Annotated in this window: 60 protein-coding genes, 6 tRNA genes and 1 pseudogene; 14 read left to right on the forward strand and 53 right to left on the reverse strand. The window is 39.4% G+C overall.

Features of this window, described 5'->3' with window-relative positions; all coding sequences use genetic code 11:
- A partial coding sequence (locus M1F91_RS04775) for an SIALI-17 repeat-containing surface protein (RefSeq protein WP_247912847.1) occupies window positions 1-675 on the forward strand: 675 nt, incomplete at its 5' end.
- 242 nt (window positions 676-917) lie between these two features.
- On the opposite strand, the gene M1F91_RS04780 is transcribed toward M1F91_RS04775, so the two are convergent.
- The 6 genes from M1F91_RS04780 to M1F91_RS04805 all read right to left on the reverse strand — a co-directional run bounded on the left by M1F91_RS04780 (window position 918) and on the right by M1F91_RS04805 (window position 7,769).
- Window positions 918-1,118 (reverse strand): hypothetical protein, encoded by a 201-nt coding sequence (locus M1F91_RS04780; protein WP_006147852.1) that lies wholly within the window; start codon window positions 1,116-1,118, stop codon window positions 918-920.
- Window positions 1,119-1,273: 155 nt separating this feature from the next.
- Window positions 1,274-2,200, reverse strand: a complete 927-nt coding sequence (locus M1F91_RS04785; RefSeq protein WP_247912848.1) for an ATP-binding cassette domain-containing protein — start codon at window positions 2,198-2,200, stop codon at window positions 1,274-1,276.
- A 10-nt stretch (window positions 2,201-2,210) separates the two neighbouring features.
- Entirely contained in the window at window positions 2,211-3,278 is a 1,068-nt protein-coding gene (locus M1F91_RS04790) for an ABC transporter ATP-binding protein (protein ID WP_247912849.1), read from the reverse strand.
- Between the two features lie 8 nt (window positions 3,279-3,286).
- The gene (oppC, locus tag M1F91_RS04795) at window positions 3,287-4,213 is read right to left on the reverse strand and encodes an oligopeptide ABC transporter permease OppC (protein ID WP_247912850.1); all 927 of its coding nucleotides are present in this window, start codon (window positions 4,211-4,213) and stop codon (window positions 3,287-3,289) included.
- Complete coding sequence (locus M1F91_RS04800) at window positions 4,213-5,709, reverse strand: ABC transporter permease (RefSeq protein ID WP_247912851.1); 1,497 nt, start codon at window positions 5,707-5,709, stop codon at window positions 4,213-4,215. Before M1F91_RS04800 ends, oppC begins: the two co-directional genes overlap by 1 nt.
- Window positions 5,710-5,774: 65 nt before the next feature.
- Window positions 5,775-7,769: a peptide ABC transporter substrate-binding protein gene (locus M1F91_RS04805; protein WP_247912852.1), complete on the reverse strand. Its 1,995-nt coding sequence runs from the start codon at window positions 7,767-7,769 to the stop codon at window positions 5,775-5,777.
- A 178-nt stretch (window positions 7,770-7,947) separates the two neighbouring features.
- Between M1F91_RS04805 and M1F91_RS04810 the strand changes: the two genes are divergently transcribed.
- Window positions 7,948-8,018 (forward strand) — tRNA-Cys (locus M1F91_RS04810).
- A 216-nt stretch (window positions 8,019-8,234) separates the two neighbouring features.
- On the opposite strand, the gene M1F91_RS04815 is transcribed toward M1F91_RS04810, so the two are convergent.
- The 11 genes from M1F91_RS04815 to M1F91_RS04865 all read right to left on the reverse strand — a co-directional run bounded on the left by M1F91_RS04815 (window position 8,235) and on the right by M1F91_RS04865 (window position 17,002).
- A complete protein-coding gene (locus M1F91_RS04815; protein WP_247912853.1) occupies window positions 8,235-9,566 on the reverse strand; it encodes a hemolysin family protein in 1,332 nt (443 codons plus the stop codon).
- 118 nt (window positions 9,567-9,684) lie between these two features.
- The gene (locus M1F91_RS04820) at window positions 9,685-10,512 is read right to left on the reverse strand and encodes a DNA/RNA non-specific endonuclease (RefSeq protein WP_004251670.1); all 828 of its coding nucleotides are present in this window, start codon (window positions 10,510-10,512) and stop codon (window positions 9,685-9,687) included.
- 46 nt (window positions 10,513-10,558) lie between these two features.
- Entirely contained in the window at window positions 10,559-10,753 is a 195-nt protein-coding gene (locus M1F91_RS04825; RefSeq protein ID WP_029689830.1) for a DNA-directed RNA polymerase subunit beta, read from the reverse strand.
- Window positions 10,740-12,026 carry a UDP-N-acetylglucosamine 1-carboxyvinyltransferase gene (gene murA / locus M1F91_RS04830; RefSeq protein WP_247912854.1) on the reverse strand — a complete coding sequence of 429 codons (1,287 nt, stop codon included), beginning with the start codon at window positions 12,024-12,026 and terminating at the stop codon, window positions 10,740-10,742. The genes M1F91_RS04825 and murA overlap by 14 nt, the downstream gene beginning before the upstream one ends.
- Window positions 12,027-12,050: 24 nt before the next feature.
- Window positions 12,051-12,281 carry a DUF1146 family protein gene (locus M1F91_RS04835; protein WP_282185014.1) on the reverse strand — a complete coding sequence of 77 codons (231 nt, stop codon included), beginning with the start codon at window positions 12,279-12,281 and terminating at the stop codon, window positions 12,051-12,053.
- Between the two features lie 57 nt (window positions 12,282-12,338).
- A complete protein-coding gene (locus M1F91_RS04840; protein WP_247912855.1) occupies window positions 12,339-13,376 on the reverse strand; it encodes a SepM family pheromone-processing serine protease in 1,038 nt (345 codons plus the stop codon).
- Entirely contained in the window at window positions 13,360-13,848 is a 489-nt protein-coding gene (gene coaD / locus M1F91_RS04845) for a pantetheine-phosphate adenylyltransferase (RefSeq protein ID WP_247912856.1), read from the reverse strand. The genes M1F91_RS04840 and coaD overlap by 17 nt, the downstream gene beginning before the upstream one ends.
- A complete protein-coding gene (rsmD, locus tag M1F91_RS04850) occupies window positions 13,838-14,377 on the reverse strand; it encodes a 16S rRNA (guanine(966)-N(2))-methyltransferase RsmD (protein WP_049494510.1) in 540 nt (179 codons plus the stop codon). Before rsmD ends, coaD begins: the two co-directional genes overlap by 11 nt.
- Window positions 14,378-14,436: 59 nt before the next feature.
- Window positions 14,437-15,429: an aspartate--ammonia ligase gene (gene asnA, locus M1F91_RS04855; RefSeq protein ID WP_247912857.1), complete on the reverse strand. Its 993-nt coding sequence runs from the start codon at window positions 15,427-15,429 to the stop codon at window positions 14,437-14,439.
- A gap of 95 nt (window positions 15,430-15,524) precedes the next feature.
- Window positions 15,525-16,208, reverse strand: a complete 684-nt coding sequence (locus tag M1F91_RS04860) for a Bax inhibitor-1/YccA family protein (protein WP_004251653.1) — start codon at window positions 16,206-16,208, stop codon at window positions 15,525-15,527.
- A gap of 53 nt (window positions 16,209-16,261) precedes the next feature.
- A complete protein-coding gene (locus M1F91_RS04865; RefSeq protein ID WP_247912858.1) occupies window positions 16,262-17,002 on the reverse strand; it encodes an RNA methyltransferase in 741 nt (246 codons plus the stop codon).
- A 33-nt stretch (window positions 17,003-17,035) separates the two neighbouring features.
- Between M1F91_RS04865 and M1F91_RS04870 the strand changes: the two genes are divergently transcribed.
- Both M1F91_RS04870 and yidC read left to right on the forward strand, forming a co-directional pair.
- Window positions 17,036-17,314, forward strand: a complete 279-nt coding sequence (locus tag M1F91_RS04870) for an acylphosphatase (RefSeq protein ID WP_247912859.1) — start codon at window positions 17,036-17,038, stop codon at window positions 17,312-17,314.
- A 76-nt stretch (window positions 17,315-17,390) separates the two neighbouring features.
- Entirely contained in the window at window positions 17,391-18,323 is a 933-nt protein-coding gene (gene yidC, locus M1F91_RS04875) for a membrane protein insertase YidC (RefSeq protein WP_247912860.1), read from the forward strand.
- Between the two features lie 74 nt (window positions 18,324-18,397).
- Here the strand turns inward: yidC and pflA are convergent, their stop codons facing one another.
- The 12 genes from pflA to M1F91_RS04935 form a co-directional block, all read right to left on the reverse strand.
- On the reverse strand, window positions 18,398-19,192 hold the full coding sequence (pflA, locus tag M1F91_RS04880; protein ID WP_004251620.1) for a pyruvate formate-lyase-activating protein: 795 nt from the start codon (window positions 19,190-19,192) through the stop codon (window positions 18,398-18,400).
- Window positions 19,193-19,324: 132 nt separating this feature from the next.
- Complete coding sequence (locus tag M1F91_RS04885) at window positions 19,325-20,578, reverse strand: diaminopimelate decarboxylase (RefSeq protein ID WP_247912861.1); 1,254 nt, start codon at window positions 20,576-20,578, stop codon at window positions 19,325-19,327.
- Between the two features lie 72 nt (window positions 20,579-20,650).
- Complete coding sequence (purR, locus tag M1F91_RS04890) at window positions 20,651-21,475, reverse strand: pur operon repressor (RefSeq protein ID WP_006147832.1); 825 nt, start codon at window positions 21,473-21,475, stop codon at window positions 20,651-20,653.
- 102 nt (window positions 21,476-21,577) lie between these two features.
- Window positions 21,578-22,519, reverse strand: coding sequence for a 3'-5' exoribonuclease YhaM family protein (locus M1F91_RS04895; RefSeq protein ID WP_006152067.1), 942 nt, complete (start codon window positions 22,517-22,519; stop codon window positions 21,578-21,580).
- Window positions 22,509-23,765 carry a DNA recombination protein RmuC gene (locus M1F91_RS04900; protein ID WP_247912862.1) on the reverse strand — a complete coding sequence of 419 codons (1,257 nt, stop codon included), beginning with the start codon at window positions 23,763-23,765 and terminating at the stop codon, window positions 22,509-22,511. Before M1F91_RS04900 ends, M1F91_RS04895 begins: the two co-directional genes overlap by 11 nt.
- A 1-nt stretch (window position 23,766) precedes the next feature.
- Window positions 23,767-24,429, reverse strand: a complete 663-nt coding sequence (locus M1F91_RS04905) for a thiamine diphosphokinase (protein ID WP_247912863.1) — start codon at window positions 24,427-24,429, stop codon at window positions 23,767-23,769.
- Window positions 24,392-25,048 carry a ribulose-phosphate 3-epimerase gene (gene rpe, locus M1F91_RS04910; protein ID WP_049529734.1) on the reverse strand — a complete coding sequence of 219 codons (657 nt, stop codon included), beginning with the start codon at window positions 25,046-25,048 and terminating at the stop codon, window positions 24,392-24,394. The genes M1F91_RS04905 and rpe overlap by 38 nt, the downstream gene beginning before the upstream one ends.
- Before the next feature lie 10 nt (window positions 25,049-25,058).
- Window positions 25,059-25,937, reverse strand: a complete 879-nt coding sequence (rsgA, locus tag M1F91_RS04915; protein ID WP_247912893.1) for a ribosome small subunit-dependent GTPase A — start codon at window positions 25,935-25,937, stop codon at window positions 25,059-25,061.
- Window position 25,938: 1 nt separating this feature from the next.
- Window positions 25,939-26,811, reverse strand: a complete 873-nt coding sequence (gene rsmA, locus M1F91_RS04920; RefSeq protein ID WP_247912864.1) for a 16S rRNA (adenine(1518)-N(6)/adenine(1519)-N(6))-dimethyltransferase RsmA — start codon at window positions 26,809-26,811, stop codon at window positions 25,939-25,941.
- Window positions 26,812-26,841: 30 nt separating this feature from the next.
- On the reverse strand, window positions 26,842-28,260 hold the full coding sequence (locus M1F91_RS04925; RefSeq protein WP_247912865.1) for an SseB family protein: 1,419 nt from the start codon (window positions 28,258-28,260) through the stop codon (window positions 26,842-26,844).
- Between the two features lie 133 nt (window positions 28,261-28,393).
- Window positions 28,394-28,957 carry a ribonuclease M5 gene (rnmV, locus tag M1F91_RS04930; protein WP_247912866.1) on the reverse strand — a complete coding sequence of 188 codons (564 nt, stop codon included), beginning with the start codon at window positions 28,955-28,957 and terminating at the stop codon, window positions 28,394-28,396.
- Window positions 28,954-29,730 (reverse strand): TatD family hydrolase, encoded by a 777-nt coding sequence (locus M1F91_RS04935; RefSeq protein ID WP_247912867.1) that lies wholly within the window; start codon window positions 29,728-29,730, stop codon window positions 28,954-28,956. Before M1F91_RS04935 ends, rnmV begins: the two co-directional genes overlap by 4 nt.
- Window positions 29,731-29,885: 155 nt before the next feature.
- Here M1F91_RS04935 and M1F91_RS04940 point away from each other — a divergent pair, with 155 nt between their 5' ends.
- Window positions 29,886-31,730: an APC family permease gene (locus M1F91_RS04940; RefSeq protein WP_247912868.1), complete on the forward strand. Its 1,845-nt coding sequence runs from the start codon at window positions 29,886-29,888 to the stop codon at window positions 31,728-31,730.
- 181 nt (window positions 31,731-31,911) lie between these two features.
- Here M1F91_RS04940 and rpmH read toward each other — a convergent pair whose 3' ends face one another.
- The 19 genes from rpmH to M1F91_RS05035 form a co-directional block, all read right to left on the reverse strand.
- A complete protein-coding gene (gene rpmH, locus M1F91_RS04945; protein ID WP_000831905.1) occupies window positions 31,912-32,046 on the reverse strand; it encodes a 50S ribosomal protein L34 in 135 nt (44 codons plus the stop codon).
- A gap of 144 nt (window positions 32,047-32,190) precedes the next feature.
- The gene (locus M1F91_RS04950; protein ID WP_049494525.1) at window positions 32,191-33,405 is read right to left on the reverse strand and encodes a pyridoxal phosphate-dependent aminotransferase; all 1,215 of its coding nucleotides are present in this window, start codon (window positions 33,403-33,405) and stop codon (window positions 32,191-32,193) included.
- Window positions 33,406-33,875: 470 nt separating this feature from the next.
- The gene (gltX, locus tag M1F91_RS04955) at window positions 33,876-35,336 is read right to left on the reverse strand and encodes a glutamate--tRNA ligase (protein WP_247912869.1); all 1,461 of its coding nucleotides are present in this window, start codon (window positions 35,334-35,336) and stop codon (window positions 33,876-33,878) included.
- 130 nt (window positions 35,337-35,466) lie between these two features.
- A complete protein-coding gene (locus M1F91_RS04960; RefSeq protein WP_004251578.1) occupies window positions 35,467-36,816 on the reverse strand; it encodes a glucose-6-phosphate isomerase in 1,350 nt (449 codons plus the stop codon).
- Window positions 36,817-36,986: 170 nt separating this feature from the next.
- A complete protein-coding gene (locus M1F91_RS04965) occupies window positions 36,987-37,676 on the reverse strand; it encodes a gamma-glutamyl-gamma-aminobutyrate hydrolase family protein (RefSeq protein WP_247912870.1) in 690 nt (229 codons plus the stop codon).
- Window positions 37,677-37,812: 136 nt separating this feature from the next.
- Window positions 37,813-39,579: an ABC transporter ATP-binding protein gene (locus tag M1F91_RS04970; protein ID WP_247912871.1), complete on the reverse strand. Its 1,767-nt coding sequence runs from the start codon at window positions 39,577-39,579 to the stop codon at window positions 37,813-37,815.
- Window position 39,580: 1 nt separating this feature from the next.
- Complete coding sequence (locus M1F91_RS04975; protein WP_247912872.1) at window positions 39,581-41,287, reverse strand: ABC transporter ATP-binding protein; 1,707 nt, start codon at window positions 41,285-41,287, stop codon at window positions 39,581-39,583.
- Between the two features lie 188 nt (window positions 41,288-41,475).
- Window positions 41,476-42,177, reverse strand: coding sequence for a histidine phosphatase family protein (locus M1F91_RS04980; RefSeq protein ID WP_074324295.1), 702 nt, complete (start codon window positions 42,175-42,177; stop codon window positions 41,476-41,478).
- 58 nt (window positions 42,178-42,235) lie between these two features.
- Window positions 42,236-42,673 carry a competence type IV pilus minor pilin ComGG gene (gene comGG / locus M1F91_RS04985; RefSeq protein WP_247912873.1) on the reverse strand — a complete coding sequence of 146 codons (438 nt, stop codon included), beginning with the start codon at window positions 42,671-42,673 and terminating at the stop codon, window positions 42,236-42,238.
- Window positions 42,651-43,112, reverse strand: a complete 462-nt coding sequence (comGF, locus tag M1F91_RS04990; RefSeq protein WP_247912874.1) for a competence type IV pilus minor pilin ComGF — start codon at window positions 43,110-43,112, stop codon at window positions 42,651-42,653. Before comGF ends, comGG begins: the two co-directional genes overlap by 23 nt.
- Window positions 43,075-43,377 (reverse strand): competence type IV pilus minor pilin ComGE, encoded by a 303-nt coding sequence (gene comGE, locus M1F91_RS04995; RefSeq protein WP_223338756.1) that lies wholly within the window; start codon window positions 43,375-43,377, stop codon window positions 43,075-43,077. Before comGE ends, comGF begins: the two co-directional genes overlap by 38 nt.
- Window positions 43,340-43,774, reverse strand: coding sequence for a competence type IV pilus minor pilin ComGD (comGD, locus tag M1F91_RS05000; RefSeq protein ID WP_247912875.1), 435 nt, complete (start codon window positions 43,772-43,774; stop codon window positions 43,340-43,342). Before comGD ends, comGE begins: the two co-directional genes overlap by 38 nt.
- Window positions 43,737-44,060, reverse strand: coding sequence for a competence type IV pilus major pilin ComGC (gene comGC, locus M1F91_RS05005; protein ID WP_000738607.1), 324 nt, complete (start codon window positions 44,058-44,060; stop codon window positions 43,737-43,739). The genes comGD and comGC overlap by 38 nt, the downstream gene beginning before the upstream one ends.
- Window positions 44,061-45,104: a competence type IV pilus assembly protein ComGB gene (comGB, locus tag M1F91_RS05010; RefSeq protein WP_247912894.1), complete on the reverse strand. Its 1,044-nt coding sequence runs from the start codon at window positions 45,102-45,104 to the stop codon at window positions 44,061-44,063.
- Window positions 45,025-45,966 carry a competence type IV pilus ATPase ComGA gene (gene comGA / locus M1F91_RS05015; protein ID WP_247912876.1) on the reverse strand — a complete coding sequence of 314 codons (942 nt, stop codon included), beginning with the start codon at window positions 45,964-45,966 and terminating at the stop codon, window positions 45,025-45,027. Before comGA ends, comGB begins: the two co-directional genes overlap by 80 nt.
- A 57-nt stretch (window positions 45,967-46,023) precedes the next feature.
- Window positions 46,024-46,401, reverse strand: coding sequence for a DUF1033 family protein (locus M1F91_RS05020; protein ID WP_247912877.1), 378 nt, complete (start codon window positions 46,399-46,401; stop codon window positions 46,024-46,026).
- A gap of 137 nt (window positions 46,402-46,538) precedes the next feature.
- Window positions 46,539-47,597: a zinc-dependent alcohol dehydrogenase family protein gene (locus tag M1F91_RS05025; RefSeq protein WP_000649456.1), complete on the reverse strand. Its 1,059-nt coding sequence runs from the start codon at window positions 47,595-47,597 to the stop codon at window positions 46,539-46,541.
- Window positions 47,598-47,736: 139 nt separating this feature from the next.
- Complete coding sequence (gene nagA, locus M1F91_RS05030) at window positions 47,737-48,888, reverse strand: N-acetylglucosamine-6-phosphate deacetylase (protein WP_247912878.1); 1,152 nt, start codon at window positions 48,886-48,888, stop codon at window positions 47,737-47,739.
- A gap of 446 nt (window positions 48,889-49,334) precedes the next feature.
- Window positions 49,335-49,514 carry a hypothetical protein gene (locus M1F91_RS05035; protein ID WP_000414802.1) on the reverse strand — a complete coding sequence of 60 codons (180 nt, stop codon included), beginning with the start codon at window positions 49,512-49,514 and terminating at the stop codon, window positions 49,335-49,337.
- A gap of 306 nt (window positions 49,515-49,820) precedes the next feature.
- Between M1F91_RS05035 and M1F91_RS05040 the strand changes: the two genes are divergently transcribed.
- From M1F91_RS05040 to M1F91_RS05080, 9 genes and pseudogenes are all read left to right on the forward strand, one after another.
- Window positions 49,821-50,672 carry an endonuclease/exonuclease/phosphatase family protein gene (locus M1F91_RS05040; RefSeq protein WP_247912879.1) on the forward strand — a complete coding sequence of 284 codons (852 nt, stop codon included), beginning with the start codon at window positions 49,821-49,823 and terminating at the stop codon, window positions 50,670-50,672.
- 29 nt (window positions 50,673-50,701) lie between these two features.
- The gene (locus M1F91_RS05045) at window positions 50,702-50,920 is read left to right on the forward strand and encodes a hypothetical protein (protein ID WP_247912880.1); all 219 of its coding nucleotides are present in this window, start codon (window positions 50,702-50,704) and stop codon (window positions 50,918-50,920) included.
- Window position 50,921: 1 nt separating this feature from the next.
- Window positions 50,922-52,241, forward strand: coding sequence for an FtsK/SpoIIIE domain-containing protein (locus tag M1F91_RS05050; protein ID WP_247912881.1), 1,320 nt, complete (start codon window positions 50,922-50,924; stop codon window positions 52,239-52,241).
- Window positions 52,242-52,336: 95 nt separating this feature from the next.
- Window positions 52,337-52,651 carry a hypothetical protein gene (locus M1F91_RS05055; protein WP_247912882.1) on the forward strand — a complete coding sequence of 105 codons (315 nt, stop codon included), beginning with the start codon at window positions 52,337-52,339 and terminating at the stop codon, window positions 52,649-52,651.
- A gap of 37 nt (window positions 52,652-52,688) precedes the next feature.
- The gene (locus M1F91_RS05060; RefSeq protein WP_247912883.1) at window positions 52,689-53,081 is read left to right on the forward strand and encodes a hypothetical protein; all 393 of its coding nucleotides are present in this window, start codon (window positions 52,689-52,691) and stop codon (window positions 53,079-53,081) included.
- 15 nt (window positions 53,082-53,096) lie between these two features.
- Window positions 53,097-53,829 (forward strand): annotated as a pseudogene (locus tag M1F91_RS05065) (metallophosphoesterase).
- 181 nt (window positions 53,830-54,010) lie between these two features.
- Window positions 54,011-54,793, forward strand: coding sequence for a Rep protein (locus tag M1F91_RS05070; RefSeq protein ID WP_247912884.1), 783 nt, complete (start codon window positions 54,011-54,013; stop codon window positions 54,791-54,793).
- A gap of 13 nt (window positions 54,794-54,806) precedes the next feature.
- Window positions 54,807-55,013, forward strand: coding sequence for a DUF3173 domain-containing protein (locus M1F91_RS05075; protein WP_247912885.1), 207 nt, complete (start codon window positions 54,807-54,809; stop codon window positions 55,011-55,013).
- Entirely contained in the window at window positions 55,003-56,136 is a 1,134-nt protein-coding gene (locus M1F91_RS05080; protein ID WP_247912886.1) for a tyrosine-type recombinase/integrase, read from the forward strand. The genes M1F91_RS05075 and M1F91_RS05080 overlap by 11 nt, the downstream gene beginning before the upstream one ends.
- Window positions 56,137-56,220: 84 nt before the next feature.
- Here M1F91_RS05080 and M1F91_RS05085 read toward each other — a convergent pair.
- The 5 genes from M1F91_RS05085 to M1F91_RS05105 all read right to left on the reverse strand — a co-directional run bounded on the left by M1F91_RS05085 (window position 56,221) and on the right by M1F91_RS05105 (window position 56,641).
- Window positions 56,221-56,304 (reverse strand) — tRNA-Leu (locus M1F91_RS05085).
- A gap of 9 nt (window positions 56,305-56,313) precedes the next feature.
- Window positions 56,314-56,385 (reverse strand) — tRNA-Gln (locus M1F91_RS05090).
- Window positions 56,386-56,398: 13 nt separating this feature from the next.
- Window positions 56,399-56,471 (reverse strand) — tRNA-His (locus M1F91_RS05095).
- A 12-nt stretch (window positions 56,472-56,483) separates the two neighbouring features.
- Window positions 56,484-56,554: transfer RNA gene (locus M1F91_RS05100), tRNA-Trp, on the reverse strand.
- A gap of 6 nt (window positions 56,555-56,560) precedes the next feature.
- A tRNA-Tyr gene (locus tag M1F91_RS05105) sits at window positions 56,561-56,641 on the reverse strand.
- Between the last annotated feature and the right edge of the window lie 67 nt (window positions 56,642-56,708).

The raw sequence follows: 56,708 nt of genomic DNA on the forward strand, positions 1-56,708 counted from the left end.
GATATTCCTGAGTACACTGAGCCTATCGGTACTGCGGGAGAACAGGAAGCGCCTATCGTGGATATTCCTGAATACACTGGCCCTATCGGTACTGCGAGCGACCAAGCGGCGCCTATCATCTCTCTTCCTGAGTTTAAACTCAAAGCCTTAAAAGACCAGGCTACCGGAGTTCAAGTCATTAGTGGATCAAATGAGCTAGGTGAAGCAAGTTATCTTGAAATCCAGAAAGTAGACAAGCAAGAACTCTTGGGCAAGAAATATGATGCCTACGACATTCAACTCAAGAATGAAAATGGTCAACTAATCCAAGCAAAAGGTGCTGTACTGGTTCGGTTACCAATTTCTGGCACAGTCCAAGAATTCTATCGCTTCAGTTCAGAAAAAGACTTGAAAGCACAAGATTTCACAATTCGTGATGGCATGCTTGAGTTTCTCACCATTGATTTGACTACTTATGCTATCGTCTACAAGACTGAAACAGAAACCCAACAACCAAGCTCAAGTCAAATCGAAGAAGCTAGTCCATTAGCAAATAAAAACCAGCTCAATGGTGAAAATTCTACAAATGACAAGCAGCTTCCTGCCACAGGAGAAGAGTCTAGCCCTCTCCTCTTCATGGCAAGTCTCAGCTTAGCTTTAACCGCAGCCTTCTTGCTAAAAGGTAAAAAAGAGTGATCCCAATAAATCTATAAAGATTTAGATAAATAGAAAAAGGATGAGTAAATTACTCATCCTTTTGATTTCTTTCAGAGTCTTTTAAAATAAACTAAAAAGCCAGTTATAAATCCAGTTAAAAATCGAATATAACAAATTCAAAAGGAGTTCATAAAAAAATAAACAAATGTGATACCAAATGAATTCTACAATCATAATTAGTGGCTTGACTAGGATATAAAATAAAATATCCCAAATAAATTTCATTTTTTATCTTCCTTTCTAGGAAGTCCCGCAATCCAAGGCAGAGCAGATATCATTTTATAAGCCGCAAGAAATTTAACAACCTCTAAGGCTTTTGGCTCAGATTCCTTCTTCTCAGTCAGTACTTCCATTCCTTTTACCCAGAGGCATGTCCCAATAATTCTAGCCATTCCTGTAAAAAAATTTGGTTGGTTGTCCATGTGATTCTCCCCTAGTTCATGTCATTTCTAACAGATTAGTTCTTATTGTATTCAGTATATCAAATTTATATAGATTATCAAGTTTTTATCTGCAAAATAAAAAAGTTTCATAATCTTTCTAGAAGCCTTCTAGCTAGATTATAAAACTTTAGTGATTATTTCATTTCTTTTTTATAGCGTTCCAATTCTTCTTGGTTAGCCCAAACGTAATGACCTGGACGAATTTCAACCATAGAAGGTTTGTCTGTTTCATAGTCATGTTGGTCTGGATCATAGACTTTCAAAACCTTCTTACGTTCCAAGATTGGATCTGGAATCGGCACAGCTGATAAAAGTGCTTGTGTGTATGGATGAACTGGATTGTTAAACAATTCTTCAGTTTCAGCCACTTCAACAATAACACCCTTATAAATTACCGCGATACGATCAGAGATAAAACGAACTACTGACAAATCGTGGGCGATAAAGAGATAGGTCAAGCCCAATTCCTTCTGGAATTTCTTGAGCAAGTTCAAAACTTGGGCACGAACAGAAACGTCCAAGGCTGAAATTGGCTCATCCGCGATTACAAAGTCAGGTTGCATAACCAAGGCGCGGGCAATCCCGATACGTTGACGTTGTCCACCTGAAAACTCATGAGGATAACGTGTCAAATGCTCAGACAAAAGTCCAACTTCACTAATAATCTTTTTAACTTTTTCTTGTCTTTCTTCCTCATCCTTAAATAGGTGGTAGTTATAAAGACCTTCAGAAATAATATAGTCAACTGTTGCACGTTCATTCAAACTAGCAGCAGGGTCTTGGAAAATCATTTGGATTCGGCGGACTAATTCTGACGCTTGAGTACGTGATTTTTTACCATTAATTTTTTGACCATCAAAGATAATATCACCTTTACTGGTATTATTCAAACCGATGATTGCACGACCAATTGTTGTTTTACCACTACCTGATTCTCCAACAAGTGAGAATGTTTCACCTTTGTTGATAAAGAAGTTAGCATTTTTAACAGCTACAAACTTTTTGCTTCCTTCACCGAAGGAAATCTCTAAGTCTTTAATTTCTACTAATTTTTCAGACATTTCCTTCCTCCTAGTTTTCCAGATGAACAAGACCCATTCTCTCACGAATCTTGTCATGTAAATTTGCAATTACTGCTGGTTTTGCAACTTTTGGTGCTTGCTCATGAAGTAACCATGTTTTAGCCCAATGAGTATCTGAAACAGCAAATTGGGGTGCTTTTTCTTCGAAATCAATTTTCATTGCGTAATCTGAACGAAGAGCAAAAGCATCTCCCTTCAATTCTGTATAAAGTGATGGAGGTGTTCCCGGAATTGAATACAATTCCCCTTTATCGTCAGCCAACTGTGGCAAACTTGATAAGAGGCTCCATGTGTATGGGTGACGTGGATCGTAGAAGATTTCCTCAACTGTACCATACTCAACGATTTCACCAGCATACATAACCGCAACTTTGTCAGCAATACTTGCTACCACACCAAGGTCGTGTGTGATAAAGATTGTTGTAAAGTGGTATTCATTTTGTAGAGACTTCAACAAGTCAATAATCTGAGCCTGAATCGTCACATCAAGGGCAGTTGTTGGCTCATCACAGATAAGCACATCTGGACGACACGCAAGAGCAATAGCGATAACGATACGTTGACGCATCCCTCCAGAATATTGGAATGGATACTCCTCAAAACGCTTTTTAGCATCAGGAATACCAACCTTATTCATGTAATCGATAGCCATTTCTTTTGCTTCTTTTGCTGTTTTCCCTTGGTGTTTAATGATAACCTCGGTAATTTGGCTTCCGATTGTTTTGATTGGGTCCAGACTAGTCATAGGATCTTGGAAGATAGTTGCAATCTTTGCCCCACGAATTTGTTCCCAATCTTTGTGAGACGAAAGTGCTGTCAGATCTTGTCCACGGTAATCGATGCTCCCCTGAGCGATACGCCCGTTTTCTTCTAACATTCCTGTAAAAGTTTTTGTCAAAACTGATTTACCCGAACCAGATTCTCCAACCAAGGCAAGAACTTCTCCTTCAATCAACTCAAGAGAAACTCCGCGAATAGCGGTCAAAACTTTGTCACGAACATCAAATTCCACGACAATATCTTGAGCAGATAAAATTACATTTTTATTGTTCGTCATTTCTACTCCTATCTATGTGTACGTGGATCACTAGCATCGGCTAGGTTTTGTCCAACAATGAATAGTGATAAGGACACCAAGACCAAAGTTGTCAATGGAATCCAGAAGAGGTAGGCATTTGTCGTTACGTTCTGAGAATAGTCTGAAATCAATCGTCCCAAACTAGGAACCGTAATCGGTAGACCAAGCCCAAAGAATGAAAGGAAAGCTTCATATGAGATAAAGGCTGGCAGCATTTGTGTCAAAGTCGTTACGATAACAGATACCAACTGAGGCATAATGTTTTTCACTACAATCTTAAATGTTGGTGTTCCAAGCGTACGAGAAGCAAGGTTATACTCCAAATCACGATAACGCATGATTTGAATACGGATTGAATAAGCAATACCAATCCATGTAGTTACACTCATGGCAAAAATCAAGTTCCAGAAACCTGCTCCGATAGAGTAAGTCAAAACGATAACGATCAATAGCGATGGAATATTGTTGATAACGTTGTAGACTTCCATCATGATACGGTCTACTGATTTTGAAATACCCCAGATTCCACCTACGATCACACCGATAACAAGATTGATAAAGGTCGCAATTACAGAAATCAAGATAGAGTTACGAGCTCCAAACCAGACACCATCAAAGAGAGATTTCCCGTTACTATCTGTACCAAACCAATGTTCAGCATTCGGTTTGATATAGCGAGCACTAAAATCATTTACCTTACTTACATCGTTAAAATCAAAATCTGAGAACATTGGGTAGATGAAGCTCATCAAAACGATTGCAATCAAGATACCGAGCATGATGACTGTTGATTTTTTCTTCAAAAACTGTCTAAAGACAGAACGCCAGTATGAATAGGCAGGAGTATCAATTGCTTCAGAGGCATAATCATCACGTTTTACAAATTGAAATTTATCATTACTAATTGTAGACATTATTTGCCTCCTTTCTCTGTCAACTTAATACGTGGGTCAATCATGGTCATCCAAATATCCCCTACAAATAATGAGAAGATAGAAATACATGTAAAGATAAAGACAAGACCAACAACCATATTGTTGTTTGATGCTTTTACAGAGTCAATCAGCATTTTACCCATACCTGGGAAAGCGAAGACTGTTTCTGTAAGAGTTGCTCCACCGATAACACCGATAATAGAACCAGGAATACCTGAAACGAGCGGTACCATAGCGTTCTTAAAGATGTGTTTATTTGAAATTTCTTTCTCAGATAGACCTTTTGCACGTGCAAAACGAACGAAGTCTTGAGATTGTAAGTCAATCATATAACGACGAATCCAAATTGCCATACCAGGTGCACCCAACAAGCCCAAAATCACTGCAGGAAGGACATAAGAACGCCAATCTCCAGCACCCAAAATTGGGAATGAATCAGGGAATCCGATAGATGAACCAATCAAACGAATGATATAAACCAAGGCAATGGTTGGAAGGGCAAGCAAGAAAGTCAAAATTCCTGTTGAGAAACTATCAATCCAAGTATTCTTGAATCGAGCCATTGCAGAACCAAGTGGAATTGCAATCGCGTATGAAATAGCAAGACCAATCAAACCTGTGATAGCAGAACTTGCAATCATTGATGGATACTGATAGTTACTTTCAGTAGCTGTATAAGGATCATCCTTACCATAGTTTGCTACTTCACGTGCATCTGCTTGACTTGGAGATTTGTAGGTTCTTGAGTAAATGTTGACTGATGAAGTTTTCTTACCTGTTGGGAATTGAACTTCTGAAGTCTTGGTTTGTCCTTGACCTTGTGTGATAACTTGAAGAACAGGAGTATTGGCATAAGTTGGGTAAGAATCTCCTAAGTTCAAGTTGACAAAGTTCTGATGAACAAATGGGAACTGACTGTTGAAGTACAAGAGGTATTTATGTTTAGTCCCTGAACCTACTAAAGACCATCCGATAGCTGGATCGTTTTCAAAACGCAAATAACGCTCTAAGTTAGGATTTTCCGGGTCTTGAATCTTGTTTGTATGGTCAATTTCAAGTAAGTTTGCATAGAATTTGAACACACGCTCGAAAATAGGGATTTCACGAGTAGCATAGAATTGACCACTCTCTGTAAACTCACCCAAAGTCCAACCGTTACCAAGTTGTTGGATATATTTTTCGTAGATAGCTTTATTTGTATCGTTTGCATCAACAGTTACAGAAGGGTCAATGCTACTAGCTTTTTCCTGCAACTCTTTTGTATCGTAATATTCGATATAACCCATACGCTCAAAAACGGTATTTTCATAGTTATCACGTTTATCAGCTGTTGTTGCAATTTTATTGTAGTTAGTATCTTGTTTGAAGATCAACTTCCGTGGAACCATCGTATAGATGATTGTGTAAATCAAGGTCGTTACTAAAAAGATAGAAACTAACGACCGCAAGATACGCATAAAAACATATTTTTTCATATTATTTCCTTTAAAATCCCAAAAGAACCTTCTCCTTTTGGAGAGAAAGTTCTGATGAGCATTATTTATTTCACGTGGCTCGCTAATTCTTTTTGAGCTTTTTCGTTTGATTCAGCTTTTTCTTTGAGCCATTTTTCACGAGCTTTTTGGTATTCTTCTTTTGTAATAGGTTTTTCACCAACTTCAGTGTACTTCAAGTAACCTGAGGTTTCTCCTTTAAGACCCGCAACTGAGTATGAAGAAGTAAATGGAATAACTTTAGATACAAATGATACAGCAGTTTCTTTCGGACCTGCCATTACAGGAATTGTCAAACCGTTGTCTGTTAACCAAGCTTGTGCAAGGGCATATTTTTCATAACGTTTTTGAACGTCTTGATTTTCTTTGTTTGCTTCATCAAGTAATTTTTCATAGTCAGACAAACCAAGTTTTTGGATAACTGATGCATCAGTATCTTTATCGATACCCATAATCAAACGAGTATTACCACCTTTAATCGTGAACTGGTCTAAGAAAGTTGATGGATCTTGGTAATCAGGATTCCATCCAGTCAAGGTATGAATATCCCAGTCTTGTTCTTTAGCTGTTGGAGCACTAAATGAAAGTGGTAAAGCTTCCGCTTGGGTCATTTGTTGAAGATCGATGACAACATTGTCAGCTCCAAGTACGTTTTCAATAGACTGTTTAAGTGATTGAACACGGTTTACAACTGCTGTAGACTCTTGGATTGTTAGAGCATCCAAGTGAATTGGGAATTCTACCCCTTCTGCTTTCAAGCTTTCTTTTGCTTTTGCAAAGGCAGCTTTAGCTTTTTCTTCGTTGTAGAGACCATTTTGCGAATCAGCAAGCGATACGTTTGACCATGTGCTTGAGTTTGTCTTCGCAAGACTTTCTTCTACAAGTTTACCAAACTGTTTGTCTCCAACTTGAAGATCATAAGGTGAGAATGTATTACGGATTGCAACTGCAGCACCATCTGTACCATTTGTCTGAGCTGAGTAAGAATTACGGTCTACCGCAAAGTTAAGGGCTTGACGGAATTCTTTGTTTAGCAAAGCTTTTCTTGTAGATTCTTTTTGGCTATCTGTTGTTTTTGAGGTATGGTTATAAGTTGTACGACCATAGTTCACACTTACAGTAGCGATAGCTGATCCTGGTTCGTTAAAGAAGATATTATCTTTGAACTCAGACGCATATTTTTCGTATGTTGAGCTAGTAGGATAAATACGAGCTTTACTGTATTGTCCTTCTGAGAATCCTTTGGCAACAACATCTTGGTCTTTCCCATCCCAGTATGTAAATTTAATGTTTTGAATTTTAACAGCGTCTTTATCCCAATAAGCATCGTTCTTAGCCATCTCAATCGAAGACTTAGCAGTGATTGATTTCAAAACAAACGGTCCATTATACAAAATAGATGATGGATCTGTAGGTGCACCAAAGCCTTCCCCTTTTGATTTAAGGAAATCTTCGTTGATTGGCATCATCACGCCATTTGTTGTTTTGTCATTCCAGAAAGTCTCTGGCTGATTCAATGTATATTCAAGAGTGTTATCGTCAACTGCTTTTACACCAACCGTTGAAAAGTCGTTTGTTTCACCGTTAATGTAAGCGTTGAGTCCTTTAATTGAAGAACTAATAACTGACAAACCTTTTGATTTGCCTTCTACCGCGTGTTTCAAACCTGTCACAAAGTCTTGGGCTTTAACTGGAGCATATTCTTCTCCTTCAGCAGTAACCCACTTTGCATCCTTACGGATCTTATAAGTGTAAGTCAAACCATCTTGTGAAACTGTCCATGATTCAGCAATCGATGGTACAAGGTTTCCATATTTATCATTAGCAAGCAAACCATCTACCGCATTTGTAGTAACAAAAGAAGTAGAGTCAACGTTGTTAACAACATAATCCAATGTTTCAGGATCAACTGAATAAACGTATTTATAATCTGATGCTAATTTTGTGTTGCTTGAACCTGCATTTGAATTTGAACATGCAGCAAGTACTCCGACAGCAAGCAAGGATACTCCCGCTACCGCAAGAATCCGACTTTTTTTCATTTTTTAAACTCCTCGTTTTAAATAGTGGATATTGAAGATTATACCACAGTTTTCGTAAAAAGTAAACGAATTTTCAGAATATTTTGTCGCATGTTTTTTTAAACATTTGAATCTTATGTTTTCAGAAAAGAAAACTATTGACGAGAAACAATTTTCAAGGTATAATAATAAAAGTTAAGGCGGTATAGCCAAGTGGTAAGGCACGGCTCTGCAAAAGCTTGATCGTCGGTTCAAATCCGTCTACCGCCTTTTTTATTATAGGGATTTATCCGAAAAGAAAGCCCGATTTTACGGGCTTTTTTGTTTTTATCTTAGGATAAAAAAGGATAACTTTAAAAAACTTTTGGGGCGAGTTTGGGGCGAGGGTGTTTTTTAGAGCTTGGATTTTAAATCCAAGCTTTCAGGGTAAACAAAAAAGACCGCTCGAAAAAGCTTTATCAGTATTCTCTGATAAAGCTTTTGTTTTTATTCTGTTTCTTCTTCTGATTCAAGTTCTTGGATTTGAACCTTAAGCTTGGTTACACGACCATTTTTTACCTTGTCATTTGTCAAGGTGATATGCTTGTTGCCACTATCTAACTCATAGCTGAGTTTTTCTGATGTTGGAATAGTTCCCACACCTGTCAAATAATAACCAGCAATGGTATCTACATTGTCACTTTCAAGCTCGACATCAAAATAATCATTGAAATCGTTCAAATTCATTGTCCCTTGGACAATATGAGTGTCCTCGCCGATAGTATGAACATAGACTTCAGCACGGTCAGTTTCATCATCAATCTCACCAACAATCTCTTCAAGGAGATCCTCAAGTGTTACCAAACCAGCCATTCCTCCGTATTCATCAAGAAGAATAGCCATCTGTCTTTGTGAATTTCTCAGTTCTTTTAACAAATCGTCCACAAAAATGGTTTCAGGTACAAATAAAGGTTCCTGTAATATCTTTCTCAATACAATATTATCAAAACCATCGGTAAACCCTGCTTTTAGCAGATTCTTTGTATGAATCAAACCAATGACATTGTCCTTATCGCCGTCATAAACAGGAATTCGAGAAAAATTTTGTTTTAAGATACTTTCGATAATGGTCTGAGTGTCATCTTGGATATCTACCATAAAGGCATCTGTTCGAGGAACCATGACTTCACGCGCCATAAGCTCATCCAGTGAGAAAATCCCCTGCAACATCTCGATTTCATCAGCATCCAAAGTTTCTTCGCTTTTAGTCAGCATGTACTCAATCTCATCACGAGTCATTTTTTCGTCTGCATCGTCAAATGTCATCGGCGTCAAACGGCTCAAAAGATTGGTTGATGCAGATAGCAACCAAACAAAGGGACTCACAATCTTACCGATAGCAATAATAAATGGTACCGTTCGGATTGCCAAGGCATCCTTAAGATTTAGAGCAATGCGTTTAGGATAAAGTTCGCCAAAAACGATTGAAATATATGTCAAAAAAGCAAGTGATAAGAAAGAAGCTACTGCATACGCAGTTTCGCTATTTCCCATCCATGAGGCTATCAATTGTCCTAGAGAGTCTGCTAGTTTAGCCCCTGACAAGATTGTAATTAAAGTAATACCAACTTGAATGGTTGATAAAAAGTGATTGGGGTTTTCAAGTACCTTTAGCAAACGGATATAGCGTTTATCTCCCTCTTCAGCCTTTTGTTCAACACGTGAGCGACTAAGAGAAACCATAGCCATCTCTGTAGCAGAGAAAAAAGCATTTAAAAAGGTCAAAACAACTAATAATACAAATTGCAGTAACAAATCCTGACTGCTCGGGTCTTCCATTTTCCTTCTCCTAAAAAGTATAATTGGGACTATTATACCATATTTTTCAACTTCTACACATTAAATTGTGATTTCTATAGTAAATCCCCTACCGAAACAATAAGGGACCGACTATCTATTAGTTCTTTGTAACAGTTACTTTTCCTGTTCGGTAATCTAACTGAATTCCCTTTTGAACGTTAGGAACCACGACGTTAAACTCCAATTCACCATCAGATGATTTAGCTTCAATTTGAGATGCAGAAGGAACCAAATCTTCTTCTGTAGCGTAGAGCAATGTGACACGGTAACGCACGCGCTTATTTTGATCCAAAGCCTTTCGAACTAAACTTTCATAGTAGTTTTGTCCAGTCGAATCTTCTGCGCGTGCTTGGTTGGCCCAGGCTGTTTGTACAGCGATATTTTTGGGATTGCTAGTAGACGCATCAAAACCATCTAAACCACCAATCAAGGCATAGCCTAATAAATGTCCTCTATCTACAGCGTGATTATAAGTCCCTTTTAGGTTTTTGACTTGATGCCATCCTGCTGGGGTCCAAGAAGTTGAACCATTCCCGGTTTCTTCACGGTCTTTATACTGTCTTGTTGCTTTTGACATGAGGGCGTTAGCCACAGTTGGAACCGTCTCCCCACCTACAGTTTTTGTCTTATTATCAGCATAGGGTTTACTTGAAACCTTTGCATCTAAGTTCGTTTTGTTCCCATTTACGATAAAGGCACCTGCTCCATTCCACTCAAGAGTACCCTTTATTTGTTTTTTTACCGAATCAGTCAGTACACTCTCGGCCAATTTTTGACTTGGAGTATCAAGCGACTGGGATTTCTGGTTGACCTGTGTTTGCGGTGTAGCATTGGAAGCCTGCATTTCTTTTATGTAGTAACTTCCTGCCGACAAAAGTAGGAAAAGCAGAAGACCTATGAGTGCCTGCCTTGTTTTCTTATTCATCTTTTCTCCTTAGTTTTTGTTCCTAGAAAAAGACTGGTCCCCCAGCCTATTTCCCTGTAAATTTCGCAATTAACTCATGCCACTTTTCTGGAGCTAAAATCGCCCATGGATCTTGGCCCTTGCCTAAGATACCGTAGCCAATCATCAAGCCAATTCCAAGTGCTAAGACCCCTAGAAGCAGGACAATAATAACTAGTAGGAATCTACGTAATACATAAGAGACTTGTTTATTCATCTTCATCAGCTTCCACACTTACCCGTTCAATATTAGCCCCTAACTGAGCTAATTTTTCATGGAAACGATAATAGCCTCTATCCAAATGGACAAGTTTCCCGACAACAGTCTCGCCTTCGGCTATTAAACCTGTCAGGATCAAGGCTGCACTGGCACGAAGGTCCGTAGACAGCACTTCTGCTCCTTGGAGAGGTTGCCCGCCAACGATACGAGCTGTGTCACGGATGATCTCAGAATGCAAGCCCATGCGACGCATTTCCTCTAGATGTTGGAAACGATTCTCAAAGACTGTCTCAATCATAGTTGATTCTCCTTGAGCAACCGTCATAAGAGCAGTAAACTGCGCCTGCATGTCCGTAGGAAACCCTGGATGTGGTAAGGTCTTGACATGAACTGCTTTTAGTTTGTCTCGTTGAGAACGGATGCGGATTCCTTCATCTTCGTCGATGACTTCAACACCCATTTCCTGTAATTTCGCCAACAAGGGACGGTTGTGTTCCCAGATAGCATCTTGAATCAGGACATCTCCACCTGTCATTGCAGCAGCAACCATGAATGTCCCTGCTTCGATGCGGTCTTGAACAACGTTATGGGTTGCACCATGCAAGTTTTCAACACCAGTGATGGTAATGCTCTCTGTTCCCGCACCTTTGACTTTAGCTCCCATTTTATTCAAGAGGACAGCCAAGTCTACAATTTCAGGTTCACGCGCAGCATTTTCAATGACAGTTACGCCATCAGCTAGCGTTGCAGCCATCATCAAGTTTTGGGTTGCCCCAACACTAGGAAAGTCCATATAGATATGTGCTCCATGCAAGCGTTCTGCCTTAGCTTCGATATAGCCAGCTGTTTGGGTAATCTTAGCCCCCATTGCTTCCAAACCTTTAAGGTGAAGGTCAATAGGACGACTACCAATCGTACAACCACCTGGCATGGAAACTTTAGCGTGACCAACTCTAGCTAGGATTGGACCCAAGACTACAATAGATGCACGCATCTTGCTGACATACTTATAAGGTGCCTCTTCTGTAATGTCATCTGTCGCATCAACTTCAACAATATGTGCTTCTTGGTCAAAATCCACTTTCGCATTTAATCCACGAACCACTTGATTCATGGTAAAGACATCTGACAAGATAGGAACATTTTTTAAAACTGTTTTTCCTTCACTTGCTAAAATCGTCGCCGCAAGTAGTGGCAAAACTGCATTTTTCGCACCCTCAATGGTGACACTTCCGACTAGGCGATTATCGCCACCTCGAACTACAATTTTTTCCATAAATATTTTCCTTTACTTTCGAGTTTAAAATAATGTCCGTATGGCTTCTTGCCATAATTGATAGAGATTTAGGAAAAAAGAACTAATCAGATACCCTAAACCGATACTACACAATACTACTAAAAGTCGTACCTTCCTCGCATTGTCCTTAGTCACCTTCAAAATTTGATCCCATTTGACTAAATCTTTCAAAAGTTGAAAAACTAGGTAGACAAAAAACATATGACTACTGAGGGTAAAAAACAATTGAATCATCTGCCTATTATACCATCTTCTCTTTTTCTACGCTAGTCTATGGACTTGCACTATATTTTATGGGTTGTTTTTCAAGTAATCAATTGCATCCTGAAGTGTTTTTACAGGAACAATCTTCATGTCTGTTTTAATCATTTCAGCAGCTTCTACAGCCGTGTCATAATTACTTTTAGCATTAGGATTGGCCTTTTTAGCTTCTTCAGTTACTGGATTGTTAGGAGCAAAGAATACAGTAGCTCCTTTTTTTGCAGCAGCAACAACTTTTTTGTCAATTCCACCAATATCACCAACATTTCCATCTCTGTCGATACTTCCTGTACCAGCAATGATACGTCCATTTCGAAGAGTTGGATCTGCAATTTGCGTATAGATGGATAAACTAAACATCATTCCAGCACTCGGACCACCAATGCCAGCAGTTGAAAACTTGATTGGCACATCACTTGACACTTCTGTGCGGTCAATCAAACCGATTCCAATACCGTTTTTCCCATTTTCCAGAGTAATGATTTTTCCTTCAGCGGTTTTGACTTTCCCATCTTCTTGATAAGTAACCTTAACCTTGTCACCTAGCGTTTGAGAGTTGACGTAGTCGACCATCTCCTTAGAACTTTCAAAAGTCTTATCATTGACAGCTGTTACAGTGTCAGCGATATTGAGGATACCCTTGAAGGTTGAGTTATCTGTTACGGTCAAAACATAGACTCCCAGGTATTTGAGTTCTATCTCATTGCCCGCCGCCTTCAGACCTTGATATTTGGCCATGTTCTGCGAAGTTTCCATGTAAAACTGGTTGATTCGCATAAATTCTGCATCTGAAGAACCACCTGTCATTTCTTTGGCACTACGAATATCTGTAAAAGGTGTTAGCCAAGCATAAACCAAGTCCACCATTCTGGCGTGTTTGACTCCTACCGTCACAAATTGGTAAGAACCTTCTTCTTTGTCAGATTGGTTATTGACTTGCAAAACCTTTCGAATATCTTCTGAAGTCCCTGGCACCTCAATGTAATAAGGAAGTGGTACCGTAAAAGCTATAAAAGTGATAATGAGCCCGATGATTAAATATATGGGCCATCTAGTTTTTTTCTTCATTCTTTAACTCCTCCAAGACTACATTTGGTACATACTTGCTAATATCTTGTTCAAACTTTAATAGTTCTCTCACAGCTGAAGAGCTGATGTAAACATGCTCTGGGCGACTATGGAGATAGACTGTCTCAATCTCTCCTGCTAATTGATGGTTGTAAAAATCAAAACTGGCTTCATACTGAAGATCCACAGCGTTACGCAAACCACGAATAAGAACATGGACACCCAGTTTTCTAGCAACATCAACGACTAATTCATCATGAGAGGCAATGACCTGGACATTTTTTAGGTGTCCCACCGCTTTTTCAACCGTCTCTAGCCGACTTTCTATCGGTAAAAATCCATTTTTGTGTGGATTATAAAAAATCCCCACATACAATTTATCAAAGAGCTTACTTGCACGCTCAATGAGATCCATATGCCCATTTGTCATTGGATCAAACGAACCTGTGAATAGCCCGATTTTATCTGACATAAACCGTCACCTTACTAATCCCATATATTTTTTCCTTCCAGATGCCTAAACAGGCGATTTCTTCTGGAAGTTCTACTGATTTATCGGTCTCGCAGACCACCATGACATCTTCTGAGAAAAGATTTCTCTCCGCCATTTTTTCAATGTCGGATACGATCTGTTCTTTTGCATAGGGAGGGTCCAAAAAGATGAGATCAAAGACACCATCCACTTGCTCCAATGCACGACTGGATTCCATTTTCAATAATTGAAATTTAGAGGTCTCCTTGGTCATCTGAATGTTTTCTGCCACAATATTCTGTGCTCGGCGATCCTTCTCAACTAGGACAGCGCTCGACATCCCTCTTGAAACTGCTTCAATGGATAAGCCCCCACTACCAGCATAGAGATCTAGCACACGTCCTCCTTCAAAGTAAGGGCCAATCATATTGAAAATAGCTCCGCGGACCTTGTCCGATGTCGGCCTCGTTGTTTTCCCGTCCAAGGTCTTTAAAGGACGTCCTCCGTAGATTCCTGATACGATTTTCATAAGGTATATTATACCAAATTCTGATGAAATAAGAAAATCGAACCTCTCGGTTCGATTGATTAAAGAATATTCTCGTAAGTATCTCTGACTTCTTGTGGCCAAACACTGGTTTGAACTTCACCGATGTGTTTCTTACGAAGTAAGAACATGGCCATACGAGACTGTCCAATTCCTCCACCGATTGTCAAAGGGAAAAGTCCGTTCAAGAGAGCCTTATGCCATTCTAGACTCAAGCGATCTTCATCTCCCGTAATAGCTACCTGACGACGAAGAGTGTCTTCATCGACACGAATCCCCATTGAAGACAATTCAAAGGCTGCACCCAAATTATCATTCCAAACAAGGATATCTCCATTTAGACCCTTGTAGCCATTTTCAGATTCTGTTGTCCAGTCATCATAGTCCGGCGCACGTCCGTCATGAGGTTTTCCATCTGACAATACACCACCGATACCAATTAGGAAGACCGCACCATATTCCTTACAGATAGCATTTTCACGTTCTTTTGGAGTTAAGTCTGGGTAGCGTTCAACCAACTCTTCTGTATGGATAAAGGTAATTTGTTTGGGCAAGATTGACTCAATATCGTAACGTGCTTCAACTGCTAACTCAGTCAAACGAATAGCCTTATAAATTTTTTCAACCGTTTCTTTAAGATAGGCTATGTTGCGTTGTCCATTAGGAATAACCTTTTCCCAGTCCCACTGGTCCACATAAACCGAGTGAGTCGCATCTAGTGAATCTTCGTCTGGACGAAGAGCCTTCATGTGAACGAAGAGACCTTCTCCTTCACCGAAACCAAAACGTGCCAAAGTATGCCGTTTCCACTTAGCAAGCGAATGTACCACCTCGTAGGTTTCGTCTGGGATTTGTAAAACCTTAACAGATACCGGATGTTCAATCCCTGAAAGGTTATCCTGCATCCCGTCTCCAACCTTACTCAAGATTGGACCCTGCACTTCTACTACTTCTAACTTATCTTTCAAATACTGGGTAAAGGTATTTTTTACAAAGGAAATCTCTTCTTGCTGATGGATAAAACTTTTCTTCATACGTTCCTCCTTTTGAATAATAAGAAGATTATACCTTTTTGTTAGTAAAAATGAAAGTAAAAATTAAAAAAGAGCTCATTTGAGCTCTAAAAGTATTAATCGTCTCTTCCAAAGATACGTAGGAAGCTAAGGAAGAGGTTGATAAAGTCGAGGTAGAGGCTAAGTGCTAAAGAAATTGCCCAGCCTGTAGCTACCTGACCATCTGACTCTTCGTAAACATAACGAATTTTTTGATTATCCCAAGCAATCAGACCTGCAAAAACAAGCACCATAACAATACTAATAATGTAATCCATTAGGTCACTATTTAAGAAGATATTGACAACCATAGCTAGTATCAAACCAAATAGGGCTGCAATCAAAGCACGACCGATTCCACTCAAATCCTTTTTAATGACTACTCCTATGATAGCCATCACGAAGAAGAGGGCTGCACTGGAGATAAAGGCTGTCAAAACTGTCCCAGGAAGATAGAGCGACACAATGAAGCTTAGTGAAAAACCATTGACCGCTGAATAGAGCAGGAATATTGGAAAGGTTGCTGGACTATTCTTTATCGCTAAACCACTCGCAAAAATCACTAGAGCTACTTCTACAATTCCTGTGACAATTAACCATATGCGGGCGTTAAGCATTAACTGAACAAGAAGATCTTGGAAGGTTGTTAACATCAAGGCTGAAACGATTGCAGATAAGGCAATCCCAATCCCGACAAAAGCATAGACTTTTGCATAAAATTGATTCAGACCAGAACGTTCTTGAATAATTGTTTGATTCATATCTTTTTCTCCTTATGAAATCTTTTTACTGATTATAACAAAAATAAACTATTTTAACTCAAATAAAACATGAGTATGCCTGCAGCAATGGCAACGTTGAGACTTTCCGCTTGTCCTTTCATGGTAATATGAACCAGTTGGTCTGCCTGATTTGTCATGAATTGACTGATTCCTTGACCTTCATTTCCCATGACCAAGGCGAAATCTTCTAGCTGAGCAAGCTCACGATAATCTTTAGAGTTTTGGGACAAAGTAGTTGCCAGAATTGGTAAATTGCCCTTTTTAGCCTCTTCAACAAAAGTTTCAACAGGCATCCGATAAATCGGTACGTGAAAATGACTGCCCTGCATGGATCGGAGAGTCTTCAAACTATAAATATCTGCTGACTTGCTTGAAACAATGACTCCCGAAAAACCTGCTGCATCTGCCGTTCGGATCATTGTGCCAACATTTCCAGGATCCTGCACGTCTTCCAAGAAAAGATATTTCCCTTGGCTCAAATCCGGCAACTGCTCTTCCTCCTTTTGAACAATGGCAACGATCCCCTGAGGCGTTTGCGAATCTGCTAAATCAAGCAGAATTTCTTCGGTTACAAAAACAGTTTGAGGATAGTCTACCAGTTTATCTCCATACTCTACCAGAGCAAAAATTTTCTCAATCTTTGCACCAGCTTGAACAGCTTCTTCAAACAAGTGCCAGCCCTCAATCAAGTAAGAGGTTTTCCGATATTTTTTTTGATGTAATTTTTTGGCATTTTTTACCACAGAATTGGCTTTAGAGGTTATAATAGTCATAGAAATATTATAACACAATCAAGGAGGTTTGGTATGCAAAAGGTCAAAATGATCGCACAGGGTCGCGTCCAAGGTGTTGGCTTTCGCTGGGGCGTCTATACCCTTGCCCTCGAAATAGGTGGAGTCACTGGTCGTGTCTGGAACAACGATGACGGAACCGTTGAAATCCTTGCCCAAGCAGAGTCTTCAGCTATCATGGCTAAGTTCATCCAAGAAATCCGAAAAGGACCTACTCCCTTCTCAAAAGTAACCTATCTAGATGTTCAATTGAGCAACTTCCCATCCTATTCAGATTTCAAAGTAGCAAATTAGGTCTCTAGAACTATTGTATATTTTCAAAAAAAACAGTAGAATAGAAAGGTATCATTTTTAAGAAGGAATTAAAACAGTGAAATCAATTAAACGAATCGCCCTCTCTATCATGGGAGTGGCCATGCTATTAGTCTTAACAGGCTGTGTCCAGGTTGATAAAGCAACAGGTAAGCCAATTGGTCCCGTTTGGGATTTCTTGGGTGCCCCTATGGCTGAAGCTATCAAATACTTTGCCGATGACCAAGGTCTCGGTCTCGGCTTCGGGGTCGCTATTATTATCGTAACCATTATCGTCCGCTTGATTATTTTGCCACTTGGTATCTACCAATCATGGAAGGCAACGCTTCACTCTGAAAAGATGAACGCCCTCAAACACGTTCTTGAGCCACATCAAACACGCCTCAAAGAGGCAACAACTCAAGAAGAAAAACTAGAAGCCCAACAAGCTCTCTTTGCTGCTCAAAAAGAGCACGGTATCAGCATGTTTGGTGGTGTTGGATGTTTCCCTCTTCTCATTCAAATGCCTTTCTTCTCAGCCATCTATTTTGCAGCTCAACATACAGACGGTGTTGCTGGAGCTAGCTTCTTAGGAATCTCACTTGGTTCTCCAAGTTGGATTCTTATCGCCTGTGCAGGTGTTCTCTACTACGTCCAATCGCTCCTTTCACTACACGGAGTTGAAGACGAGACTCAAAGAGAACAACTTAAGAAGATGATTTACATGAGCCCTATGATGATTGTCATGTTCTCAATTTTCTCACCAGCCAGCGTTACGCTTTACTGGGTTGTCGGTGGTTTCATGATGATCCTTCAACAATTCATCGTCAACTACATCATTCGTCCAAAACTTCGTAAAAAAGTACGCGAAGAATATTCTAAGAACCCCCCAAAAGCAAGTAAAACTTCAGCTGCTCGTAAAGATGTAACCCCTGAATCAGCTGCAGTTATCTCAACTTCTGCTAAGAAGAAAAATAAAAAACGCAATTCTGGAAAACAACATTCTAGATAAAAAATAAAAGGCTTAGCATTCGAGCTAAGCTTTTTTTATATCAGAAAAGCCCGATGTTCCCATCAGGCTTCTTTTTATCCGTGTACACGTTTCATGTAATCTTGATAGCTTTCTGTATCCATCAATTCCTTAGCGTTCTTCACACGATCTGCTGTTGGAGGTTTAACCCCTTCAAGTGAATACGGAATCCCAAGTTCACGCCATTTGAATTCTCCCATAGTGTGGTAGGGTAGGATTTCAAACTTATCAACGTTTTTAAGAGTTTTTACGAACTTCCCAAGTTCAATCAAATCTTCATCACGGTCTGTCAATCCAGGCACAAGAACGTGACGAATCCAAACAGGTTTCCCAATATCTGATAAGTACTGAGCACAAGCCAAGATATTTTTATTGGTTTGACTGGTTACAATCTTGTGTTGTGCTTCGTTGATTTCCTTGATATCAAGGAGAACCAAGTCTGTCACAGCCATTAGTTTGTTGAATTTTTCAAGATAACGTGGTTTATTACGGAATGGAAGGGCACAAGTATCCAAGGTACAGTGGATTCCTTTTTCTTTTGCTTTTGTAAAGAGAGCAATCAAGAAATCAATCTGCAAGAGAGCTTCTCCTCCACTGACAGTAATTCCTCCTTTGTCTCCCCAGAAACCACGATAACGAAGCGCTTCTTCTAGAACATCATCTACTGTTCGTACACGAGATTTATTGGTTTCCATCGCCCATGTATCAGGGTTATGGCAATACTGGCAACGCATCTGACAGCCCTGCAAAAAGACAATAAAACGAATCCCAGGGCCATCTACCGCCCCAAAACTCTCTGTCGAATGCACCATTCCTGTCACTTGTCCATAGTCAATTGTTTCTTCAGACATCACGTCACCTTCCTTGAAACCGTTTTATAATTTTATTATATCACGCTTGAAAGGAAAAACAATAGATTTTGTCTATTTTTTAGAAAACAAACTGTTTTTCACTTTCAACTTTCATGATTTTCAAAAGTTCTTCTAATCCTTGTCAAAGTCGAATCCATAGAGAGTTGCAAAATAGTCCTCAGGTCGCTCTGCTCTACGGATTAGCCGTGCACCACCGGCCTCTGTATAGAGGACCTCTGCTGAACGAAGTTTGGCATTGTACTGGTAGCCCATAGAGAAGCCATGCGCACCTGTATCATGAATGACTAATAAATCACCAATTTCTGTTTGAGGTAGTTCACGATTAACTGCAAACTTATCGTTGTTTTCACAAAGTGAACCAACAACATCAACCACTTCAGTCAGACCGTCAGGATTCATCATATTGGTGATGTGGTGATAAGCTCCATACATAGCTGGTCTCATCAGGTTAACAGCTGACGCATCTACTCCTAGATAGGTACGGTAGGTTTTCTTTTTATGGGTTACTTTAGTCACTAGAATTCCATGAGGCGCCAACATAAAGCGTCCAAGTTCTGTAAAAATCTTAACTTGACCAAGACCTGCTGGCGTAAGAACTTCTTCATAAACCTGACGAACACCCTCACCAATTAAAGCAATATTATTTGGCTCCTGGTCCGGACGATAGTTGACCCCGATCCCTCCAGAAAGATTGATGAAATCAAGAGAAATTCCTAATTTTTCCTTGATTTCTACAGCTAACTCAAAGAGCTGACGTGCTAATTCTGGATAGTAGAGGTGAGTCACTGTATTAGAAGCTAGGAAGGAATGAATCCCAAAGGTTTTAGCTCCCTTTTCTTTCAAGATGGCAAAGGCTTCAAAAAGCTGTTCCTTAGTCATCCCGAACTTAGCTTCACCAGGATTATCCATAATGTCTGTTCCGAGTTCAAATACTCCACCAGGATTATAACGGCAAGAAATAATCTCTGGAATACCTGCTGCACGCTCTAAATGGTCGATATCTTCAAAGGCATCCAAGTTGATAGTCGCCCCTAATTCACGGGCATAGGCGTACTCTTGGTCTGGTGTATTGTTTGATGAAAACATCATCTCCGCCCCTGTAAATCCAAGCTTATGACTCATCAAGAGCTCTACATAACTAGAACAATCCACTCCACATCCTTCTTCTTGCAAAATCTTCAAGATAGCAGGGGTTGGGGTTGCCTTAACTGCAAAGTATTCTTTGAATCCCTTATTCCAAGAAAAGGCTTTATTTACTGCGCGTGCTTTCTCGCGGATACCTTTTTCATCGTAGAGATGGAATGGGGTTGGAAACTCCTCAACAATCTTTTCTAGGGCTTCACGTTTGATAAATGGTGCTTTCATAAGACTCCTTTATATTCATTATCAAAGAAAGGCTGGGACGAAAGTTCCAACCTTTAAGCATCTTATTCTCTCTTATTTTTCTGTTTCGAAGATGTTCCCAACTTCAACTTCAATTTGTTGGTTCTTCACATCAATATTGGTAACTTTTAAGAGCGATTTATAGTCAAACTGCTGTTCACGATCTTCCTGCGCATTATCAGCAAAGACAGCTACACCAGCTAACTCAGAGTCAAACTCTGTTAAAAGGCTAATCATACCGTTAATGGTTCCTCCACCTTTCAAGAAGTCATCAACAATCAAGACACGGCTTCCTGCTTTAAGGCTACGTTTTGAAAGGAACATTTTTTCAATACGGTCGCTAGAACCTGAAACATAGTTAACACTTACAGTTGAGCCTTCTGTGATTTTCAAGTCACGACGGACAATAACAAAAGGTACGTTGAGAACATTTGCTACCGCATTTGCAAGCGGAACCCCTTTTGTTGCAACAGTCATAACAGCATCAATCTTTTGGTCCATAAAGCTCTTGGCAATAATGCGGCCGATATTTTTCAAAATAGCTGGAGTGCTAAGGAGATCAGACAAATAAATGTAGCCTCCTGGAAGAATGCGGTCGCTCTCTGAAAGTTTATCGCGAAGCTCTTGGATGATTGTTTTGGACTCAAGGGTAGAGATAGATGGTGTGAAAATAACCCCACCACCAGCACCTGTCACCGTTTGAATATGGCCGATTTCAATTTCTTCAAAGGCTCGCTTAATAATGACAATATCTTCTGAAATAGAAGATTTGGCAGATTCATACTTTTCCGCAAAGGTATTGAGACTGGTTAATTTGTATGGATTGTTAATCAAATAATTGGAAATAACAACCATCCGATCACTTCTTCTTAATTTCATTAGTTATTCACCATTCTTTTTAATTAGTCTTTTTCTCATTATAACACACTAAAGCAAAAAAAACGAACTTTATCGTCTAAATAAAGCTCATTTTTTTAGTTTCTAGTCTAATTTTGGCTTGTAGAAGGAACGATTGTCCATTGCAAAGACTTTATTGGTCATTTCACCCTCATCAACAAGAGCCAGAGCTGTTGACATCATCATCATACTCGCATCCAAATTATCAATCATATGAATAATTTCAGCTTCCATCACACGAGGACGAACAGGACTACCATACTCGAGTAATCCATGGTGGCTGAGAATCACATGGCGCAGAAGCACCACTTCTTCTCGAGTATCATCAATGCCAAGTTCCATAACCGCTTTTGTAATCTCGCTATCAATCAAGGCGATATGGCCGATAAGATTTCCTCTGACTGTATACTCTGTCTGGTCCGGACCTGTTAACTCAATAACCTTAGCCAGGTCATGAAGCATAATTCCCGCATAGAGCAAGCTCTTATTGAGCTGTGGGTAGACATCTGCAATTGCCTCTGCTAAACGAACCATAGTCGCTGTATGATAAGCAAGCCCTGTTTCAAAGGCATGGTGGTTGGTTTTTGCAGCTGGATAAGAATAAAATTCTTTATCATATTTGGTATAGAGGGCCCGAACGATTCGTTGCCAGATGGGATTTTCAATCTTGAAAATCATCTGTGCCATGTACTCACGGATTTCTTTAACATCCACTGGTGATTTGACCTTGAAGTCTGCTGGGTCATTGGGTTCGCCAGGCTGAGGTAAGCGAAGGGTGATTTGATTTACCTGTGGAGTGTTGTTGTAAACTTCACGACGCCCTTGCATGTGGACAACTTTTCCTGCAGTAAAGGCCTCAACGTTATGAGGTTGAGCATCCCAAAGCTTTCCTTCGATTTCCCCACTATCATCTTGGAAGGTGAAAGCTAGGTAATTTTTCCCAGCACGTGTCTGTCTCAGATCGGCTGATTTAATCAGGTAAAAGCCCTCGAACAGTTCATCTTTTTTCATGTGACTAATCTTCATATTCTTCCTCATCTTCTTGGAACTGGAGCAAATCAAGCATAGGCTCACCTTCTGACAATTCAATATGTCGGAGAGTTCGCTCGATAGCTGAAGTACGACGGTTTAGTAATTCATCAATATTACCAGTGGCATGCTGGAGGTGTTTTTGCGCTTTAACCAGAATACCACCAAACTTGCCAAATTCGGTTTTGACGTTGGCTAGAGTTTGGCTAATATGGTCAGCACTCTTTTGGATATTCAGAGTCTTGAAGCCAACAGATAGGGAGTTAAGGAGGGCTGACAAGGTACTTGGACCTGCGACAATAATCTGCTCCTCCCGTCTCAAACCATCAAAGAAAATCGGATTTCTAACGATTTCTGAATAGAGACCTTCGGTTGGAACAAACAAGACTCCAAAATTGGTTGTCCGAGGTGGTGCCAGATACTTACTCTTGATATCCTTGGCAAAACGCTTAACGCTTGTTTGGAGGGATTTGCGACAACTTTCGATTTCATCCTTATCACCTGCTTCATAGGCTTCTTCCAGACGGTAATAATCTGCCAGTGGAAACTTAGAATCAATCGGTAGATAGACATATTCCTGGTCACCTTGCCCTGGCAACTTGATGGCGTATTCCACACGTTCACTAGAGTTTTCAACCGTTGCAAATTCTCGTTCATACTGGGCAGGTGTCATGATATCTTCGATAATCTGCCCCAGTTGTAATTCTCCTAGAATTCCTCGAGATTTTGTACCAGATAAGACCTTATTAAGAGCGCCGACATCACGGGCAACCGTCTGCATTTCTCCAAGGCCACGATTGACAGATTCCAGTTGTTTTGAAACTGTCTCGAAAGACGCTTGCAAGCGTGTCTGCAAGGTCTTTTCTAACTTTTCCTCGACCGTTTGGCGCATCTGCTCTAAACGTTGCTCATTTGACTCCTGCAAGGCCTGTAGTCGTTGGTCAGTCTTATCTCTGGTTTGGAGGAGGTTTTCATTCATCTCCTGTCGAACCTGGGTCAGACCTTGGTGCAATTCGATTCGCACCTCCTGCAAACGGTCGCTAACAGCCACTTCAAGATTTTTTTGGTCCAGCTGACTAGACTGTCTGGCTTGCTCAAATCTATAATCTAACTGATCTGAAAGGTTATCTGCCTGGTCTTCTAAACTTTTGGTCAGGTATTTCTCCTGCCTATCCTGCCTTTGCCAAATAAGAAAGAGGCCGGCTAGGTTAGCAATTAGTAACAGTAGTAATATAATCTCCATCCTATCTCCTGTCCTTGCTATGCAGTACAACCACATAGCCATCTGGGCAAGTCACCGAAACTTCCCTATCTATATATTCGTTAGAAGCGTAAACTTTCTTAAAGAAAAAATTCGCCTCCGTCAGTTCATACTTGGCTCCGATAATAGTCAACTGACTATCCCTCACAGGCATAAAAGCAAGATAATCATAGTCCGAACGTGGTTCTAGCTGACTGATCCCTTCTGGGCAATAGCTAATCAAGTTTTGCCTATCCTCAATCTCTATTTGACGCATGTAAGGTGCTAATTTGGGATTGCTGGGAAGAAAGACATTCGCCAGCATATGGTCGATGCGACCACCTAGGGCACCAAAAATGGTTACCTGAGCCTGAGGATTTTTTTCAAAAATCGTTAACAGTGCTAGTTCCAGATCGGTATCATCCTTCTCTGGCTGAGCTTGGACAAAATGCTGGGCATGTTCTTGAATCAACTGACGTTCTTCTACAGTCACAGAATCAAAATCCCCAACTGCTAAAGCAAGAGGAAGTTCTTCTTCCAATACCCAGAGTGAGCCTCGATCCACACCGACAAAACAGTCAAAATCTGTCCGGTAGTGACCGCGATCTCCCCCTGCAAAAACTGCAGCTTTAGTCCAGTTGATTTCTGAGAGCTTGCACTCGTTCATTGACATCTCCCTTAAAGACATAAGATCCCGCTACAAAAACTGTAGCGCCAGCTTCTTTGGCTTGAGCAATGGTTTGGTCATCAATACCACCATCGACTTCGATTTCAAAGTTCAAGCCTTTTTCCTCACGAAGGGCAACCAACTCACGAATCTTATCCATGGTTTCAGGCAGAAAAGCTTGCCCACCAAAACCAGGATTAACCGTCATGACTAATACTTGGTCAACCAAATGAAGGACATGTTTAATCGCCTCAACAGGCGTACCTGGGTTAATGACAACCGAAGGTTTAACACCGAGAGAACGAATCTTTTGAAGAGCGCCATGGATATGAGGTGTCGCTTCAACATGAATGCTGATGATGTCAGCTCCTGCACGCGCAAAATCCTCTAAATGATGTTCGGGATTTGATACCATCAAGTGGCAGTCAAAGACCATCTTACTATGAGGTCGAAGACTTTCGACTACACCTGCACCAAAGCTGATCTGAGGTACAAAGTGACCATCCATGATATCGATATGGGCGTATTCTGCCCCAGTTGCTTCTAGGCGTTTAATTTCACGTTCAAAGTTGGCATAATCTGCTGCCAGAATTGACGGAGCAATCTTGTATTGAGACATAGGTTTCTCCTTATTTTGGAATTTTTTTGCTGACTTTTTTATAGGTTTCTCTGCGATTTTCAATCTCACTGAGAAATTGCAGATAGTTGTCGAAACGGAAGTTTGCAATGATGCCCTCTTCTACTGCTGGTTTCACTGCACAAGATGGTTCATGAGTATGCGTACAAGTACGGAACTTACAGTCGCGACTGACACTAGCAATCTCTGGAAAGGCCTGGTTCAGCTCTTCAGCACTTGATACTTCATAATCTAGCGACGAAAAACCTGGTGTATCTGCGATTTTGCCTCCATTTAGGTTGTAAAAACTAACAGCTCGAGTGGTATGACGACCACGGCCTAGACTATCAGAGATTTCTCCCGTCTCTAGATTGAGGTCAGGAGCAATTTTATTAAGGAGGGTTGACTTTCCAACACCTGTCTGCCCCATAAAGACTGTCACTTTGTCTGTCAACAAGAGCAAGAGTTCCTCTTTACTAGTCACAAAATCGTAACCAATAGCACGATAGGTCTGCTCGTAAAAGTCCAGTTCTCCCCCATCTTCCAGTAAGTCCATCTTGGAAATATAGACGATAGGATGAATCCCCTTGTGCTCTAAAAGAACCAAGAACCGATCCAACAAGTTGCTATTAAAGTCAGGTTCTTTAACGGACATAATGACAACGGCTTGGTCAATATTGACAATGGGTGGACGAACCAGACTATTTTTTCGTTCATGAATTTCCAAAATATAGCCTTCTGAGTTCTCCTCTGCAGAAAAATCTACCCAATCCCCAACATAGGGCGTATGGCCTTTTTTACGAAAATTCCCACGGGCGCGTGTTTGATAAACCTGGCCCTCACTCTCCACATAGTAGAAGCCAGCCAAGGCTTTAATGATTTGTCCCTGCATCTTAGAGCCCTTGTCCTTTAAGCGCATCTGCTAGACTGGCAAATTCTTCTAAGCCCAGAGCTTCACCACGTACACTCGGTGACAAGCCCGCTTGATCTAAAGCCTTTGTCAGTTTGTCCTTGATCTCCTCAGTTTTCCCAAAGTAACCTGTCAAGTTGTTCCACAAGGTCTTGCGACGATGGGTGAAACTAGCCTTGGAAACCTTAAAGAAGAAGTTCTCGTCTTCAACTGCTACAGCTGGTTCTGGACGACGTACCATTTTCAGGATAGCTGAATCTACATTTGGCGCTGGCACAAATACTGTACGAGGCACGATAAAGGCAACCTTGGCAGTCATATAATACTGAACTGCAATTGACAAGCTACCGTAAGCCTTGGTATTTGGCTTAGCAGAGATACGATCTGCCACTTCTTTTTGCATCATGACCACAAACTCACTAAAAGGAATGCCACTTTCAATCAAGTGCATGAGAATAGGAGTTGTGATATAGTAAGGCAAGTTTGCCACTACCTTAATTGGTAAATCAGGATTTTTGAAATTCTGGATATGTTGCGCTAGATCGACTTTTAGAATGTCCTCGTTGACTACGGTAACATTGTCAAAATCACGCAGGGTATCTGCTAGAATTGGCACCAAACGGTGGTCAATCTCAAAGGCCATAACTTCAGCCGCACGCTCAGCCAAAAATTCCGTCAAGGCACCAATTCCTGGACCAATTTCAATAACATTGACCTGGTCATCAACTTCAGCCGTATCCACAATTTTTTGAAGGATATTGGTATCGGTCAAGAAATTTTGCCCGAAGGATTTTTTAAAGGTAAAACCGTGACGCTCCAGTACTGCCTTGGTCACGCTATAATCTGCAATTCTCATTTATTCTCTTTTCTAATATTGAAAGGTTTTCTAATCTTGAGCTCTTCCTTCTTGTTCCTCACTAAGCTTTTGCATGTCTCTAAAAGCTGTTAGGCTAACATAGGCACCCGCTTCATGGTATTCCGTTGGGTTAATGGCATAGTCAAAGAATTCAATCATGTTACCAGCGCTTTCAATCATTCCATTCCATTTTTCGTCAAAGACCATTCGCAGACGTTTCCAATCAGTAAATACTGGGACAGAATTTCGGCCATTTTTGCCTTCTCCAGTTGGTATGTTAAATTTAGCTGATTCTTCTAAAACAAAGGAATTTGATTCCTGACCACCCTCTGATAAGCCTGAAGCCGCCTCTAAAGGCAATAAGAATTTGGCTTTTGGCACAGCCATTGAAAAGAACTTATAATAAAGCTTATAAATTACTTCTTCGTCTTCTGTCGTCGGACTATCTAGTTGTCCCATCAAAAGCATCCATCTTACTACATCAGGATTCATGACAGGAACTTGTATTTCTGGTAAATCAGAAAAATCTGGTTTTTGAACCAAGGCAGAGGCACTGATGCTAACTTCCTTGGAATTAAAAATTGCTCCCAAGGCACCATTTAAGTAAAAAGCTGTCCCAAGGAAATTTTCAATCCCTTTTTTATCTTCCGTATTTTCAATCAGTTTTACGACTGAGTTTGGTCGGCTGTCAATGGTTTCCTTGAATTGGCGATACCAAGATGGTGTCAAAAGCATAATCATGGGATCAGTGCAGAGATACCCTTCTTCTCCTCTGTCATAGGTCGTTGAAAAGAGGTAAGGCTCGCCTGTTTTTTCTGAATAAACTGCATAAACTGCATCTGCTTCTAAGAGCTTATCTTTAACGATTTCCGCTAGACGTTCCAACTTGCGAGTGTTGGATTGATAGCTTTCTTCACTTTCAGTTTCCTGATTTTGACGGCATTTCCATAAAAAGAGACGTAAAATCTCTACGCTGTCATCAAGGGTAGCTGCCAAATAGTCTTCATTTGTTAACTGACCCTCTTGGATGGCTACAAAAGCACGATAAAGAGCATCTGAATAGCTAGATAATTTTTGTTCTTCCTCAATACCTGAACTAAAGAGCACACTTCCTTTTTTCAGTTTATCCAAAGAAGGAATCCTATCAACCACTAGATGGGCAAGAACTTCATCAGTTAGACTATCTGCATCTTTGTTTTGACTGCTAAGTTTTTTAACCTCTACAGTACCAAGACTTTCCATTCCTTGGTCGGGATTGCAAAACTGCAACTGATCTCCAACCTTGACACTACCTTCTAGACTCCCAACAATCAATAATTGGTTCGTTTCCTTCATCGGGAACAAATCTAGAACACCCACGCAAGCATTGCCTTTCGCTTCTTCTGCTTCCTTATTGGATTCAGTTGTTTTTGTTGCTTCAGTCTTTTTCAAATAGTCAAAGATTCCCATAACTTTTCCTCATTATCTCCACTTAGCACAATTCCTATGGAGTCACTTTTCTAATGCTTGCTACCAAGCCTGATTAAACCGTTTATGATTACTTCTATTGTATCACATTCCCTCCACATTTTGGGGGAGTTTCTCAATTCTCATACGATTTCATAACATCTTCAACTTCAGCTAGACTTATCCCAAATAACTCCAAACGTTTAAGGAGTTGTTTCCCATTGGAATAACCGATACGAAGACTTTCTCCTAGATATTCTCTGCGTTTTCGGCTATCTACGCCGGCTAGAAAACCAAGACGAATCAAGTCGCTACGACTAATATCAAAGTCACTTTCTACTTTAAACTGTTCAGTTACTTGTTCTAGTGCTATCTTCAAGTCTTCGTAGCTAGCATGCTCAATTCCTAGAGAACGTCCCTTGGTCTTAGATTTTGGCACTGCCTCATCACGTTTGAGAAAGGCGTGCTGAACTGTCGGAATGGCCGTCATAATCATCCGACGAATGCGTTCCCCGTTAAAATCAGGATCCGTAAAGACAATCACCCCATAACGTTGGTGTAGACGTTGGATTCGTTCAAGATCTTGTTCATTGATCGCAGATCCACGAGTCTCATAGGTCTCCACATCAAAGTAGCGTTTTAAATTAGCCGTATCGTCACGTCCTTCTACCACGATGACTTGGGTAATTTTCTCTTTCATGATTTACTTTCCAATCCAAAGATGCCTTCTGCATTGGCACTTGTCACTACTGCCAATTCTTCTGTCGTCATACTACGCAAGTCCGCAATAAAGTCTACTACATAGCGCGTGTAAGCTGTCTTATTTTCACGCCCACGCTTGGGTACTGGAGCTAAATAAGGTGCATCTGTCTCTACCAAAATCTTATCCAAAGGTAACTCTTTAGCCACTTCCTGAATATCTGTCGCCTTCTTGAAGGTCACCACTCCAGAAAAGGAAATAGTCATACCAAGCTCCACAAACTTCTCAGCCCACTCCAAAGAACCTGAGAATGAGTGCATAATCCCGCCACGAGGACCAACTCCCTCGCTCTTAATAATCTCATAGGTGTCTTCTAGCGCATCACGGGTGTGAACTACAAAAGGTAAGTCCAGTTCCTTAGATAGCTGAATCTGACGACGAAAAACCTTTTCTTGAACTTCCTTAGATGCCGTCATCCAGTGGTAGTCCAAACCAATCTCGCCCAAGGCAACAACTTTTGGATGTTTTAGTTTTTCTAGCAAGTAATTCTCAACATCCGTTGTATAGGTTCCTGCTTCCGTTGGATGCCAGCCAATCGTCGCATAGAGTTGGTCATACTTGTCTACTAGTTCTAAGGCCCGCTCAATAGTCGGTTTGTCAAAACCAACAATATTCATCCGAGTTACACCCATTTCAGCCGCTAAGGCAAGTTCTTCTTCTTCGCGTCCCAAAAATTCTTCCACATTCAAGTGGGTATGAGTATCAAAAATCATTTATATTTCCTCGTTTTTTCTACCTTCTATTATACCAAAAAAACTAGTCTCATCCTTATAGGAAAAAATATTTTGAAATCATTCATTTTTTCTTGACGACTTTTTTTCATAGCAGTATAATAACTCTTGTTGAAATTTTCAGAAAAGGAAAGAAAATGTTTACAAAACTAAAATATACCTTTATTGGTCGTCCCCTTAAGTCCTTAACTGAAGGCGAGGGAGGACTACTTGGAAAAACGCAGGCACTCGCAATGCTATCAAGCGATGCTCTATCATCTATTGCGTACGGGCCTGAACAGGTCGTCCTCGTCTTGGCTAGTCTTTCTCCGCTTGCTATCTGGTGGAGTCTCCCTATTGGTATCTTTGTCCTCTTACTATTAGCTAGCCTGACGATATCTTATCGACAAATCATCCATGCCTACCCTCAAGGCGGGGGAGCCTATATGGTTACTCGAGAAAACCTATCTCCTGAGCTAGGTTTGATTGCTGGGGGAAGTCTGCTTGTTGACTATATGCTAACAGTAGCCGTATCAGTGGCGGCAGGAGCTGACGCTATCACTGCTGCACTTCCTACCCTCCATCCTTACAACCTCCACATCTCCATTTTTCTAGTATGTTTGCTCATGCTTTTAAATCTACGAGGACTAAAGGAATCCGCAAGCTCTCTGATGATCCCAGTCTATCTCTTTATCTTTAGTACGGTCTTCCTCTTATTGTTTGGTATCTTCCAACTATTGACAGGTTCTCTTAATTATCATGCAACTTCTGCAATTGGTCAAACTGTCCCAAGTTTGTCAATTGTCCTAATCTTAAGAGCCTTCACCAGCGGTTCGGCTTCACTAACTGGAGTCGAAGCTATCTCAAACGCTGTTCCGTTTTTCAAAACTCCCAAAGAGAAGAACGCTGCCCAGACACTAACCATCATGTCACTTATCCTTGGATTTCTATTTGCAGGGATTACCTTCTTAAACTACTGGATGGGAATTACTCCTCAACATGGAGAAACAATCCTTTCACAAATGGCTAAAGGAATTTTAGGGAATTCAGCAATTGGTCAGATTGTTTATTATCTCTTCCAATTTTCAACAGCCTTAATCCTAGCCGTCGCTGCAAATACTGGTTTTTCGGCCTTTCCGATGTTAGCTTACAATATGGCCAAGAACAAGTACATGCCCCATCTCTTTATGGAAAAGGGAGACCGCCTAGGTTACTCAAACGGTATTTTAACCTTAGCTTTTGGTGCTATAATCCTTCTGCTTATTTTCAACGGAAATACAGAACGCTTGATTCCTCTCTATACTATCGGAGTTTTTGTTCCTTTTGCCCTTTCTCAAACAGGGATGATTCGCCACTGGAAAAAAGAAAAAGGCTCTCATTTCTTAAAATCTGCATTTGCTAACATCCTCGGCGCTATCATTTGTTACGCCATTGTCCTTATTCTACTCCTCTTCAGGCTTGGGGATATCTGGCCATTCTTCCCAATTATCCTGATCCTAACCTTCCTCTTTTTGTCCATCCACAGTCATTACCAAAAAGTGGCCAAACAACTTCGACTTTACGAAGGAATTCAAAAGAAAACCTACGACGGCAATGTCGTCCTTGTCTTAGTAGGAAATGTAACTCGAGTCAGTGTTGGAGCGATTAATTACGCTCAAAGCATCGGAGATGAAGTTTTGGCCATGCACATTTCCACCAAGGAAACTGAGGAAAAAGACCAAGAAATCCTCCAAGAATTTGCCGATTACTTCCCAAATATTACTCTTAAAAACATTAATACCAGCTATCGCGACATCATTACTCCTACAGTCCGCTATGTTCGAAAAATCTCTCAAGAGGCCAAGAAAAAGAACTACACGGTTACAGTTCTAGTACCCCAGTTTATCCCTAACAAACCTTGGCAAAATATCCTACACAATCAAATGAGCCTCAAATTAAAATATGCTCTCAGATGGCACGAAGATGTCGTCGTGGCTAGCTACTCTTATCATTTGAAAGAATAAAGAAAAGCTCAAAATCAGAGAATTAACCTTCTGATTTTGAGCTTTTTCTAAATGTGATTTTTTCAAGACGTCTTCTAAAATGTTTATTCTAAATCAATAACTTTAGAAAACTCTCTTTTTAAATAAAAGAAAAATCAGTAGGCTCGAGTTCCTACTGACTTCTTTGTTTCATTTGTTTGGATTATGCAGCCAAAACTTTGCGTCCTTTACGACGACGAGCTGCCAATACGCGACGACCGTTTTTAGTTGACATACGGTTACGGAATCCGTGTTTGCGCGCACGACGAAGTTTACTTGGTTGATAAGTACGTTTCACGATGAATACCTCCTCATAGATTTTGTATTCGTTTAGCCGGCTATAAAGTGATCAGTTACTAAACATACTTTACTATTCTATCTGATTCTGATTCATTTGTCAATAGCTCTGACAAATGTTTCCAGCTTTTTTGCTATGAAAGCCTTATCTACGATACTGCTTCAGGAAGCGAGTCATTTTTTCCTGTATTTGGGCCAACTCATCGACACGTGGTAGATAAACGATACGGAAGTGATCTGGTTCTTTCCAGTTGAAGCCACGTCCATGTACCAAAAGCACTTTTTCTTGTTTCAAGAAATTGAGGACAAATTGTTCATCGTCATCGATACGATACATATTGCGGTCGATTTTAGGGAAGATATAAAGACCCGCTTTTGGCTTAACAGCTGATAAACCAGGGATATCTTGAATGGCATTATAAATAAAGTTTCTTTGTTCATAGATACGACCACCAGGAAGAAGCAACTCATCCACTGACTGGTGACCACCTAGTGAAGTTTGAACAACCTGCTGGGCAAGTACATTCGAACAGAGGCGCATGTTTGAAAGCATGTTGAGACCTTCAATGTAGCCCTTTACATGATGTTTAGGTCCAGACAAGACCATCCAACCAACACGGAAACCAGCGATACGGTGAGATTTAGACAGACCATTCATGCTGACACAGAAAAGGTCTGGGGCCAAACTTGCGACGGGTGTGTGGACATTGCCATCCATAACCATACGGTCGTAAATTTCATCCGCAAAGATAATCAAGTCATTTTGACGAGCAATCTCGATGATATCTAGTAAGAGTTCTTTAGGATAGAGAGCCCCTGTTGGGTTATTCGGATTGATCAAAACAATAGCCTTAGTATTTGAACTAATCTTAGACTTAATGTCATCTAGGTCTGGATACCATTCCGCTTCTTCATCACAGACGTAGTGAACCGCATTTCCTCCAGCCAAGCTAACTGCAGCAGTCCAAAGAGGATAGTCAGGCATAGGAACCAAGACTTCATCGCCGTTATCCAAGAGACCTTGCATGGACATGACAATCAACTCACTAACCCCATTTCCAAGATAGATATCATCGATACCTACATTTGGGAAGTTTTTCAGTTGGCAATATTGCATAATCGCCTTACGAGCCGAAAAAATCCCTTTTGAATCTGAATAACCTTCACTATCACGGGCATTCATAATCAAGTCGTGTATAACCTCATCTGGTGCTGTAAAGCCAAACTCAGCTGGGTTTCCTGTATTTAGACGCAAAATCTTTTCACCATTTGCTCGCATGCGCATGGCTTCTTCCAAAACTGGACCACGGATATCATAAGCCACATGCTCTAATTTTATTGATTTGTTAAATTCTTTCATTTGAGTTCCTCTATTCATCAGGATAGTTAATATTATACCACTCCAAAACGAAATCGTAAATTTCCCAGTACTATTCCACAAAAAACCTTGCTTAACGCAAGGTAACAGGACAAATCCGATTTCTTTCTATTTTGGGAGAAGAAAGAGTAGATATACTTCTCTAAAAAGCTGGACAAATTGGACCAAAATCTTTGTAGAGAAACTCTGGTGATCGAAAACAAAGTCATTGTAAGGGATGGTAACTGCATGAACAAAAGAATTTCTACTTCTATTCAGCAAAACGCAAAGAAAAAATAAGTAGACTGACCAGCATTAGGAATAATGTTAGACTAAGCCGAGTCTAGTTGTAAAAATACCATCTCACTAACTTATTTCTTTGCCCTGTCAATTCATATTATACACTAAAATCTTTGCATTTTCAAACAAGTCTACATATAAAAAGAACTCAATATTTGAGTTCTTTTTATCTACTATTTCGCAATTTCTGCCAACATTTTTTCGATGTGTTGGATGGATTTTTCACGTCCAAGCAAGTAGATGGTATCTGGCAATTCAGGACCATGCATTTCACCTGAAACGGCGATACGGATTGGCATGAAGAGATTTTTCCCTTTGATACCAGTTTCCTTTTGGACCGCTTTGATTTGTGGGAAGATATTTTCTACCACAAACTCATCGTCTGACATGGCTTCGAGTTTCGCTTTGAAAGCCTCAAGTACAGTCGGAACCGCTTCGCCAGCCATGACTTCTCGCTCAGCTTCTGTCAATTCTGGGAAGTCTGAGAAGAAAAGGTCTGTCAATGGAACGATTTCGTCCACTGACTTCATTTGTGGTTTGTAGAGTTCCACCAATTTCTCAGCCTTGTCTGTCAAACGTCCCGCTTCTTCGAGGAATGGTTTGGCCATTTCAAAGATAGTCTCAAGATCCGCATTTTTAATGTACTCATTGCTCATCCAGTCCATTTTCTTCTGGTCGAAGGCTGCTGGAGACTTGCTGAGACGGTTTTCATCAAAGAGTTTGATAAGCTCTTCGCGAGAGAAGATCTCATCTTCCCCACCAGGGTTCCAACCAAGCAAAGCGATGAAGTTAAAGACTGCTTCTGGAAGGTACCCTTTCTTACGGTAGTCTTCGATAAATTGAAGAGTGTTAGTATCACGTTTTGAAAGTTTTTTACCCGTTTCAGAGTTGATAATCAAGGTCATGTGACCAAATTCAGGTGCTTCCCATCCAAGTGCTTCATAGACCATGAGCTGTTTTGGTGTATTAGCAATGTGGTCGTCTCCACGGATTACGTGAGAAATTTGCATATCGTGGTCATCGATGACAACGGCAAAGTTGTAGGTTGGATAACAATCTTTCTTTTGGATAACCCAGTCACCACCGATATTGCCACCTTCAAATTCGATATCACCTTTAACCATATCATGCCACTTGTAAATACCAGACTCATTCACTGCCAAACGAACCGTCGGGGTAATCCCCGCTGCTTCACGTTCAGCCACATAAGCTGCTTTTTCTTCTCGGCTCATACCAAGGTATTCGTTAATGTAACGAGGTGTTTCACCTGCTGCTTCTTGACGTTCACGTTCTGCTGCTAATTCTTCTTCTGTAACGTAAGATTTGTAGGCTTTTCCTTCAGCTAAGAGTTGGTCGATATATTTTTGATAGAGTTCCAAACGCTCAGACTGGCGGTAGTTTTCATGAGTCTCTGGACTTTCATCCCAGTCCATGCCTAACCAACGAAGGTTTTCAAGCTGTGAACGTTCTCCGTCTTCGACATGACGTTTGCGGTCAGTATCTTCGATACGGATGATAAAAGTTCCACCATGGTGGCGTGCATATAAATAGTTAAACAATGCTGTACGGGCATTACCGATGTGTAATAGTCCTGTTGGACTTGGTGCGTAACGCACACGAATATCTTTTGACATATCTTCTCCTATAAAGTCTCTAGGCGTCTGCCTTTTCACTCTCTATATTATATCACAAGTCTCGCCAGAGTCCAATTTCTCTTTTCAAGAAATAGCAAAAAGAGTGGTAAAACCACTCTTTTTTATTCTATTATAGACGAGCATTAAGTTCTTTGCTCAATTCTTCAAATCCTGGTTTACCAAGAAGGGCAAACATGTTGCGTTTGTATGCTTCAACACCTGGTTGGTCAAATGGGTTGATAGCGTTCAAGTAACCTGAAAGGGCGATTGCCAATTCGAAGAAGTAGATCGTGTAACCAAGAGTGAAGGCGTCTTGCTCAGGAAGAGTTACGTACATATTTGGTACGTCACCGTCAGTGTGGGCAAGAAGAACACCGTCAGTCGCTTTTTTGTTTACAAAGTCAACGTCTTTTCCTTGAAGGTAGCCAAGTCCGTCAAGATCTTCTTCCAAAGTAGGGATAATCACATTCTTACGAGGTTTGTCAACGCGGACAACTGTTTCAAACATGATACGAGTTCCTTCTTGGATAAATTGACCCAATGAGTGCAAGTCTGTTGAGAAGTTAGCTGAAGTTGGGTAAATCCCTTTTTGGTCTTTCCCTTCTGACTCACCAGCCAATTGTTTCCACCATTCTGAGAAGTATTGAAGGGATGGCTCGTAGTTTACCAAGATTTCAGTTGCATAACCTTTACGGTAAAGGATGTTACGAACAGCTGCATATTGGTAAGCTTCGTTTTCAGAGATTTTATCTGAAGTATAGTCTTTACGAGCTGCGTTAGCACCTTCCATAAGGGCTTTGATGTCTGCACCTGATGCAGCGATTGGAAGCAATCCAACTGCTGTCAATACTGAGAAACGTCCACCGATGTCATCTGGAACTACAAATGTTTCCCAACCATTAGCATCTGCTTCAACCTTAACAGCACCTTTTTGGCGGTCAGTTGTTGCGTAGATACGTTTGTTAGCTTCTTCTTGTCCGTATTTCTTAACCAAAAGTTCTTTGAAGACACGGAAAGCGATCGCTGGTTCAGTTGTTGTACCTGATTTAGAAATCACGTTTACTGAGAAATCTTTATCTGAAACGTACTCTACCAAGTCAGCAAGGTAAGTAGATGAGATTGAGTTCCCAGCGTAAAGGATTTGTGGTGCTTTACGTTCTTCTTTTGTTTGCAAGTTTGCAAAGTGGTGGTTCAAGAAGTCAATTGCTGCTTTAGCACCAAGGTAAGATCCACCGATACCGATAACAACCAAAACATCGCTGTCTGCTTTGATTTGTTCAGCAGCTTTCAAGATGCGGTCAAATTCTTCGCGGTCGTAGTTTTCAGGAAGGTCCAACCAACCCAAGAAGTCGCTACCAGCACCAGTTCCTTTACGGATCAATTCGTCTGCTGCTGTAACTTGTGCTTGCATGTATTCCACTTCATGCGGAGCTACAAATTTATCTAACACTTTTGAATAATCAAATTTAATATGTGACATGTTATTCCTCCATAATTTCTTCTTTACTATCATAACGCTTACCAGCAATTTTTTCAAGTTTTTATACTGAATTTCCTCAAATTTTATCATAATTCAAACGTTTGCGTAAAAATACAATTCTATAAAGATTCGCAAATGATGAATAAAAAAAACGACTAAATTTCTAGTCGTTATAATTCATTCAATAAATACTCAAATAATTCTAAGTTGCCATCTTCTTCATTGACTAAGAATTCTGGATGCCACTGGAGACCAATAATACGGTGCTCATCAATGGATTCGATTGCTTCAATCGTTTGGTCGCGAGGATCTACTGCTGTTACACGGAAATTCGGTGCCAAGTCTTTAATGCTCTGACGGTGCACTGAGTTTACTTGACTTTCTTTACCAAATAATTTAGACACCACACTGCCATCAACTGTCTCAATAGAATGTGAAGTCCCAAAAGGTAGACCTTGCCAATGACCTTCAATATCCTGATTGAGCGTTCCACCAAAGGCAACGTTGACAAGCTGAACACCACGGCAAATGGCTAAGATTGGTTTGTTCTGACGCAAGGCTTCTTGTAGAAGAGCTAGCTCAAACTCGTCGCGAGTTAGGTTATAGTCGTCGCTATCAATTGTTTTTTCCTCACCATAAAACTGAGGATGGACATTTTGCCCTCCAGTCAAGATAAGCTTGTCTATCATTTCTACATAGTCGTGCACAACTGACTCATCACCAACTGGGATGACCAAAGGAAGTCCGCCAACCTGACGAATACTCTCAGCAAATTTACAAGAGACTGATGAATGAATATTTTTTCCTTCTGCGTCCACAGGACAGAGATTTGCCGCTACTCCAACAACTGTTCTTGCCATCACTGATTTCCTTTCCTTGTCCATTGATAATCTTATCTTATCATCCTTGCCCACTCCTGTCTAATATGTATTTTTTAAGTCCGTGATAAATTTTTTTTATCAGAAAAAGTTGCCCTAGTTTAGGACAACCTTCTATTTATTCAAAGACAAATTGATTATGATACAATTCTGCGTAGAATCCACCAAGTTTCAGCAATTTCTGGTGATTTCCTTGTTCGATAACTTGACCATCCTTAAGGACAATAATTTGATCCGCATTGAGAATGGTTTTCAAGCGGTGAGCAATCACAAAACTAGTTCTTCCTGCCACAATAGCTTCCATGGCATTTTGAATCTTGCTTTCTGTTACAGTATCCACGTTTGATGTTGCCTCATCCAAAATTAAGACCTGTGGATCTGTCATCAAGGTACGAGCAATAGAAATCAACTGCTTCTGACCGGTTGAGAATACGCTCTGATCATCATTAATTAGAGTATCGTACTTATCTGGTAGACTTTCGATATATTCATGGATATGCGTAGCCTTAGCAGCTACTTCTACCATCTCCTGACTAGCATCTGGTACACCGAATCGAATATTGTCACGGATGGTTCCGCTAAATAAAACTGAATCCTGCAAGACAATTCCCACCTTGCTTCGCAAGCTATCCAAATCAAATTCTCGGATATCTCTACCATCAAAACTGATACTTCCTGCATCCACATCATAAAAACGATTGATCAAGTTCATGATAGTTGTTTTCCCTGAACCTGTCGGACCAACAACCGCAATCATTTTCCCTTTTGGAGCTGAAATGCTGACATCTTTTAGAATTGGTTTCCCTGGAACGTATGAGAAGTCTACGTTTCGAATCTCCACACCCTCTCGTAATTCTGTGAAATCTGGAGCATTTTGAGGGCGGACTTCTTCTTCGGCATCAAACATTTCTTGGATACGTTCTGCACCTGTAAAGGCCAGTTGCAAACTTCCCCAACTAGCTGCCAATTGGATTATGGGTTGATAATACTGTTGAGAAAACTGGGTAAACATGACAATCAAACCCAGAGCAGTTGCTGTCTCGATGTTCTTATCATTCAGTAAGACAGCTGAACCGACAAAAATAACAATAGCTGTATTGACCAAACTCATTCCGTTCATGACAGGAAAGAGAATCCCTGAAAACATTCTGCCCTTAAACGTTGCTTTACGGACACGCTCGTTTTGCTCAACAAAACCTGCGATCACATCTTCTTGAATGCCTTGAACAATAACGGCTTTTTGTCCAGAGATACTTTCATCCATATAAGCATTGAGCTTCCCAACTTCTTTTTGCTGAAGATTGGTATATTTTCTTGCCAATTTCAAAATGACAATCAGCATGATGACAGCTATTGGAGTGCTAGCAATCGTAATCAAAGCCAAGGTCACATTTTTTGCGAACATGACAATCAACAAACCAATATAAAGGGCAATATTGGTCATAACAGACACCAGACTTTCGTTGAAAGCCTGTAGGATGTTATCCAAATCACTGGTAAAACGTGACAGGATATCACCATCTTGATGGCGGTCAAAGAAGGAAACGGTCAAGCGAGAAAGCTTGCCAAAAAGTCCCTTACGCATCTCATTTGTCGATTCGGCAATAATACGGCTCATCAAAACCATATAGATAAGACTCGACACCACGAGCACAATCAAAATATAAGCAAGATTCATCAAGAGTCCTAATAGACTTTGCCAAACCATATCTGGATTTCCATTTTGATAAGCTATAACCAAATTAGCCAGTTCTGTGACTGTTTGACCTGCAAATACTGGAAAGAGGGCTTGTGCAATCGTTGCAATGATAATCATAGCAATAACAACGACAAAGGATATCTTATAAACTTTAAAATAGTTCCAAAAGAATTCAAATGTCTTCATCCTACTCCTCCTTTCCTTTTTGCGTCTCGTAAATTTCACGATAAACTGGGTTTGATGCAACCAAGTCAGCGTGTTTGCCTTGACCAATCAAGCGACCTTGGTCAAGCACTAAAATTTTATCAGCATGCACAACAGAGCTAATCTTTTGTGCGATGATAATCGTAGTCGTCCCCTTCAAATCCTTGTTGAGGGCTTCTTGAACCAAACGTTCCGATTTGGCATCAAGGGCAGAGGTTGAATCATCGAAAATCAAGATACGAGGATTGCTGACAATCCCACGCGCAATAGACATTCTTTGTTTTTGTCCACCAGAAAAGTTAGTCCCACGTTCCTCAACCGGACTTTCAAAGGCCAAGTCCATACGACTAATAAATTCACTGGCCTGAGCAATACGAGCTGCGCGTTCCATTTCTGAAACTGTCGCATCTCCCTTACCTTGTCTGAGATTATCTGCGATGGTTCCACTAAAGAGGACGGCTCTTTGTAGGACGATAGAAACTGTCTTACGAAGCGTCTCTTCACTAACTGTCCGAATGTCCTTTCCACCAATCTTGATCGAACCTTGCTGAGGATCAAATAATCGTGGAATCAACTGAGCCAAGGTTGATTTCCCTGCACCAGTTGCTCCGACAACCCCAACCATTTCACCAGCTGCGATATCGAAGGATACATCTTTTAAGATAGGTTCTTCATCATTTGGATAGGTAAAGGTAACATTTTCAAAACTAAGACTTCCTTCCAATTCTTCATCTTCCACATCCTTAAAGGTCATAGCTGGTTCTGTATCAAGGATTTCACGAATACGACGGAGGGAAATCATGGCACGAGTGACTGAGTTCCCCAAAAATCCAACCATGACGATGGTAAAGATAATCTGACTCAGGTAGTTTACAAAGGAAGCAATGGAACCAACTACTGACGGATCTGACTCTGCCATACCTGCTACAAGCCAGATTGAAAGAAAGACAGCCCCGTATGAAATCATCATCATTACAGGTTGAACGATAGAAAAGGCGTAGCCGATATAAAGGTTTTCACCCAGTAATTCATCTGATACCTGCGTAAACTTATCAAACTGGTCTTTTTCTTGAACAAAAGACTTAACCACGCGCACACCACGTAAATTTTCTTTGGCAATGGCATTGATACGCTCCAATAAGGTCTGGAATTTTGCAAAGCGCGGTCCCATCATCCCCATCATAAGACCTGTCATGGCGACGATCAAAACGACCATAAGAACCAGCACCCACCACAGCGAAGGCAGAGTGACAACGGCTAATATAAAGGAACCAATAAATAAAATCGGTAGTCGAAAGAGGATTTGGAAGGTCATCATAACGACGTTTTGAATCTGATTGATATCGTTAGTCATACGCACAACGAGGTTCCCTGCATTAAACTTCTCAATATTGGCGTATGAAAAAGTTTGAATCTTACGAAAGGCATCTTCACGTAAGTCAGACGAAACTCCTTGAGCAATGTAAGCTGCTAACACTACATTGATCCCACCTGCGACCAAACCAATCAAGGCAACAAGAATTAACCAAAAACCGATAGTATAAATAGCTTCATTATCACCCGTTAGCAGTGCCTCTAAAACCTCCTGCAAATAACGTGGTTGCAAGAGTGAACTCGTTACCATTAGACCTGTCATAACCAAGGAAGCCAGGGCCTGCCATTTATAGGCTTTTATTTTCTGAAACAGCATATTTCCCCCTTATAAGATAGACAAAAGGGAACGACAGCTCTGTCAGTCCCTTCTTATGCTTTCATGTTGATGTTATTCTAACAAAAAAGAATGCTATTGTCAAAGCACTCAGCTCTCGCAAGCTTGTGAATTAAGACATTAGCATTCTATCAATCCTTTAAAAATTCTTCTAAATTTAGTGCTGAATTTTATTGCTCTGAACTATCTTGCTCGTCTAGCTTAACTCGTCCAATTTCACGGTAGCTACAGTCCCCAACAATCTTGACTGAGAACTGACCATCTTCGTACTCTAGAATCGTCACACTTCCGTTATCAAGACCATGTGGATGCATGCCGTTAATGAGGTAAACAATAGTTCCAATTGTCATTCCATGACTGACAACGAGAGCATTCCCTCCCCCATTAGCTTCCATTTCCTTGGCAATGGCTTCAAAACCTTCCCAGATACGACCACTTAGTTTTTCCCAGCCCTCAGCCCAACCTGCTGTGTCCACTTCTACCAGACCTTCAGCCAGCTCAGCATAGGACAAACGATGCACATGGTCGACATTAAAGATACGAGGAATAATCCCCATAAATAAGTCCCCATCATAAGCACCATCAAAACTACCAAAGCACCATTCACGGATTCGCTTATCCATACGATAAGGAATTTGTCCTGTCAAACCTAGTTCCTCAAGGATAATTCCCATAGTCTGGATGGTACGTCCTGAGTCACTTGAATAAGCACGCTCAAACTTTAAGCCTGACTCACGCAAGCCAATTCCCAATTCATGAATACCTCGCTCACCTTCAGCTGTTAAAGGAGTATCACTCCAGCCTTGAGCACGCCCAATCGTATTAAACATTGTTTTCCCATGACGCACTAGATACAATTTTACACTTGCCATTTTTGGTCCTCCATATGTATCTATTATAGCACGATTTCAGGTAAAAACCTCGTCCAAACTACTCTGTGTTGTTCTTTGAAGGTGCTAATTTGGAAGACCTAGCAGTCTCTTTTTTGACTCCTTCTTCTGTTTTCTCCTCATTTCCTTCTTTGGACCTGTTTTCTGTTTTCTCAGACTTTTGACCGGTCTTTTTTAAAGGAGAAAAGTGAAATTCAAACTTATTTTTTCCTGTGTCAATAGTCGTTGTGAAGAATTTTTCGTCATTTCGATAAGTTGACTTCCCTACATTAAATGACTGCTCTCCATTTTCAGAAGAAGCTTTTTCATAGGTTCTCTTAGCCATAGCAAATGCAAGAAGTTTTTCTTTATTTAAGGCATAATCCTGATGATGTGCTACTTGCCGATTTAGATAAAACTGCAACAAAAGACTAAAAATTCCAGCAATAGTGACAGCGTATAGGAGAACTCCTGCTCTAACTTTTTTCTTTCTCAACACGATAGATAAATTCCCTCTCTAGTCCCTTTTCAAACTGAAAGTGAAAGTGCAGCTCCTGCCCTTTTTCTTGAATTCGAGCTGATTTTAGACCGTAGACCATGGGTTGATAACCACGTCCACTAGCATCTGTTTTCCGGAAATCATTTGACTTTGATTTACCCATGGAAATGGGGTTCCCTTCCTGTTTGAGGTAAAGTCTATCATTCTCCACTTTTTCAAATTGCGCTCGATTCAACTCCGCTTCCAGCTGATCCACAAATATGAGCCACTCCTTCTGCTCACTTTTCTGCTGATAGCGAACCTCTGAAACCAAGAGTTGACTCATAGCTTGAAAGAGGAGCAAGCTACCACTAATAACAAGAAGGGCAACCAGGGATTCTAAAAGTGTAAAAGCTCTAGCTTTACTTTTCCTCAATCGCCAGTAATTTTTCAGTCTCATGATACACCTCCAAACCTCGCTCATTCGAGACAACATTAACCGTAAGCCCATTGACAGTCAACTGCTTTTGCCCAGTCTGCAATGCCATTCGAGCCACTCGCAAAACTTCCTCCTGTTCCATGAGTCTTGCTTCCTGTCGTCTACTTTCTTGAATCTGCCCTAGCAAGAGGGTTGCAATACTGGCAAAAATAGCGAGTGAAATCACTGCCTCCAGTAGAATAACTGCCTTAATTTTTTGCTTCTTGAATACGTTTAATCTTTCCATTTCCTAGATATAGTTGGTAGCGAACCACTTCTTTCCTTGTTTGAAATCTCACGCTCGCCAGAGACGAATTCCCACCAGCCTTGTCAAAGGTGATTGACTGATTAGACTGTAATTGAATTCCTTTCGGAATCGCTAATTTCTGATAGCCATTGCCAATGCTTCTCTCTTCTAAAATCAAGTTCATCTTTTGTTGACTAGCCAGACTTCGCTTCTGGGTTTCCCGATAAAGTTCCTCAAACTCCATAAAGAAAATTTGTTCTTCCACAGCCGCAAAAGTCGACTGGACTGAACTGGACAAGCCCAAGGCTAACATACTAGCTATTCCTAAAACTAATAAACTTTCTAACATGGTGAAAGCCCTAATCCGCAACTGTTTGACTTGTCCCTTGTTTTGCATGATATTCCTTATAGGCTTTTGCTTGCTCAGCAGTGATGCGTCCATCTGCCTCTAGTTTACTTAGACTAGCATCCTCATTTTTATCTAGAGTATAGAGTTCAGCTTGGCTTTCTACCACCTTGACGACAGCTGCTTTACCCTTGTCATTCACTGCATCCTTTTGCTTAGTAAGATTTGGCACAAACAGTAAGAGTAGGACACTAATGATGAGCAACACGACCAACATTTCGACCAGTGTAAAAGCTTTTGCCTTGGCTTCTTTTAATTTCATCATCATCTTTTTCATCTAAAAATTTACCTCCATATTTTGATACATTGGCAGCAACATGGCTGCGTACAATAAAACGATTAGCAGGGCTACAAAAATAAATACCAGCGGTTGAACTAGATTCATGGTACGATTGACTCGGGTAAAAAATGCCTCCCAAGTTTTTTCTGCATAGATTTCCAATTCGCTCCCCAGTTTGGATTTGACCTCTCCGTATTCAATGATTAAACCCAACTCTCTTCTAAAGAAAGGATAATGTTGCACAACTTTCGAAAATTCATGCCCATTTTGCAAGGCTTGATCTAAATCTTGTCCTATTTCCCTAAAAAGAGGATTTCCTTGCTCCTGCATCATCTGGAAAATCTGTGATAGCTCCAGACCTTGACCAATCATATTACCCCATCCTCGAGCATAATAGGCAGTTAGATAATACTGAATAAACACACCTATAAAGGGGATTCTAGCCAAAAAAGAGAAAACTTGAATCTTCGCAGACTTCCTGTAGAAAATCAGCCCAGTTAAAGATGCTAAACCCAGTGCTAGAACAAACCCAAGAAAAATCTGTGGCAGGTTACTAATCACTAAGGTAGCTATGTTACTACTATCCAGTTGGGGCAAGAGATAATTTCGCAAACCCATCATAATGAGCAGTAAGAAAGCTAGCAAAATAAGTGGGTAGGTCGCAACTTCAATTAACTTCTTCTTGACCTTAGCAAGATTATCCAAATATTCTTCAATTTTCCCCAAACTCAAATGGAGATTCCCATGAACTTCAGCCAATGAAAGTTGCGTGACAATCGCACTCGAGAAACCTAAATGACCCATCATTTCCGAAAAAGACTTTCCTTGCGCAAGTCCTAGGCGCATCTGCGATACATATTCCTTTTCCAACAAGAGACTTCTATCTAGAAAGGAAATGATTTCTACCAGATGAAAACCACTAGAAAATAAATTGTTAAAGAGAGTGATGATTTTCTTCTGCTTACTGGTAGCTAATTTTCTCCGTATCAGCTTGAAGGGCAGTGATATGTCCTTCTTTAAGAAGCTGGTCAATTTGTCCATTCCACTTTTCTGCCTGGTGTTCTTGATAATTTCCATTTGCAACATCAATGATTCCTCCTCCCCCGATTAGTCTCTGGTAACAAACACCTTGTAAAACAACTGCTAGTTCATCTTCACTGACACCCAGTTCTAAAAGACGCTCATAGACACCACGAACACTCTTGGCATGGATTGTCGAGAATACCGTGGCACCTGTCAGACTAGCTCGTACAACGGCACGGGCTGTTTCACTATCTCGAATTTCTCCAATAATTAAAAGATCTGGACGATGTCGTAGGGAAAGTTTTATCAAGTTTTCATAGCTCAGTCCGATAGCTTCATTGAGCTGTAATTGCAGCATCTCTTCCTGCTTAATTTCTACTGGATCTTCAATGGACATGACCTGCCGACCCTTAAACAATGACTTGGCTAATTCATGCATCAAAGTAGTTTTACCACTTCCTACGGGGCCTGCAAAAAGATAAAGCCCGCGTTGCCTAAAGCCCTTTTCCAGTTCCTTAAGGTCCTGAAACCAGAAGCGCAACTCTTGTTCTTGATCATGCAAAAGCCGGATAACTAGACTCTCATGACCACGATAATCTCCCACCGTCGATAAGCGTAATGAAGAAACCTTATTTCCATGCTGATAATCACAGGAACCAAGCTGACTACGGCGTTTTTCTCCAACGTTCATCCCCGCAATAAACTTAAAATGACTAATGACAGCCCCCAACTTTTCAAAGTCATAGGTGTTAATCAAATGTCTCTCATCTCCAACTCGCATATGTAGCTCGTAAATCTTTTCTTTAGGAATAAAATAGATGTCCTGAGCTCCCTGTTTTTTGGCCAGTGTAATCAATTCTTGTGCAAGTATTTGTACCATATCTTCCTCCTCATTCTTATTATTCGAAGAAAATATAAAAAAGAAGAAACAACTTCATTAAAAAGTTGTTTCTTCTTTTTTTATACGACAAGTACGGTGGATTTCTAAACCAGTCTGCTTTTCGTAACCAGGTCTAAATTTTTCATCAGGAATGACTTGACCATCTTCCAACAAAGCCAAGGAATAATATTGCTGAAGAAATTCATCGCATTCTTCACACCAGCGTTTATCTTCTGGATCCCAAAAAATAGTCATCAAGTCTCCTCTACTTTTGTAAAGGGGAATCTCCTTTTCTAACTCAAACCAACAAGACTTATAATATTTCAAAGCGTCATAATAGTTATCAAATTTTTTGCTCGCAATGACGTCGTCTTCCCAGCCTTCTATAAACCACCACGGTTCAAAATCTCCGTACATTTTTATAACTCGATACATAGTTTAACTTCCTTTGTACCGTATATTATAGCGAAATTTTGAGAACAATGAAAGAATTTTGCTCATTTTCACGAATTATATAACATTTTCAAAAAATCCAGCTATTCAAAAACGAATAACTGGATTTAAAAACAAGATTAACCTTCTGAAATATCGTTTTCAATGATCACTTTAATCGCATGATGATCAGCGGCCTTACTAAATACTTCATAGGCCTTTTCTATTTCACTAAGTTTGAAATAATGAGTTACCAATTTTTCTGGTTCAATTTTATGGCTTTCCAAAGCTTTTAACAATTGAGGAGTTGTATTGGTAGAAACCAATCCGGTAGTTACATTAATGTTCCGAATCCAAAGAGTGTCCAAATCAAACTGAACTGGTTTACCATGCACACCACAGTTGGCTACTGTTCCGTCTACACCGATAATCTTTTGACAGAGATCAAACGTTGCAGGAATTCCTACCGCCTCAATAGCGACATCTACACCTCGACCATCTGTCAAATCATAAATTTCTTGAATTGCTTTTTCAGGGTCTGAAGAATTAATCTTATGAGTAGCACCGAAAGAAACTGCAGTATCCAAGCGATTATCGTCTAGGTCCACCATAATCAATTTAGCTGGAGAATAGAATTGTGCCGTCAAGAGAGCTGCCAATCCAACTGGCCCTGAACCAACGATAGCTACACTACAACCAGGCTCAACTTTCCCTTTTAAGACACCAATTTCATAGCCAGTTGGCAAGATATCAGATAACATAACCAAAGCTTCATCAGACAAGTCAGCTGGAGTATGATAAAGAGTATTATCAGCATGAGGCACACGAAGATATTCTGCTTGCATACCGTCAATCAAATGTCCAAAAATCCATCCACCCTCGTCTTCACAGTGAGCATAGATTCCTTTTTTACAATAGTAACACTTGCCACATGCACAAACGCAAGAAATCAAAACCTTATCACCCTTTTTGAAGTTTGAAACTCCTGCTCCGACTTCCTCTACAATACCAATTCCTTCATGTCCTAGGATAGTTCCACTCTTACAAGCAGGAACATCCCCTTTAATAATATGAAGGTCTGTACCACAAATAGTAGTCTTAACGATACGCACAATAGCATCTGTTGGCTTGCGAATAACTGGTTTGTCAACATCAACAAATGACGCAAGGCCTGGTTTAACGTAAGTATAAGCTTTCATAAGCAATCCTCCGCTTTTTTATTTGTATTATTTATATCATAATTGTAAGCCTTTTCATTGAAAAAATCAAGTGAATTGTGAAAGAAATAACAAATTAATTTAAAAAAAGAAGAAACGAAAATCGTTTCTACTTTTTAGATTATGCTTGATAACGTTTTTCACCATCTAGATAAGTTGCTACTAATTCCAAATCTTTATCTAGCACGATAAAGTCAGCATCGTAGCCTTCACGAATTTGTCCACAGACGTCATCGATATGAACTGATTTAGCTGGGTTTAGACTAGCCATCATGACTGCTTCATGAGGATTTGCAATTCCCCACTCAACGACATTTTTCAAACCATCTTTAAGTTTGAGAATGGAACCTGCCAAGTTACCTGTAGATTTAAGGCGAGCAGTCCCATTTGCAACTACAACTGGAAATTCACCTAACATATAATCACCATCTTGCAAACCACCTGCTGTCATACAGTCAGTGATAAGGGCAATATTTTCAGTTCCTTTTTGTTTAAGAAGAATTTCGCAAGCCTTAGGATCCACGTGATGACCATCACAAATCAATTCTGCATAAGTGTGTGGTAACTCATACATAGCACCAACCATACCAAGTTCGCGGTGTGTTAAGCCACGCATTCCATTATAGGCGTGAACCCATACACTAGCTCCAGCATCAACAGCTTTTTTTGCTTCATCAAAGGTAGCATTAGAGTGACCAAGAGCAACAGTTACACCTTCACCAGTAATTGTACGTACAAAATCCTCAACACCATCACGTTCAGGTGCAAGAGCAATTTTATTAAGAAGACCATTAGCAGCCTTTTGCCAAGCGCGGAATTCATCCATACGTGGATCTTTCATATAGGCAGGATTTTGAGCCCCCTTAAATTCTTCGGTGAAGTAAGGTCCTTCAAAATAAATACCACGAATCTTCGCACCAGATGCTTCTTGATATCGTGCTCCAATGTTTTCAGTAACAGCCAGCAATTGTTCGTATGATGAAGTTAGTGTAGTTGGTAGGAAACTAGTAACACCTGTGCTAAGAAGGCCTTCACTCATCGTATGAAGTGTACCTTCGATGTTATTATCCATAACATCAACTCCACCAAATCCGTGAATATGTGTATCAACAAGACCAGGAGCAATACTATAACCAGTATAGTCAATAATTTCTGAGTCCTCAGATACTTGATCCACATGCTTACCAAATTTACCATCAATTAGTTCTAGAAAACCGCCACGGCGAACACCATGAGGATAGAAAAATTGATCCGCTTTAATATATTTAGGCATAATGATAACCTCCGTAATTCATTTTTCTAATATTTATTATGTCAATTACATTATAAACCTTTCTGTGTAATTTGTAAATGGTATAGACCTATTATAGTTAAATTTATAAAGAAATAATATAAGATTTAGTAAATATATAGTAAAGTAATATTGATCATTCAGGTTAACAATAAAATTTAGAAAAATATAAGTAATTTTAAGTAACTGCGAGAGAAAAAAATGGAAGAGAAATTAAAAAAACAAGGTCCGAAAACCTTGTCTTTAATACTATACCGGCGGCCGGGGTCGAACCGGCACGTCCTTGCGGACACTGGATTTTGAGTTTGATTCTTGAGGGGTTGTAAGAGCGAGAACCCATTAAAAACAGTATTATAAGCGACTACTTCTATCGCAAAAACGGTGGAATTTTTTATTTTTTGGAAATTTTTAGGAATTAGTGTATTCACCTATTTTATTTCTTCATCAATTTTATAATATTCCTTTATGTATTCATAGTACTTATAAATTGCTTGATTTAAAATATAAGCCTTAGTTACACGACCTTCTTTTTCAGCAATAATTTTTTGGATTTCATCTAATTCATCCGATGAACGTTTTGTCATATAAAAAGCTATTTGTTTCTCCATTATAACTCTCCTTTATTTAATTAATTAAGTTTATTTTAACAAAAAAACTAGTAATTAGCTATTTTTTTTGTTGACAAAAGCTATTTTTTTGAATATAATAGCTATGAACTAGTGAATAGCTATTTAAAACAACGAAAGGAACTAGTATGGATAAATTGGAACAAGAGGCTTTAGATTACTTCTATGAAGAATTGGAAAGCTATTATGATGAAGACGAACAAGGAGAAATCTTTGACGGCTTGAGCGACTAGCGGGAGGAGAACTCCTCCTCTTGCTGATTTACTAACGGAATAGAAAGGTTTAATTATGACACAACTTAAAATTTTGAATTGGAACGTTAACCAACGTTCTGGCCTTGGAGAACAAATTCCTGATGTGGTTGTAAATGAGTTAAAACATTTAGATGCAGATATTGTGTGCTTAACAGAGTACGTAAAAGGAAAAAATCACTTTGAATTTTGTGAACAACTAAAATCTTTAGGTTACTCTTTATTTATGTATCCTGAATATATCAAAAAATTTCAAAATGAAATTTTGATAGCAATAAAAACAAAATTCGTTACACTTCCCCGAATAACAACTTTCCCAAAAGAGGAAATGTTTCCCGATTTTTTACATCTACAAATTGATTTAGAAGGTGCTCCCTTGCATATCATTGGTGCGAGAATAAAAATTGCTACCATTAATAATAAACTCCCCTATAATAGAAAATTACCACTTTTAGTCAAGGACGCTAAAGAACGCTTGCTACAAATTGAGTATATTACAGAATACGTTCGTAAATTAAACGGGAACATTCTTATTATGGGCGACTTTAACAATTATCACTACTTTGAACATCAAAAAACAGACTCATGGGAACATGATAAGGAGTTTTTACAAAATTATTATTCTTATCCTCTCGTAGTCGAAAAAATGAATGAAGTAAATCTTGCCACCTACTCTCCTACAGGTAATTATGATGAAGTCTATTCATGGATTAACCCAAAAATAAGGGCAGATAATATAAAACGCTATATTAGGAATGACCACTTGTTTTCAAACTTAGCAGAAATCAGCGATATTAAATATAGCTGGGAGTTCACTAAAAATCCCAAATATCAAAATAAAGTTGGCTTCCCCGACCACGCTATTCTTTCAGCCTCTATCTCTTTATAGTACTTGTTCATTAGAGGAGGTAATGCAAAATGAGTGATAATTTAAAAGCATATATATTTCTTTTAGGATTTCTAATATTAGCTAGCATAGGAATTTTTATTCTTCCTCAAGGGCATTTCTTCTCAGTTGCTGCCCTTCTTCTTGGATGTATTCCATTATTTATTTCTATCTATTATTTCGCGAAAATCAAGCTCATAGGAGTTTACGAATTTCTAAAAGACATCATGGATAAAATAAAAGGTATCTAATATGTTTAAATTACGAACAGTAGCAGATTTAACCAAAACTTACATTATTACTAGTAGTAAATTAAAAGTAGCACACTTTTCAATAATAGCACTCACTATCTGCACTACATTTGCTATTATTGCCAATATACGAGCTCCTGTTTTTCTTCAAATCCTATTATTCTTGCTTGGTGGCTTTCTTATATATAAAATTAATTTTAAATTAAAATCTTTTCGCTACAATCTAGATTTTTATTTAATACTTAGGGAAAGCTTATTATACGTTCTACACACAAACCGACTATATACCACCTCTAAGGATAGCTCTGGCTATGAAAAAATCGTCAGAAGTGCAGTATTAGAATACGAGCTAGATAGACAAAAAGGTCATGTTCTTATCAAAGCTCTTATAACGGGTGATGAATTTAGTAAAAAAGTTCAATCACTTGATGATGTACTTTCTGGCGTGCTTGAACTAGAGCTTGAGGAAAAGATTATTAGACCTAGTTTTACAGAATATCATTTCTATTACATAAAGCCCGAAAGACTAGTTCTACAATCTCACAACCAGCGACAAGAGATAGATAGCCTTGATATAGATTTAGGATATGGTGTAAATTATAACCCTGTCAAATGCCCGCATATTTTAGTATCAGGGGGAACTGGAAGTGGGAAATCAGTGCTTATATCTGTTTTGATTTTAGAATTTCTAAAACGTCAATCAACAGTTTATATAGCTGACCCTAAAAACTCTGACCTAGGTAGCTTGTCTCATTACTTTGGAAATAAATACGTAGCAACCACCCCAAATAATATAGCTCGTATTGTGAGAGTCGTAGTTGAGGAAATGCAGGAACGATATCAAGTCATGCGTGATAACTTCCAATACGGTTCCAATTTTACTCAGCATGGATATAAGCCTGTATGCCTTATATTTGATGAAATGGGAGCATTTCAAGCTACAGGTTCAGATAAAAAATCAAGAGAGATTATCACGGAAGTGATGGACGGTATCAAGCAAATCATTCTACTTGGGCGACAAGCTGGGGTATTTATCCTAATTTCAGCTCAACAAATGAGAGCCGAAACTCTAAATACTGACCTACGTGATAATTTAGGACTACGCATATCCCTGGGAGCTAACTCAACCGAGGGTTATCGAATGGTCTTTGGCTCTGCAACTCCTGATAAATTAAAACCAATTGAGGTAAAAGGGGCTGGCTATCTTTACATGCAAGGCTCAGGAAAAGAAACGGCTCAATATTGGGAGAGTCCTTATCTTGATGTTAAGCAATTTGATTTTATCAAGGAGCTACAATTATATCTAACAGAAACAAACTAATTCCAACGGATATTTTTGCTTAAATTCAATAGATTTTCAGCAAAAATATCTGTTCCTCATCGCTTAAGCGATGATAAAAAGAAACGAGGTATTATATGAAAATTAACGATTTTCTTAAACCAGAATTATTAGGAAATAAATTCGTGGCAGTAAAAGGATATACAGAAGTTTTGGACAGAGAAGCAAATAAACCTGTAGCACTACGTCTTAATGTTTCAATCCAAGATGATGATTCTCCTTTTTTTATGGAAATGATAACCGTTAAAGTAAGCACTTTAACTCCTACTGCTTCTGTTCAAGAAATGCTAAACAACAAGACTTGTCCTGTTACTCTTAAAGATTTAAATGTAGGGCAATTTAATGGAAATTTGTGGTTCGCTTGTTCTGATGTAATTCTAATTACTAAATAATGTGTTATAATTTTTTTAAAAAATTAAGGAGCTTACTATGCAAATTTTAACTTACCAAGATTGTTTAAATGAGATAGGCGTTATCTCATTTGAAGAAGCAAGAATGATTTATGATTCTTTAATTAATTCTTCCAACATTCATGACCCTGAATTCCAAGTATATTGGAAAGAATTAGTTGAGTATAGTGCACAATATGCCGAAATGAGGGGAAAATGGCTAACACTTACTATTGAAGAACAAAATTCTCTTGACCCCTCTAGGAGTATTATTCATGATAGAATAATTCATAATCTGCAAGCTATTAGAGGTTTAGCACAGATTGAAGGTAAAGATGTATCCTGGTTTGACAAATTTTACGATGATAGAAAACGTATGGGTGATTTTGCTAATTATATAAATTACATTTATGCTGTAAGTTCACGTTTATAATAGAAAGAACCTTATATGTCAATTTATTATTCCATATCTGATATTCATGGACACTACAATGAGTTTATTAAATCTCTTAATAAAATAGACTTATCAGATAAACAAAGTCGACTTATCTTACTTGGGGACTATATTGATAATGGTTCTCAATCTTTTCAAGTCATTTCTAAAATAATTGAACTTGAAAAAATTTATCCAAAACAAATTATTACGCTATTTGGAAATCATGAAGAATGGTTTTATGATTGGTTGATTTTAGATAAGCCTACTGCTTCTGCATTCCCAGAGACAATAAGGAGCTTCTTCTCCCCAGAGGAATTGGACTATATTTTAAAATCAAATCCTGAAAATTTTGAAACAGGTGTTAAAAATGAAATTAAAACAAATATCAAATTTTCTACTTTTATAAAATGGTTTCAAACACACTATAAAAAAAAAGAGGTATTACGAGACAGACTCACAAATATTTGTCCACGCTGGCATTGATGAAGAAGCTGGCAAGCTTTGGAAAGAGCTAACGAGTTCAGAAATGTTTACAAATAAATTTCCTCTTAACACTGGTGGATTTTTAAAAGATATTGTTTCTGGTCATGTTGCTTCTTGGGAAGTAGCTAAAGATAAAACTTACCAAGGAAAGATTTACTATGATAGTAAAAATCATTACTTTATTGATGGAGATGTAAAGAATAGCAAAACAATACCTGTTATCTGCTATGATACAATTACTAAGAAATATTACTTTCTGTAACTTTTAATCATGTGTTCCTAGGCAAAACTGCCGACTGGAGGTCGGCAAGCTGGAAGCGTGTTTAGCAGAGCAGTGCTTAGGTCACATGATAAAAGTTAGGAGGAGCTTTGCTCCTCCTAATAGTTTATTTATTATATAGACAATCTTTTGGCGAAAGCCAACCAAAAAGGAACTATTTTTTATGACATCATATAATAAAAAAATAGTCCGCACTTCTTCCTATATTGAAATTTGGGAATATGACAAGCCAATCTTTTCAAAAGGAAAACCTATTTCAGATACAGATACTAAAAGCAAAGAAAAATCACAACGTAGAACATTTGATGAACTTACACCTGAAGAACAAGAACAACGTCTTGAGCGTATGAAAAAAACTCGCTTAGAAGCAAAGTGGAACTTACTCCGATTAGTCGATTGTAATTATGATGACAATACTTCATTTCTAACCCTGACTACTAAAGAAAATATCATTGATAGAAACCACTTTAAAGACTTACTAAAAACTTTTATAAAACGCTTTAACTACCATATCTTTAATACCAAGAAAAGTAAATTAAAATATTTAACAGTATTAGAAAAGCAAAAACGTGGAGCATGGCATGCTCATATTCTGCTTTTCAGCGTCCCTTATGTACCACACCGTCAACTCTTGGAACTTTGGGGACATGGAGCAGTACGGATAAATAAAGTTGATGTAGACAGTAAAGAAAATCGCGGTCGATATGTCACAAAGTATTTTGAAAAAGGGATTGGACAAGAATTGTTGGAAAACTTCGGAAAGCAAGCCTATTTTTCTTCACGCAACTTAAAAAAGCCTGATGAAGATAAATTTTATACTTATGAAGATTTTAACTATGATAGTTCAATCGTACTATATGAAACGGAATACACTAGTAAGGTCTATAAAGACGGTCAGTATTTCGATAATCATGTAAAGTATAAGAAAATCAAACTAGAAGAATAAAGGAGTAAGTCACATGATATCAACCATAAATAAGAATGACCTAGTTGCTCTTGGGTTTTCTGAGGGTACTTCTAAACGTATTATCAGGCAAGGAAAGGAACTACTAATTGCAAGAGGATTTGGAGTATATCAAAATAAACGAATTGGTACTATACCTGCTACTATTGCTACCGAATTACTCGGTTTTGATGTTTCTTTAGGTGCACATCATGACAGTTAAAAAAGCCAAAAACGGGACATGGACTATTGATATTTCTGACGGTTTTCACCCAGTTACACAAAAGCGGATACGAATCATTCGCAAAGGTTTCAAAACCAAGAAAGAGGCTTTAGATATAGAACAACATATCCGAGTTGTCGAACTAAGAGAAAAACGATTTGATTTTTTGGTAACAACCGATATGCTCTTCAATATACTTGAAGAGGAAGACCTACAAAACAACAGGAAAATCAGCTATATTAGTACACAGAAAAATAACTATGAACGTCATATAAAGCCTTACTTTAAAGATACAAACTTAAACAAATTGTCTTATGAACACATTTTTGAGTTTCGAGAACATCTCAAAACAAAGTCTAAAAAACAAAATAGTAATTCTACATTAAGTCCCAATACAGTCAATAAAATAATGATACTTCTCAAAAAAATTTTTGATACTGGGGTAAGAAAATCTTTGATAGATAAAAATCCTGTTGATAATCTAAGAAAATTGCCAATTAGTAAGCCAACTATAAATTTCTGGAGTGTAGAAGAATTTAATGAGTTTAGAAAACTCATTACAAAAGATGAAATAAGTTATGACTTATTCTTTACTATTGCGTTTTTTACTGGTATGCGAATGGGAGAGATACTAGCATTAAACTGGTATGATATAAACTTAATAACAAGTACGATACACGTCACAAAAACAGCTTACTTTGTCAATAATGAAAATCACATCAATAGTACAAAAACAAGAGCTGGAACTAGGTTTATTACAATAAATAATAAACTAACAGTAATGCTAACAGATTGGAAAGAGAAACAAGAAGATTTGCTTAAAGAATTTACAACAGATACTGATAGTCTTCAAATTATTCAAAGTACGCCTATAAAAATAACTAAAAATATGGTTGATAAAAAATTTAAGCAAGTACTGTCTAGGAATAAGAATCTCAAAAAAATACGTATACACGATTTAAGGCATTCACATGCTTCCTTATTAATCAATCAAGGGGAAGATTACCTAGTAGTAAAAGAACGTCTAGGGCATGCCTCAATAACGACTACAATAGATACATATTCACATTTATACCCAAGTAAACAGAAAAGTTTAGCAAATAAATTAGACGATATTTTTTAAAATGGAAATATTTGGTAACTTTAAGAAGTTAGTAGATATAAACAGAAAAAAAGACAAGGCTTAGAAACCTTGTCTTTATTACTATACCGGCGGCCGGGGTCGAACCGGCACGTCCTTGCGGACACTGGATTTTGAGTCCAGCGCGTCTGCCAATTCCGCCACGCCGGCAAATAGTAACTGGGGTAGCTGGATTCGAACCAACGCATGAGGGAGTCAAAGTCCCTTGCCTTACCGCTTGGCTATACCCCAATAATATAAAATAGGCGAGTGAGGGGAATCGAACCCCCGAATGTCAGAGCCACAATCTGATGTGTTAACCACTTCACCACACCCGCCATAACGTTTAACACGGGCAGTAGGAATTGAACCCACACTGAAGGTTTTGGAGACCTTAGTTCTACCTTTAAACTATGCCCGTATAAGATGGAAGGGGAGGGATTCGAACCCCCGAACCCGAAGGAGCGGATTTACAGTCCGCCGCGTTTAGCCTCTTCGCTACCCTTCCGTGTAATATAAGAAATGGCGCGAGACGGAATCGAACCGCCGACACATGGAGCTTCAATCCATTGCTC

It is taken from the genome of Streptococcus sp. oral taxon 431 (assembly GCF_023110115.1).
Taxonomy (GTDB): Bacteria; Bacillota; Bacilli; order Lactobacillales; family Streptococcaceae; genus Streptococcus.

Bases quoted from the DNA above. Each gene is read 5' to 3' on its own strand.
- M1F91_RS04980 (WP_074324295.1), bottom strand. From the start codon at position 42,177: ATGGCAAGTGTAAAATTGTATCTAGTGCGTCATGGGAAAACAATGTTT.
- M1F91_RS04960 (WP_004251578.1), bottom strand. From the start codon at position 36,816: ATGTCACATATTAAATTTGATTATTCAAAAGTGTTAGATAAATTTGTA.
- M1F91_RS04975 (WP_247912872.1), bottom strand. From the start codon at position 41,287: ATGCTGTTTCAGAAAATAAAAGCCTATAAATGGCAGGCCCTGGCTTCC.
- comGB (WP_247912894.1), bottom strand. From the start codon at position 45,104: ATGGACAAATTGACCAGCTTCTTAAAGAAGGACATATCACTGCCCTTC.
- M1F91_RS04860 (WP_004251653.1), bottom strand. From the start codon at position 16,208: ATGAATCAAACAATTATTCAAGAACGTTCTGGTCTGAATCAATTTTAT.
- M1F91_RS04865 (WP_247912858.1), bottom strand. From the start codon at position 17,002: ATGACTATTATAACCTCTAAAGCCAATTCTGTGGTAAAAAATGCCAAA.
- M1F91_RS04970 (WP_247912871.1), bottom strand. From the start codon at position 39,579: ATGAAGACATTTGAATTCTTTTGGAACTATTTTAAAGTTTATAAGATA.
- purR (WP_006147832.1), bottom strand. From the start codon at position 21,475: ATGAAATTAAGAAGAAGTGATCGGATGGTTGTTATTTCCAATTATTTG.
- murA (WP_247912854.1), bottom strand. From the start codon at position 12,026: ATGGAAAAAATTGTAGTTCGAGGTGGCGATAATCGCCTAGTCGGAAGT.
- M1F91_RS04835 (WP_282185014.1), bottom strand. From the start codon at position 12,281: ATGATTCAATTGTTTTTTACCCTCAGTAGTCATATGTTTTTTGTCTAC.
- comGF (WP_247912874.1), bottom strand. From the start codon at position 43,112: ATGAGACTGAAAAATTACTGGCGATTGAGGAAAAGTAAAGCTAGAGCT.
- M1F91_RS05070 (WP_247912884.1), top strand. From the start codon at position 54,011: ATGACATCATATAATAAAAAAATAGTCCGCACTTCTTCCTATATTGAA.
- M1F91_RS04825 (WP_029689830.1), bottom strand. From the start codon at position 10,753: ATGAAGATGAATAAACAAGTCTCTTATGTATTACGTAGATTCCTACTA.
- M1F91_RS04965 (WP_247912870.1), bottom strand. From the start codon at position 37,676: ATGGCAAGAACAGTTGTTGGAGTAGCGGCAAATCTCTGTCCTGTGGAC.
- M1F91_RS05045 (WP_247912880.1), top strand. From the start codon at position 50,702: ATGAGTGATAATTTAAAAGCATATATATTTCTTTTAGGATTTCTAATA.
- comGA (WP_247912876.1), bottom strand. From the start codon at position 45,966: ATGGTACAAATACTTGCACAAGAATTGATTACACTGGCCAAAAAACAG.
- M1F91_RS04870 (WP_247912859.1), top strand. From the start codon at position 17,036: ATGCAAAAGGTCAAAATGATCGCACAGGGTCGCGTCCAAGGTGTTGGC.
- M1F91_RS04905 (WP_247912863.1), bottom strand. From the start codon at position 24,429: ATGAACGAGTGCAAGCTCTCAGAAATCAACTGGACTAAAGCTGCAGTT.
- rsmA (WP_247912864.1), bottom strand. From the start codon at position 26,811: ATGAGAATTGCAGATTATAGCGTGACCAAGGCAGTACTGGAGCGTCAC.
- M1F91_RS04805 (WP_247912852.1), bottom strand. From the start codon at position 7,769: ATGAAAAAAAGTCGGATTCTTGCGGTAGCGGGAGTATCCTTGCTTGCT.
- M1F91_RS04800 (WP_247912851.1), bottom strand. From the start codon at position 5,709: ATGAAAAAATATGTTTTTATGCGTATCTTGCGGTCGTTAGTTTCTATC.
- rpe (WP_049529734.1), bottom strand. From the start codon at position 25,048: ATGTCTCAATACAAGATTGCTCCGTCAATTCTGGCAGCAGATTATGCC.
- M1F91_RS04780 (WP_006147852.1), bottom strand. From the start codon at position 1,118: ATGGACAACCAACCAAATTTTTTTACAGGAATGGCTAGAATTATTGGG.
- comGC (WP_000738607.1), bottom strand. From the start codon at position 44,060: ATGAAAAAGATGATGATGAAATTAAAAGAAGCCAAGGCAAAAGCTTTT.
- M1F91_RS04940 (WP_247912868.1), top strand. From the start codon at position 29,886: ATGTTTACAAAACTAAAATATACCTTTATTGGTCGTCCCCTTAAGTCC.
- M1F91_RS05060 (WP_247912883.1), top strand. From the start codon at position 52,689: ATGCAAATTTTAACTTACCAAGATTGTTTAAATGAGATAGGCGTTATC.
- rsgA (WP_247912893.1), bottom strand. From the start codon at position 25,937: ATGCAGGGACAAATCATTAAAGCCTTGGCTGGCTTCTACTATGTGGAG.
- M1F91_RS04900 (WP_247912862.1), bottom strand. From the start codon at position 23,765: ATGGAGATTATATTACTACTGTTACTAATTGCTAACCTAGCCGGCCTC.
- oppC (WP_247912850.1), bottom strand. From the start codon at position 4,213: ATGTCTACAATTAGTAATGATAAATTTCAATTTGTAAAACGTGATGAT.
- M1F91_RS05055 (WP_247912882.1), top strand. From the start codon at position 52,337: ATGAAAATTAACGATTTTCTTAAACCAGAATTATTAGGAAATAAATTC.
- rnmV (WP_247912866.1), bottom strand. From the start codon at position 28,957: ATGAAAGAGAAAATTACCCAAGTCATCGTGGTAGAAGGACGTGACGAT.
- M1F91_RS05035 (WP_000414802.1), bottom strand. From the start codon at position 49,514: ATGGAGAAACAAATAGCTTTTTATATGACAAAACGTTCATCGGATGAA.
- pflA (WP_004251620.1), bottom strand. From the start codon at position 19,192: ATGTCTGAAGAAACAATTGACTATGGACAAGTGACAGGAATGGTGCAT.
- M1F91_RS04785 (WP_247912848.1), bottom strand. From the start codon at position 2,200: ATGTCTGAAAAATTAGTAGAAATTAAAGACTTAGAGATTTCCTTCGGT.
- rsmD (WP_049494510.1), bottom strand. From the start codon at position 14,377: ATGAAAATCGTATCAGGAATCTACGGAGGACGTCCTTTAAAGACCTTG.
- M1F91_RS04815 (WP_247912853.1), bottom strand. From the start codon at position 9,566: ATGGAAGACCCGAGCAGTCAGGATTTGTTACTGCAATTTGTATTATTA.
- M1F91_RS04950 (WP_049494525.1), bottom strand. From the start codon at position 33,405: ATGAAAGAATTTAACAAATCAATAAAATTAGAGCATGTGGCTTATGAT.
- comGE (WP_223338756.1), bottom strand. From the start codon at position 43,377: ATGGAAAGATTAAACGTATTCAAGAAGCAAAAAATTAAGGCAGTTATT.
- M1F91_RS04935 (WP_247912867.1), bottom strand. From the start codon at position 29,730: ATGATTTTTGATACTCATACCCACTTGAATGTGGAAGAATTTTTGGGA.
- M1F91_RS04790 (WP_247912849.1), bottom strand. From the start codon at position 3,278: ATGACGAACAATAAAAATGTAATTTTATCTGCTCAAGATATTGTCGTG.
- M1F91_RS05040 (WP_247912879.1), top strand. From the start codon at position 49,821: ATGACACAACTTAAAATTTTGAATTGGAACGTTAACCAACGTTCTGGC.
- gltX (WP_247912869.1), bottom strand. From the start codon at position 35,336: ATGTCAAAAGATATTCGTGTGCGTTACGCACCAAGTCCAACAGGACTA.
- M1F91_RS04820 (WP_004251670.1), bottom strand. From the start codon at position 10,512: ATGAATAAGAAAACAAGGCAGGCACTCATAGGTCTTCTGCTTTTCCTA.
- M1F91_RS05075 (WP_247912885.1), top strand. From the start codon at position 54,807: ATGATATCAACCATAAATAAGAATGACCTAGTTGCTCTTGGGTTTTCT.
- coaD (WP_247912856.1), bottom strand. From the start codon at position 13,848: ATGTCAGATAAAATCGGGCTATTCACAGGTTCGTTTGATCCAATGACA.
- M1F91_RS05020 (WP_247912877.1), bottom strand. From the start codon at position 46,401: ATGTATCGAGTTATAAAAATGTACGGAGATTTTGAACCGTGGTGGTTT.
- M1F91_RS05080 (WP_247912886.1), top strand. From the start codon at position 55,003: ATGACAGTTAAAAAAGCCAAAAACGGGACATGGACTATTGATATTTCT.
- comGD (WP_247912875.1), bottom strand. From the start codon at position 43,774: ATGCAAAACAAGGGACAAGTCAAACAGTTGCGGATTAGGGCTTTCACC.
- M1F91_RS04925 (WP_247912865.1), bottom strand. From the start codon at position 28,260: ATGGGAATCTTTGACTATTTGAAAAAGACTGAAGCAACAAAAACAACT.
- M1F91_RS04895 (WP_006152067.1), bottom strand. From the start codon at position 22,519: ATGAAGATTAGTCACATGAAAAAAGATGAACTGTTCGAGGGCTTTTAC.
- M1F91_RS05050 (WP_247912881.1), top strand. From the start codon at position 50,922: ATGTTTAAATTACGAACAGTAGCAGATTTAACCAAAACTTACATTATT.
- M1F91_RS04885 (WP_247912861.1), bottom strand. From the start codon at position 20,578: ATGAAAGCACCATTTATCAAACGTGAAGCCCTAGAAAAGATTGTTGAG.
- M1F91_RS05025 (WP_000649456.1), bottom strand. From the start codon at position 47,597: ATGAAAGCTTATACTTACGTTAAACCAGGCCTTGCGTCATTTGTTGAT.
- asnA (WP_247912857.1), bottom strand. From the start codon at position 15,429: ATGAAGAAAAGTTTTATCCATCAGCAAGAAGAGATTTCCTTTGTAAAA.
- M1F91_RS04840 (WP_247912855.1), bottom strand. From the start codon at position 13,376: ATGAAGAAAAAAACTAGATGGCCCATATATTTAATCATCGGGCTCATT.
- nagA (WP_247912878.1), bottom strand. From the start codon at position 48,888: ATGCCTAAATATATTAAAGCGGATCAATTTTTCTATCCTCATGGTGTT.